This is a genomic window from Verrucomicrobiota bacterium (assembly GCA_016200005.1).
In the GTDB taxonomy this organism is placed as follows: Bacteria; Verrucomicrobiota; Verrucomicrobiia; order Limisphaerales; family PALSA-1396; genus PALSA-1396.
The window spans coordinates 1-57,671 of sequence record JACQFP010000002.1; the positions used below are offsets into that span (position 1 = coordinate 1).

Here is a 57,671-nt window from a genome sequence, read left to right on the forward strand (position 1 = left end):
CAATGCTGAAAGATTAAGGCGTTTTGTTAGCCCGCAAGGGCGAAGCTCGGCGTCCAAGTCCCAGTGAATGTCGGCCGTAACTATAACGGTCCTAAGGTAGCGAAATTCCTTGTCGGGTAAGTTCCGACCTGCACGAATCGTGTAACGACTGAACCGCTGTCTCGGAGAGGATCTCGGCGAAATTGTAACGGCGGTGAAGATGCCGCCTGCCCGCAGTAGGACGGAAAGACCCTATGCACCTTTACTGTAAGCTGATATTGTGTTCTGGTCATTGATACTTAGCGTAGGTGGGAGACTTTGAAGCGGTGGCTTCGGTTGCCGCAGAGTCGCAATGTGAAACACCACTCTTTATTAATTAGGATTCTAACCTCTGCCTGTTCGCCAGGAGAGGGACAGTGCGTGCGGGTCAGTTTGACTGGGGCGGTTTCCTCCCAAATTGTAACGGAGGAGCGCGAAGGTACTCTCAGCATGGTTGGTAACCATGCGTCGAGCGTATGGGTAGAAGAGTGCTTAACTGCGAGACCTACAAGTCGAGCAGGTGCGAAAGCAGGCCCAAATGATCCGACGGTTTAATGTGGAATTGCCGTCGCTCAACGGACAAAAGGTACGCTAGGGATAACAGGCTGATCGGATCCAAGAGTTCATATCGACGATCCGGTTTGGCACCTCGATGTCGGCTCATCGCATCCTGGGGCTGGAGAAGGTCCCAAGGGTCCGGCTGTTCGCCGGTTAAAGCGGTACGCGAGCTGGGTTCAGAACGTCGTGAGACAGTTCGGTCCTTATCCACTGTGGGCGCAGGAAACTTGAGGGGTTCATTCGCGCTGAAAGCATCTAAGTGCCAAGCTCCTCCCAAGATATTGTTTCCCGGACGCAAGTCCCTGAAGACCCCCGGCAGACCACCGGGTTGATAGGTCAGGCGTGCAAGCGGAGTAATCCGTTTAGCGGACTGATACTAATCGGTCGTGCGGCTTGATCGCTTTTTCCTTTATCAAGGAAAAGCGAATTTAACTCGCGAATATAAATTAGTTCCAATGATTGCTATGTGTAGTTTTCAGAGAACACGCTGATGCGGAAGCAGAAGCGCATCACGCGAATTGATCTTTAACAATTTGCAGACCTGGCGCGGCGAAGGCGCTGTGGCCGTCTGCTAAGACTTTTTGGTGACCATAAAGCTGTGGTCCGACCCGATCCCATCCCGAACTCGGCCGTCAAACACAGCCTTGCCGATGGTAGTGGTTGTATAGCTTCCGCGAGAGTAGGTTGTCGCCAGATCTTTCCGAGCCGAAGTCAAAAACTTCGGCTCTTTTGTTTGCAGCTTTCCAACTTTTCGCTGATTCCAATTGCCAACCGTCCCCGCCCGCGCCATCCTTGTCCCCACCAAGACACCTATGGCTTACCAGGAAAAGCAGCTCCAGGAAATCTCGAAGCAATTCCAGATCTACGGCGAAATCCTCCACGCGGAGACCTTCAAGATCGGTCACATCAACGAGACCTACTCCGCCACCTACGACCAGGGCGGCATGCGCGTCCGTTACATCCACCAGAAGATCAACAAAGGTGTCTTCAAGAACCCGCCCGCCGTGATGAAGAATGTCATGCGCGTCACCACCCACATCCGCCGCAAACTCGAATCACGCAACGCCCGCGACATCACGCGTCGTTCTTTGATCGTCATTCCGACGCGCGCTGGTCAGTCCTTTTATCGCAGCAGTGAGGGCGAATACTGGCGCACTTTTGTCTTCATCGAAGGCGTCGAAACGTTTGAAGCCGTGCAGACACCTGACCAGGCCTTCGAAGCCGGACGCGCCTTCGGCGAATTCCAGAGCCTGCTCGTGGACCTCCCGGGCGAGCGGCTCCACGAAACCATCCCCAACTTTCACAACACGCGAAAACGCTTCACCGTCTTGCATCAAGCTATCGAAAAGGACCACCTCAACCGCGCCAAAGAGGCGTATTCCGAAATCAAGTTCGCGCTCGCGCACGAGGAAATCGTGGACGTCATCCTCAACGCGATGGCCAGGCGCAAAATCCCCGAACGCATCACTCACAACGACACCAAATTCAACAACGTAATGCTCGACACGCTCACCGGTGAAGCCCGCTGCGTCGTCGATCTCGACACCGTCATGCCCGGCTGCGCGCTCTACGATTTCGGCGACATGGTTCGCACGACCACCAGCCCGACCCTCGAAGACGAGCGCGACCTTTCCAAGGTCAAAATGCACATGCCGACTTTCAAGCGACTCGCCCAAGGTTATCTTTCCACCGCCGGCACGTTCCTGACGCGCGCCGAGAAATCCCACCTCGCCTTTGCCGGCAAACTCATCACCTTCGAAATCGGCATCCGCTTCCTGACCGACTTCCTGAGTGGCGACACCTACTTTCGCATCCACCGTCCTGGTCACAATCTGGACCGTAGCCGCACGCAGTTCAAACTCGTCGAATCCATCGAACGTCAGGAAGCCGCCATGCAGAAATTCGTTGACCGCTTGTAACGCGTTGTGCAGTTCCCCTCCGGGGAGGGGTCAGGGGTGGGTCTCTCTTCCGAACTTTCCTTTCAAACGCTCATACAACAACCGTTGATCTTCCTCACTCAGCTCGCGCAGATGTTCATTGATCACCTCGTTCGCGCGATAAACTTCCGCGCGCTTCACTGCCGCTTCGAACTCCTCTTCCGTTTTCCAGTACGCCGTTCCCGCATCAAACATCGCCCACGGTTTGGGACGCACATTGCCGTCCTTCTTCCGATACTTCACGCCATCCACGAGCGAGGATTTTCCCACGAACTTCCACGTCCGATCAAAAAACACCTGATCCGTGCTGATGGCTTTGCCGGCGTCGTCATACCGCACCCACAACGTGAACGAGGCGACAAAGATTTTCTTTCTGGCTGGATGTTCATGAAACGTCCCCATGTCGTTCTCTGGATTGGCTGATCGCCGCGCCGTCTTGATTGAAACTTCAATCTGCTGGTTGCCGCAGACAATCGCCAGGTCCGCCAGTCGATTCTTTTCCTTCCCGGATCTACCTCTATCAAAATTATTGTCCGTGAGCGATTCCACGTGCTTCTTCAATACGAAGCACAGTGCGTCAATGGCTGCATCTTCGTAATCTCGCCAGATGGTCGTGTAACTGGTCTTGGGTGCGTTGGTTTTCAACGCCGCCGTGACCTCGGCCACGACCGTTTCCTTCAACGCATCCAGTTTGACCGCAAGCTCCGCTGCTGTCGGTCCGACTGCGTGGAGCGGCAACGTGGCCGCAAAGAAAGCGACCAGCGCAAGGGTCAGAAAATTGGCGGGTAACTTTTTCAAACACTGTTTCCTTCGGCTTCAACCCTCGCTTGCTGACGAAGTTGAGGGCGGCAGTCGCAAAGTGTTGTCCAGTGGTTGCACGTCAGCCAACTCTTTGCCCGCCGCCCCGCCGCGGAGTTCAACGAATCGCTCGCCGGCCGGCCGGACGCGGGTTTGAAAGCTCGCGGCCGCGTCGTTGAATGCGCTGTTGGCTCTTTCCAGACCTGAGCGGATTTTCTCGAAATGCTCGGTGAACTTCACCACGCGCGTGTAAAACTCCTGCGCAGCCTCGGCGATTTTCTGGGCGTTCTCCGTTTGCGCGTGCTGCTGCCAGCTCACGGCCACGGAGCGCAGCAGCGCAATCAGAGAGGCCGGTGTCGCCAGCAGTATCCGCTTGCCGGCGGCCCACACAATCAAATCATGATCGCCTTCCAACGCGGCGCTGAACAGTGATTCTGCCGGTACGAACAAAACGACATAATCGAGTGCGTTCGGGAACTGGCTCGGATAATCCCGGTCCGCGAGTGCTTTGACCGTGGCCTTCAACTTCGCCGCGTGGGCGGCCAGCGCCACGGCCCGCTTCGTCGTGTCCGCGCTGTCCAGCGCCTGCAAGAATTCCAGTTCCGGCACCTTGGCATCCACGATGATGAACCGGTCGCCCGGCAGACGAACGATGAGGTCGGGCTTTTTGTCGTCCGACTGCGTCTGTTCGGTGAAATCGCAGTGCGCACTCATGCCGGCGGCTTCTACGACGCGGCGTAGGGTTTCCTCGCCCCAGCGACCGCGCGCTTGGCTGGATTTGAGCACCATGCGGAACTGCTGCGTCTCGCTGGCGAGCGACTGGCTTTGCTGCGAGAGTAGTTCCAGTTGCTTCTTCACCTCACCGAGTGTGGAGGACTGTGCGGCCTCGCTCTGCTGCAACCGTTTCTGGTAGGTTTCCAACTGCTGCTTCAGCGGCTCGACCAACACCTTGATGGACTCCTGCCGCTTGTCCAGATCGCCCTTCGCCGCTTCCTGTAACTTGCCAAAACTTTGTTCCGCCAACCGCAAGAACTCCGGCGCACTCTGCTTTAAAGCCTCGGCGCTCAATGCCCTAAATGCTTCTCGCAAATCCGCCAGTGCTTTTGCCTGCGCTTCTTTCGCCTCGGCCGTCGCGCGCTCATGCAACGCGCGCTGCTCGCCCAACAGTTTCTCCGCGCTTGCCTGATTCGCTTGGGCTGTGGCCAGCAAAGTTCTAATCTGCATGGCCTCAGCGCGCGACTGGCTCAACTCCGCCTCGCGTTGCGCGAGCCTTTGCTGAAGGTCCGCTTCTAACCGGCGGTCTGCCGATGCTCCGCCGCGTCCACGGCCAAACAGCCAACCGATAAGCAGACCCAGACCGCCGCCGATGACGAACGCGATTGCGAGCTTCATTCCCTCAGGCAGATTCATCGCAATCGGGTGAAAAGTTTGTTCTCGTGGTCGGCGACGAAGACGCGCCTGCCTTTGCTAATGACCTTGTGTCCTTCAGCGCGCAATCGTTTGGCGACGCCCCCCGCGCCGCCGGGATATTTGGGATTGATCTCGCCGCCGGTCTTCAGCGTCCGCCAATAAGGGGTAACACGTTTGTCGCCTTCAGCCTCAGCCTCGGCGGCGGCGTGGACCGCAATCCACGAGAAAATCCCGGTGGTCAAGGGACAGGCGAACGTCACCTTGTGCTTCGCCGCCAGCGCGGCGCGAAGTTCGTTGATAGTTACAACCCGCCCTTTGGGGACTTGCTTCATCAAAGCGTCCACCTCGGAAGGCGCGGGAATCACCATCGTCTTCGGCAGGTCCTTGCTCGTAGCCAGTTTTTCTCGCCAGGTCTTTTTTGATTTCATACGCGCCCGTTTTCGTCAGCTAGGGTCGGCGCGCTGCGCCGACCGGACGCCGCAGCGCAGCGTCCCTACCATTTTAGAAATGCGCCACCACTTCAATCTCCACATTCGCGTCCTTGGGCAACGCGGCCACTTGAATCGTCGAGCGCGCCGGGAAATCGCTGGTGAAATATTTCGAGTAAACCTCGTTCATTCCGGCGAAGTCCGCGAGGTTTGTCATGAACACCGTGCTCTTGACCACATTGGCGAAAGTCAGTTTCTGATCATCGAGAATTACTTTGACGTTCTGCAGCACGCGCTCGGTCTGCGCCTTGATGTCGCCGACTACTAGATTTCCGGTTGCCGGGTCGAGCGGAATCTGTCCCGCGCAAAATAGCAGGTCGCCAACGCGCACGGCGTGATTGTATGGGCCGACGGCGGGAGCAGATTTCGCCGGCTTGATGATGGATTTGGTTGCCATAACTCGGTTTCGATGTGGACTGAATAAACTTCAAATCACCGCGCCTGCCAACCTTCAAATTCATCTGCGGGCCGCAATCGAGTGCAAGGAATGTAAAACTCCTTCGTTGGATCGGGTTTCTCATCGTCACCCAAGGTTGACATCACGCGAAGCGAAGGTAGGCTTCAGTCATGCGCACGGAAGAATTCAAGAGCCTGCTGGAGCAGCGACCGTTTGTGCCGTTTCGCATCTTCGTCACAGGCGGCGCCACCTACGACATCCCGCACGAGGATTTTGTGCTGCTGTCTCGTTCGCTGGTGACCCTCGGCGCGGTGGCAGGGCCGGACGGCATCTTCGACCGGGTTGTCCACGTCCCGCTCATTCACATCAACAAGATTGAAATGCTGCAGCCGGCCTGAAGGCTGGCAGTCGCAGCCGGACGCCCAATCGTATCAGTGTCCAAATGAGGGGGGCAATCAACACCGTGAGCGCCCACGCGCACGGCGTGATTGTAAGGGCCGACTGCCGGAGGAGATTGCACCGGTTTGATGATTGTTTTTGTCGGCATGGTTTTTTGTCTGCGGGAAGGTCTAACGGCTTTGAGCGCGCGGGTCAAGGAGAGCAATCGCATCGCCTGACCGATGAACAAAAGCGACGAAGCAGGTGGGATGCAATTGGCGAGAGAGGAAATTCGCAGCCTATCTAATTATTGGACGCTCCGCGCGATCACACCCCACAGCAAGGTCACACCACCGCCGCGCTCCGGTCCTTGCCATCCTTTGGTGATTAGGAGTTGCGTTCATTGACGTTTTTCCGTGATGCGGCGTAACTCGGTCAGCACTGCCTGGCCAAGTCCGAAAAGCTCGGCATACCTACTCGAGCGGTTATTGATGGACGCCAAATCAGTATCAATAACTCGGACACCCCCGAAAGTAAGGAAGTAAAAGCGAACGCGGTCGGCGGTTGGGTATGGATACTCAGTCGCTGGTGTTGAGGCGTCGAAAAAGCTGTCGGCGGCTCGGACGAAACTCATCGCGGCAGCACGAACAGTCTCGTGCCCCTCACCCCCGATTATGCCGAAAGTGGATGTTGTGTAGAGACTGGCAGCTCCAGTAGATGTGGAGAAGACCGTAGCTGTCTGTTCGCCAATGGGCCAATCCATGAGGATGCCGTAAATGCGCGGAAATTCTTTGGTGGGTTTTTCTCCCGTCTTTTCCGTGGGCGTGGTGAGCATCATTGTGCGCAGATCGCGACCTGCATCGGCGGGATTTTTTTTCGGGGCAGGGGGCTGGGCCTTGGAGCAGCCAAAGAGAAACGAGAAGAGGCCCATAATGATAATCAGTATCGTTCGATTCACGGTAGCAACGCCTAACCTTTAGATTAGCTGCGCGGTTCGCAGTCTAACAACTTTCAGGAATTAACTTTGCGCTTGTCAAAGGATGTAGTCCACAGGAATTTACGTGAAGCGTGAATTCGTATCCGCGCCGGACAAAGGCGGCAAATCCTCGTGCCGTGAATCGCGCGTTCGGCGTAGCGCGAAGGTTTCCCTAAATGAATCGCCGATTCATCTGCCCCTGCGATTCAGCCGTTCCGATGGCGGACGGTTGGGAAAGGCTTCAGGCTCGGCTTTGAATTCAAACGGCGGTTTCAGTGCTGATCCTGAGCGGGTGGCCAATTGTCCATCGCGCAAGGTGAGGTCGTCCACCTGATACAGTTTGCCGGTTCGTCGGGCAAATTGATTCGTTGGATAAATGTCGGCGTAGTGGCGATAGAACGCTTCCATCTCTTCGACTTTGAACGGGCGCGCGCCGCGCCGACCAAAAACCACGGTCTGATTGCCGGTCTCATCCACGACGCGGTCGCGGTCCAATCCGCGCGAAACGGCAATCGCTTCGCCGTGTGTTGGAAACGTGGCGATGAGTTGCGGGTTGGGGCGCGGGTTGAAGCCCATGTAGCCGGGCACGGTGTCGGGGGAGATGAGTTGGAGGACGCGCAATCCGTTTTTGCCGTCGGCCACGAGCGCGAACATCGAGGCGTTGACCGCGCCCACCTGCACGGCGCGCGTGTCGTTCATCAGACCACTGGCATTGAACATCTGATCGAGTTTTGGCCGCTCCGGATTTTCGATGTTGATGATGGCCAGTCCTTCGCTGCCGTTCGCCACGTAGGCATAAGTGCGGGCGAGATAGAATCGCTGCGCATTGTTGAGTTTCACGACGGCATTGGGAATGGCGGTGGGTTTCGTCGGTTCGGTAATGTCGATGACTTTCAATCCTTCTTCATCGGTGACGAAGGCGTAACGAAATTGAACGGCGACAGCGCGCGGGTTTTTCAAAAAGTCGCCAGTGAGCTCGCCCACGATCTGTGGTTGCAGCGGGTCATTGATGTCCACCACCACCAGCCCGCGCGCGCAAGTGATGTAGAGCCAATGGCCGGCGACGAAACAGTGTGTCGCGCCGAACAGTTTTCCCTCCGGGTTAAACACCAGATCCTTTTTCAGGAAATTATTGTCCGGGTTGCCATCGACGAGCGTGGCGACGTTGACGATGACCAGCCCTTCCTCGCGGTCAGTGACATAAACGTAAGCGTAGAGCGGGTGAATCGGCTGCTCCTCATTTTCCGGCAGACGCGTGCGCGCAGGATCAAGTGCCAGCGTGCTGGGCAGTGCAACGGACGTGGCGTATTTGGTGCGGACGTAGGTGCGCTGTCCAAGCGGTGAAACCGGCGAGTTCACGATGCGTTCGGAAAAACCTTTTTGGTCGATGTTCGCCACGTCGAAAACTTCCAAACCATCCGGCCCGTTGGCGGCGTAAAGGTATTCGCCGCGCAGGGTCAGGTCTTGAATGTCCTTGGCGTGATGATGGTCGGTTTCCTTTAACTGGCGGTTGGCCGCCTGGTGCGCCTCGTAATTGTCGGGGTAAGCCAGTTTGTGCAAGTGACTGCCGATGGCCGCCTGCGGTTCGGTCGGTTCGGTCCAGACCACGCCATACAAACCGTCCGCGCCCGCGCCGACGTAGGCGTAGCGCCCGAAGAAGTTCACCGTGCCCGTCCCGAAGCCGAGCAACTGCGTCATGATCGCGTTGTTGTCGTTTTGTTTGGAGAGATGGCAATCGGTGCAATTCTTCGTCGTGCCGACGCCGCTGGTGGTGTGAGCAAAGTGCGGATTGAACGCCTGCCCGCTGTAACCCTCGGCGGAAAAAGTTTGCTGCTGCGAATAAACCCACTCGCGATTTGGGTTTTGCGAACCAACCAGCACCGCGCTCGACGAGCGAATGACGGCCAACCGGTTGCCCTTCACCGTGCTGTCGAGGCCGAGCATGAAAACGTCGTCGCGCAACACTTGCGGATTGTAGGGCGTATAATTGCGCGTCGTCATGCCCTCAAATTTGTTGAGAGCGACGCGCTGATTGGCGCGCATTGGCAAGTGGCAACCGAAGCAACTCGTCGCCCAGGAAGTGTGGCAGACCTGACAAGAGATGCTCGAGTTGTCGTGGGCGAGGTTGCGTTTGCAATCCGAGGCTGGTACGTCGCCCCAGGTTTCGCCATCACGACGCAGCGTCTTTGCGTAACGAGATTTGGCGTTGTAGTGCGAGGACTGCGGATCAATGGTGTCCAGCGTTTGTGGAATCTCCCAACGCACGTCGGGACTCATGGTGGAGCGTTGAAAAAGCTTTTTGCCTTCCCAAACGAATCGCGGACCCCACGGCGACGAACTCGCGCTCAAATCGATCTGTCCGCCATTGCCGGAAGTGATGAGTGTCGGGCGCTTCTCAATCGTGCCGTGACAATCAATGCACTCAATTGTGGTGGCGGCTCGCGGTTCACCATAGAGCTTACCGTTTCCATGCACGTCAGTCTCGAAATGGCAGTCCACGCACTGCATCCCCCGCGCGAGGTGAACATCTTTCAGGTGGACGGCTTTGGCGAACTTGTGCGTGTCGTCGTGAGGAATGATTTTGTCGTCAAGCTCCAACAAGTTGCCCTGACGATCTTTCTTGAACACGGCGCGAAAGACCCAACCGTGCCCGTGATAATCAGCAAACTGCGTTTGTTTCAGTTTCGGATTCAACTCCGCGACTTTTTCCAGAAAATCCGCATCGCTCCATAATCCGCGCGCCGCGGCGGCTTCCGGATTTTTCTGGAGGGAAGCGGCCATCTCCGCTTCCGTCGGGTTCTTCTGTTTCTTTGGATACATGAATTCACCGTCGGATTCCTGGTCCCACCAGATGTAGCCGAGATAGGGATTCACAAAGAGATTGCCCTGGTGCATGTGGCAACTCATGCATTGGCTGCTCGGAATGGCGCGCGTGAACTGGTGCTTGATCGGATGACCGCGCTCGTTTTTCGCAATCGAGGCGTCGCCGCTGAAGCTCAAACCTTGATGGCCGTATTTGCTGTAGTAACCAGAGTGCGTGGGCGAGCGATCATTCGCATAAACCACATGACACGCCGAGCAACCACTGGAGCGGTAATCGCCGGGTTGATTGTTCGAACCCATGAAGCCGAGCAGCGGATCATGCAGGCGCGTCTTCTGTAGATTGAGGAACACCGGATCAATCCGATTCAATGTGCCGAGACCACGCTCCGAGAGACGACGCAACGGGCGGCCAGGCGGCTCGGTCGCAGTGGGATTTCCAAGTTGTAATTGTTTCTCTCCACCCTTCTCGAAGATGCGCAAAATATTTCCGGGCTGGCTGATGGCGAAGCGCGGCAATGGTTCGAGGAACGGCAGCACGCCGTTGGTGCGCGTTTCTTCCGGCGTGGGTACGTAAGGATTCAGCAGACGCAGCGGCGCGCCGTCCGCGCCGTAAGCCTGTCCGAAGCGATAATTCTTGTACGGATAACCGCCGTTGTTGTAGAGCGCCGCGCCCCAAAGCATCGCTCCGTGATTCATCATGCTGTGTTGAACGCGGTCGATGATCGGATTGTGCGGTTGATTGTGGCAAAGGGCGCAAGATTGATCCGCGACGCGCAGATCACCGGGGTTCACGAAGCGGATAAACTCCGGCGATTCGTGATTGAGCAGCACGCTGGAATCGTTCGGATTGGCGGAGCTTTGCCAGAAAACTGGATTGCGCGGCTGGACGTGGGCTTTGCGCAGCGTGAGGCCGGGCGTGGGATTGCCGCCGTGACAATCGGTGCAACCGAGCACGACGTTTGGGCTGGCGTGCATCGTCGGTTGATCGATACCTTTGTGACATTCAAGGCAACCGCGGCTTTTGAGCATCGCGTCTTCCACTGTTTGATCGATCAAGTTGCGCGACCGTGGTGCAGCATTTTTCTCCGGCAGATCATGCGGAACGGAAATCGGCGGGCCAAAGCCGTTGTCCTCTCCTGACGAGGAAAGTGTGGCGGCGAGAAGCAGCAAACTAACAGCCGCCCGCAACTTGCACCTAACACGCAATTGCTGAGCGTCGTTCACTTTTGTTCAGCTCCGGGATTTTTTTGTTTTGCTTTCTCCAATTCCTGGCAGAGCTTTTCAACTTCTTTAGCCTTGAATTTTTTACAGCCGTCTGTGACAAGCCGTTTCAGATCGTCTCGTGACAGGATGTCCTTAACGCCCACTCCATCGAGCGCCTTGACAAAGATGTCTTGTTGATTCGCTTTTAATGAGTAGAGCGCCAAAGCTGTGACTATATCGAGAGGTCTGATTTCCCGCGTGTCCTTAGATCGTTTCAAAACGAGTAGATGGGGAACAAGATCCTGGACAATATCTAGCCGATCTACATGCATAGCGTAAAATGCGAGCGGCGCATAACAACTCTCACAACCTAGTCTAACAGCGTTGGTAAAGGCGCGCACCGCTTGGTCAAAGTTTTCCATGAAACCGTTAGCGCCACCCAGGATGTTCCATCCACGCCAGTCATTTGAGTAAACTTGCACATAATCCGCCGCGAGCTTCGCTGCTTCAGGGTACTTTTCAAAGGCAGCAAGAGAGCGGCTGATAGGCAGCTTCATCTTCGCGGTTACATCGTTCGTATGTGACAAGTAATAAGCTATAATTTTCCGCCCCCACTCCGCCTTGTCGGTTAAATCCTCCACCGTTATCTTGCCTTTTTCAAATGCTTCCAATTTTTGCCTCACGTCGACAGTTTCCTTTTCTGTTAACGAAGGCGCCGTTATATCGGTGGCGTACAAGACACCTGCTAAGCCCAATGCTGCTGCAATTAGATGTAGTTTCATAATTCTCCTCCAGAACAAGCTAGAGCCTCCTTACGTCGGCTCCTACGAATAAGGTCTTTGCGTAGAGTTGGCATGGTTAATAGGTAAATGTCACAGCCATGATGGCGCTGTAAAGAAAATCATCGACATGCCCGCGATTGTTCGGCGGGTTGTAACCGGGAACGGGATCGGTGCTGGTCTGATAAATGTCTTTGAAACCGCGACCGGGAATCAACGTTCCAAAACCGGCAGAGAGGATGATGTTGTCCGTGAGCAGCGGACGGTATTGAACGCCGAGGCTGCAATCGAGTCCGAGTTCGTGCGCGACTTTGTCGGTGAGTAATGCGGTTTTGATGGGATCGGTTTCGACGAACCGAATATAGTTCACGTTGATAAAACTGCGAAGCTTGGGGGTGAGTTCGATTTCAGTTCCGACGCCGAAGATGAATGCGCCGGGGTTGACAAAGTTGGCCTGGCCTTCGGTTTTGCTCGTGCGCAGATTCGGAACGAGACTGTTCCGCTGCTTCAGGCCCACCGACGTGCCGGCGAGGTTGAAACCTTGCCGCACCCAATAACTGAACGGGCCGCCGGTGAAATTGGGATTATCCAGGATGGTGTCGAAGCCGTTTCCCTTGCCGTCCTCGGCTTTGCTGTCGCCGGACGCATAAAAGAACGACGCTTTGTAGCGAATCCAATCGCGGTCGTAGGAAAGTTCCAGCGCAGCCATTTGCGCGTTGATGTCCACGGGGCGTCCGGCCAGTCCGTTGAATTCATCGCGCCCGAATACCTGGTAGAACGCGTGGCTGATGTTGAGGCGACCGATGTGGCCATCACCCGCCCAACCGAGATAGTAAGCGTGGACATCGTGTTCCTTCACCGTGCCGATCGGAGCGGGGCGGACGATGTTCCCGTTGCGGTCGTAGTGCGTCTGGCCGTCGTCGAGGTTGGCGTGCAAACTGAGCTGCGCGGTGTAGCCCTTCCAGATGAAATCCTGCCGGTAGAGATTGGCGATGATGACGCGTTGTTCGCGCTCGTCGAAGGAGTTCAGTTCCGAGTTGGTGTCCTTCTCGCGCATGTCGAGCACCATGAAATTGTATTGGTAACGATTGTTGTCGATGTTGCCGAAGATGCGCGCGCCGGAATTGACGTCGTTGAAGATAAACCCGCGGAAGTCGCTGTTGAAAGGTTGATTGCCAAATCGCGCCGCGATGAAATCGTAGTTGTCAGAAAGATCGCCGAGATGCAGTTCGAAGAATGCCTGCTGGAGCGCGATGAAATCATCGGTGCGGTCCGTGCCGCGCACGGGGTTGGGGTTGATCACGTTGTTCTCGCGCGTGTCGATGTAATTGACGTTGAAGACCGGCTCCAATCGCAGCGCCCAATGCACCGGCTTGAAAACGGTTTCGCCTTCAAACAGTTCAACGGCGAAAGAGAAATTGTTCTGCACGGAGAATTGCTCGCTCTGGCCGAAGAACTCCGCCGCGCCTGGATTCGATGCGCTGACGCCGCTGGCGGTCGGCACCCGGCGCGCCTCAAATTCGGTCTGCGTGCCTGCGGTGAGGTTCAGAAAAATGTCCTGACCGATGATGGGCGTGTCGCCTTTCAGCAGGCTTTGTTTGTAAGGATGCCACAACATCGGCTTGGGTGTTTCGTACGGAGTTTCGGTTGTGCCGGTTGCATAGCGTCGCCACGGCGCAAAACCGATCCGCCAGCGGTTCGTTTCCGGCTCACTGTTCGGCGGATAACCTTTTCCCTGACGGCTCAAGGGATAATCCCGGTTTTTCCATTGATACTGGATGTGCTGATTGCTGCGCGTCTGTCTGCGCGGCAAGGTCAGGTCCTTGGACAACGGTTCGCGGCCGTAATTGGACGGTGGCGGCGGCTCGACAACAAAAAGTTGCGGGCTGACGAGGTTAGTTCGTGGCAATACCAGACTTTCGGGAATCGCATCGCCACTAAATGGTAACAGCGTGAATTCATTTGTGAAAAAACTCATGGGTGGTGGCGGCGGGCGGAAGGCGGCACCGGGATCAGGATTGAAAACGGCGGGTGGCGATGGCGACGGTGGTCGGCTGGGAATACGCTTGAGCTGCAATGTTGTTTCCGGTTCGTCAAACAAGTTGGTGCGGATGGGCGCAACGCCGGCGTCCGGATTGAATTCAGCCGGCGAAAGCGGCGGTTCCCCGGGACTGATGATTTGGTAGGGCCTCAAAGCGTCCGGATTCGGTTCGTTTGTGAATCCATTCTCGCTGGCCTGGTTTGAAAGGGTAAACAGGAGCGCAGCCGCCAGTCCGACAGACTCGCACCAGAAAACGCGGTCTGACTCGGGCAGGGTCACTTGACCGGGCTGGGATTGCACGGCCCAAAATATCGTCAGGAAGAATACATGGTTGCAAGAACCAACTGGTCGTTTTGCCGGGCCGAACAAAGCTGCACGGGAACACTTGCGTTCGCTGATTCTGCATCGATAGTTCAACCATGAAGACTGTCGCCATCATCGGCGCCTCGAACAACCGAAACAAATTCGGCAACAAAGCCGTGCGCGCCTATTTGCAGCAGGGTTACACGGTTTATCCCGTGAATCCAAGGGAGGCCACGATTGAGGGGCTGCCGGCGTATAAGAGCATCTTGGATTTACCGGTGCGGCCGGACATGATCAGCCTGTATTTGCCGCCGACGGTGTTGTTGAAAGTGTTGCCCGACATCGCGACGAAAGGATGCGATGAGCTGTGGCTGAACCCGGGCACGGAGTCGGATGAAGTGCTCGCCGCCGCGGAACGGCTGGGACTAAATTTAGTTCAAGCCTGCAGTATTGTTGGCGTGGGAATGTCACCGGCGGCACTTTAAGTTCGTGAGTTCGCGCGTTCGCCGTTGGAAAAAATAAATTCACGGGTTGCAATCGGCACGCGCGGGACTATTTTGTCTGTGCAAGCAGAAAGGAGCACGTCATGAAAATGAAAATGCATAAACGAGTTGCACAACCGGCGCCGGTTACGCCGGGGATCACCAAAGGCATGGTGCGGCAACACGCGTTCGAGATTTATCGCGACAAACTGCCGCATGAACCGCTGACCTTGGAAGACTGGGTGCTGGCGGAAAAGGACCTGGTCAATTCGATGGAAACGGATGGCCTGCTGAAGCGGTAATGCCGCTCGAAGCGCAAACTGCGTCGTGCGTGGACAAAAGGCCCGTAAAACGGCTGCGCCCACGGCGGCGCAGTTTGTTTTTAATCGACGCCCTTCAGCAGCGCCACAGCGTAATCGCGATTCATCCGCGCGATAAAATTGAGACTGATTTCCTTCGGACAAACCGCTTCGCAAGAACCGGTGACCGTGCAGTTGCCGAAGCCGGCCTCATCCATGGTCTTGACCATCTTCGCAACGCGCCGGTCTTTTTCGGGTTTGCCTTGCGGGAGGATGCCGAGGTGGGAAACTTTGGCGGCAACGAAGAGCATGGCGCTGGCGTTCTTGCAGGCCGCCACGCATGCGCCGCAGCCGATGCATTGAGCGGCATCCATCGCCAGATCACAATCGGTCTTCGCAACTGGAATGGCGTTGGCGTCCGGTGTGCCGCCGGTGTTCACGGAAACAAATCCGCCCGCTTGAATGATGCGGTCGAACGCGCTCCGGTCGCAGACGAGATCCTTCAACACTGGGAAGGCCTTCGCCCGCCACGGTTCGATGGTGATGGTGTCGCCGTCCTCGAAATGCCGCAGGTGCAACTGGCAGGCGGTGGTCCCCTTTTGCCCGCCGTGCGGGATGCCGTTGATGATGAGCGCGCAAGTACCGCAAATGCCTTCGCGACAATCCGAGTCGAAGGCGATCGGCTCTTCGCCGCGTCCGATCAATTCCTCGTTCACCACGTCGAGCATTTCGAGGAACGACATGTCGGGATTGACGTCCTTCGCCTCGTAGGTCTCGAAGCCGCCCGGTCCGTTTGCGTTCTTCTGTCGCCAGACTTTGAGGGTCAAATTCATTTACGATTTACGATTTACGAGCGGCTTCGTGGTGAGGTAGTCCTCGCTTACTTTCCAGTAATTTCCAAAAGCGCGGAAAACTGGAATTGCGGCGAGCGAAAATTTCTCGTCTTTGATGACCACCAGCAGCATTCCCGCGCCGTGCGTAGTGAATGCCAGACGCCCGTGTTTCGCCGACAACCCGCCATCCGTCAGGCACGGATTCCGACGCTGCAATTCAACCAACTCCGCGCGTGACAGGCGGAAAACAAAATCTTCCGGGAACGCCTCCGGGTTATCTTCCACCGCCGCGATGATTTCCGCCGGCTCGATTCCGAGAAACCACGCAAGGTCGGAATCCAGGATCACGGCCTGCCCACGCAGCGGCCGCAAGTGGGCGGTAACCTGCGTCTCATAAAAACTGGCGGGCTTGGAAGTCATGGTCAAATCGTAAACTATTTGTAACTCCTCGTGCTCATGTGCACCTCTTCGTAATGCAATGGTTCTTTGTGCAGCAGCGGGGGCTTGCTCTCCCCCTGATATTCCCAGGCGCTGGCGAAGGAATAATTTTCGTCGTCGCGTCTGGCCTCGCCATCGGGCGTCTGGAACTCGGTGCGGAAATGACCGCCGCAAGATTCGCGGCGCGTTAATGCATCGAGACACAGCAACTCGCCAAATTCCATGAAGTCGGCCACGCGACCAGCTTGTTCCAAGTCCTGGTTCAGGTTGCCGCTATCGCCGGTGACCTTGATGTTCTGCCAGAATTCGGCGCGCAATTCGGAGATGCGTTGCAACGCCTCTTTCAACCCGGTTTCATTGCGCGCCATGCCGCATTTGTCCCAAAGCAATTTGCCGAGTTCGCGGTGGAAACTTGTCACACTGCGTTTGCCATTGATCGAGAGCAGTTTGTTAGTGAGAGCGTTGATGGCTGCTTCGGCCTGCTTGAATTCGGCATGGCTGGTGGACGGCTTCGGTTGCTTCAACGAAGCAAAGTAATTTCCAATCGTGTACGGTAGAATGAAATAACCGTCGGCGAGGCCCTGCATCAACGCGCTCGCGCCGAGACGGTTGGCGCCGTGGTCGGAGAAATTCGCCTCGCCAATGACGAACAGTCCGGGGACGCTGCTCATCAAATCGTAATCCACCCACGTGCCGCCCATGGCGTAATGCATCGCCGGATAAATGCGCATCGGAACCTGGTAGGCATTTTCACCGGTGATTTTTTCGTACATGTCAAACAGGTTGCAGTAGCGTTCGCGCACGACATTTTCACCGAGCCGTTTGATGGCGTCGGCAAAATCGAGGTAAACTCCCAGGCCGCCCGGACCCACCCCGCGTCCTTCGTCACAGACTTCCTTCGCCGCCCGCGAGGAAATGTCGCGCGGGGCGAGATTGCCGAAGCTGGGATACTTGCGTTCGAGATAATAATCGCGTTCGCTCCTTGGAATCTGGTGGGGGGGACGTTTGTCGCCCTTTTGTTTTGGCACCCAGACGCGACCATCATTGCGCAACGACTCGGACATCAAGGTGAGTTTCGATTGATGATCACCGCTGACCGGGATGCAGGTCGGATGGATTTGCGTGTAACATGGGTTTGCGAAGAACGCGCCCTTCTTGTAAGCGCGCCAGGTCGCGGTGACGTTGCAACCTTTGGCGTTGGTCGAAAGAAAAAACACATTGCCGTAACCGCCCGTGGCCAGCACCACGGCATCGGCAGCGTGGGAGGAAATTTCACCGGTCACGAGATTCCGCACTACGATGCCCTTTGCGTGACCGTCGATGACGACAACATCAAGCATCTCCGTTCGCGGAAGCATCTTCACATTGCCGAGGCTGATTTGCCGGCAGAGCGCCTGATACGCGCCCAGTAGCAACTGTTGTCCGGTCTGGCCGCGCGCATAAAAAGTGCGCGAAACCTGCGCGCCGCCGAAGGAGCGGTTCGCCAGCAGACCGCCGTATTCGCGGGCGAACGGCACGCCTTGCGCCACGCACTGATCGATTATGTTCACGCTGACCTGGGCGAGGCGATACACGTTCGCTTCACGCGCGCGGAAATCGCCGCCCTTGATCGTGTCGTAGAAGAGCCGGTAAACGCTGTCGCCGTCGTTCTGATAATTTTTGGCGGCGTTGATGCCGCCTTGCGCGGCGATGCTGTGGGCGCGGCGCGGGCTGTCCTGGAAACAAAAACATTTCACCTGGTAACCCAGCTCGCCCATCGTCGCCGCGGCCGAAGCGCCGGCCAACCCGCTGCCGACGACGATGACATCGAACTTCCGTTTGTTCGCCGGGTTGACCAGCTTCATGTCGAAGCGATGCTTGTCCCATTTCTGCGTGAGAGGTCCGGATGGAATTTTGGCGTCCAGGCTCATTTTATTGGATCCCCTTCCCGATCAAATGAAGCAGCACTGCCAGCGGAATGGAGATGTATCCGATGAAAATCACCAGCGCGGCGACTTTGGCGAAGCGATCGATCAGCGGAGCGTAGATGTTGTTTTTCAATCCCAGCGATTGAAACATGGCACTGACACCGTGGCTTAAATGCAGGCAAAGTAACGCCATCGCCAGAACGTAGAATCCCGAAACCAACGGCTGCCGAAACCCGGTGATCATCATGGCGAACACGTCGTGACGGCCCTGGCTGTCTTGTAGCGATAAGAAATCTTTTCCGGTAAAATTGATGGATGGCACTTGGGCTGTAAAATGGAGCAGGTGATAAATGATGAACGCCGCGATGATCAGCCCGCTCATAATCATCGTGCGCGAGGCGTAACTGGCGGCGACGGGTGTTGGAGCGTCCGCGTAGCCGATCAGGCGGGCGGCCTTGTTCTCCGCCGAAAGTTTGCTGGCCGACCAGATGTGAAGCGCAACCATGACCACCAAACCGATGCGCGCCGGCCAGATGATTTCCGGGTTAGATTGCAGGAAATGGCCGTAACGATTAATCGCTTCCGGGCCGAGAAAAATCTGGAGGTTGCCCAACAAATGCATCGCCACAAAAAGAAAGAGGGCCATCCCGGTGATGGCCATGATGAATTTCTTGCCAATCGAAGATGTAAAAAGGTTTGTAATGATATTCATCGAGCATGGGTGAAACCGACACAATCACAGACGCACCACCCAATTTGCCGCAATCTAATTATCTGTGGGCCAAAGCGTCAATGCATCTGATAAAGTATTAGCGTCGCTTCGCGTCTGGTTATCTTGGCTTATCACTCCCAGACGCTTGAGGGAACGTCAGATGTGATCGACGGTCGTGGCCGCGCTCAAGGCATTTTTTCCCGCGGTTTAAAGGAGGACTCTTTCGCCAGTTGTTCCCATAACGCGCGTTCGCGCTCTCCGGTTTTCTCCGGCACTTGGATGCATACGACCACGAACAGGTCGCCGCGTCCGCCGCCACGTTGAGGCAAACCTTGAGCACGGACCCGCAAACGCTGCCCGCTCTGCGTGCCCGACGGGATCTTGATATTCACCCGCCCGCCCAACGTCGGCACGGCCACCTGTGTGCCGAGCACGGCTTCCCATGGCGCCAATTCCAGATCATGGTAAAGGTGGTCAGCCTCAACTCGATAATCAGGATGTTTCGCCAGGCGCACGTTTAGGAACAAATCACCCGCTTGGCCGCCGCCAATTCCGGCTTCGCCCCGGCCAGCCAACCGCAGTTGTTGTCCTTCGCGCACGCCAGCAGGAATCTTGACCTGGTAGTTTTCCGCTTTGGTCTTGTGGCCGCTTCCACCGCAAGTCGCGCAGATATGGCCGTTGAGTTCGCCCCCCCCGTGACAGGATTGGCATGGAACATTTCGTCGGAGGGAAATCGGACGCGTTGCTCCGTTCACCGCTTCTTCGAGAGTCACGAGAATGTCCGCCTGGACATCCTGCCCGCGCTGCGAAAACTCGCGAAACCCGTCTCGGGAACTGGAACGCGATTGACGCGCCCCCGTCGAGCCAAAGAATTGCTCGAAGAAATCGCTAAATCCGGTGCCGCCGAACTGAAACTCAAACTCCTCTGACTGCTCACCCCGACCTCCCGATCTCCACGTGCGGCCAGTTTGGCCCCAGCCTGGTGGCGGACGGAACTCCGCGCCCTGTTTCCAGTCGGCGCCCAACTCGTCGTATTTTTTTCTTTTCGCCGGATCGCCAAGGACTTCATACGCTTCGTTGATCTCCTTGAATTTTTCTTCGGCGGTCGCCTTGTTCTTCGCCACGTCGGGATGGTACTGCCGCGCCAGTTTGCGAAAAGCCTTGCGAATTTCGTCGTCACTCGCCGTGCGCGGCACCCCCAGACTTTTGTAATAATCCTTATATTCAACCGCCATAAGTGTTCACCCAATGCTCTGCGTTCATCAGTTGCGCCGAAGTTACTGTTTGTACCGGGCGCTGTCCATACCGACTGGCAACCCGGCCACGGACTCAATGCGGTCGTTGAATGAAACAAAAAGCCGATTGCCCTGGCGATGAATGCTTGCGCTCTTCACGCCGTCGGGCAATCGGCATCAATATGTTTTGTCGCTCTCGTTTGGACGCAGGCTTTTGCCGGCGTCAGCGAACGGAGCTATTGCTTCAGGCGACTTTGACTTCGACGGCTTTTGGTTTGGCCTTTTCGTCCTTGGCCAGATGCACCTTTAATACGCCGTCTTTGAATTCTGCGTTGACCTTGGAGGCATCCGCGTCTTCCGGGACGGTAAAGCTTCGTTCGAAGCTGCCGTAGGCGCGTTCGATGCGATGATATTTGCGGCCCTTATCTTCCTTCTCGTAAGTGCGCTCGCCCGAAATGGTCAACACGCCATTCTCCACGCGCACCTTGACCTCTTCCTTTTTGATCTCTGGCAGCTCAGCCTTGATGAGGTACTCCTTCTCATCTTCGATGATGTCAACCAGCGGCGCCCATTCGGCGATGGTCATCGTCTCTTCCTTGTTTCCGTCCTTGCGGACTGGCGCGCGTCCAAAGAGCGTTCCCAGACGGTTGTGCAGTTCATCGAGTTCACGGAATGGATCCCAGCGAGTCAAATTATTCAGCGGATCCCGTAGCGTTAACATATTCATAGTCATCAGTTCCTTTCTTGGCGGATTGATGTTTTACATTGGGCATGCATCCGCTCTCTGGCTGCCCAACAATTTGCTTCTCCGAACAAACTGACGGAGAAGCGATCAGCTTGATTGACGGCAAGACGCGTGCCAGACCATGAGCGGGCCATTGCGCCGCTTAACGCTTTGGAAAATTTCGATTTAAGATGTTTATTAGCCGGAGCAACTGTTTTGATGGAGGCTGAACCGGGAAAGAATTTCACACTGCGTCGTGTCACAGTGGCTCATCGAGCGCACAGCGACTCCAGGTCGGACAGCGAAGCGATTTGTTGACCTGCAACGGCTGGTGACTTGCGGTCGATCCGAACGGCCCGGAGCCCGGCGCCCCGCGCCCCTTGAACATCAGCGCTGAGATTGTCTCCGACATGCAAGATCGACCCGGGTGGCAACCCCAGCTTCTTAAGTGCATGTTCAAAGATTACCGGCGATGGTTTGGCGAAGCCGGCTTCGCAAGAAACGATGACAGTCTCAAAATAATCGGACAATTTCAGTTGCTGCAGCAGCGGTCGCAGGCGCTCATCCCAATTTGAAATCACAGCCAGCCGCACACCGGCTGTGGCAAGCGCATCCAATGCCGGCAACACGTCGTCAAAAATCCGCCACGCGTCCCCTGTGCCGAAGCGTTCATATAACTCCGAAAAAAACGTCTCGCTTGCTTTGCCTTGTGTCAGTCCCGTGAAGGTTCTCTCCACCAGAGCCGCCCAGTCTTCGCGCGTGTGATTGAAGTTTGTTTTCGCCCGCCACGCGGCGCGGAACTGTTCGTTGATGTTTTCCGGTGAAAGATTTTCCACTCCGTGCCGCGCCGCAACCTCGGCATAAACATGTCCCACCGACGGCCACGGCTGGATGAGCGTGCCGCCGACGTCGAAGGTCACGGCTTGGATGGCGGAAATTTCAGTCACGCGTTTGATCTGAGAAAGTCACGTTCAACTCCCGCACTAGAAACGCCCATTTGTCAGCGGCTTCGTCGATCAATTTGGTCGTCGGCTTGCCGGCGCCGTGACCGGCGCGCGTCTCGATGCGGATGAGCACCGGTTTGTTACCGGCCTGGGCGGCTTGCATCGTGGCAGCAAATTTGAAGCTGTGAGCGGGAACGACGCGGTCGTCGTGATCGGCCGTGGTGATGAGCGTTGCTGGATATTTCGTCCCAGGTTTGATGTTGTGCAACGGGGAGTAAGCAAAAAGTGCTTTGAATTCCTCTGGATCGTCTGCTGAACCGTAGTCGGAAGTCCAGCCCCAGCCGATGGTGAACTTGTGAAAGCGCAACATGTCCATCACGCCGACCGCCGGCAGCGCCGCGCCAAATAAATCCGGGCGTTGCGTCAAACAAGCGCCGACCAGCAGCCCGCCGTTGCTGCCACCGCCAATCGCCAATTTCTTTGCGGAAGTGTATTTGTTGGCGATGAGCCATTCCGCCGCGGCGATGAAGTCATCGAACACATTTTGCTTTTTCAGTTTCATTCCGGCTTGATGCCATTCCTCGCCGTATTCCCCGCCACCGCGCAGGTTGGGCATCGCATAAACGCCGCCCATTTCCATCCAGACAAGGTTGGCGACGGAGAAGTTCGGCGTCAGACTGATGTCGAAACCGCCGTAACCATAGAGGTAGGTGGGATTCTGGCCGTCGAGCTTCAAGCCGCGCTTGTGCGTGATGAACATCGGCACGCGCGTGCCGTCTTTGCTTTGATAAAACACCTGTTTCGTTTCGTAATCGGCGGGATTAAAATCCACCTTTGGCTGACGAAACAACGTGCTCGTGCCGTTGACCATGTCGTAGCCATAAACCGTGCCGGGCGTCGTGAAGCTCGTGAATGAGTAAAAGGTCTCCGCGTCCTTGCGCTTGCCGCCGAAGCCGCCGGCGCTGCCCAGGCCGGGCAATTCCACTTGCCGGACGAACCGGCCATCGCGCGCGAACACTTTCACTTCACTGCGGGCATCCTTGAGATAAGACACGACCAATTGATCGTTAATCAGGCTGGCGCTCTGAAGTCGGTCGCTGGTTTGCGGGACGATTTCTTTCCAGCTCGCCCGCGCCGGTTGCGTGATGTCGATGACGATGATGCGTCCGCGCGGCGCATTCAGGTCAGTGCGGAAATAAAACACGCCATCCACGTTGTCGATGAAATCGTACGAGGCGTCAAAGTCATTGAGCAACTCCACGACCGGAGCGTCCGGCGTTTGCAGTTTCTTGTAGAAAACGCGGTTGCGTGTGTTGCTTCCCTTCCAGACCGAGATGATCAGATACTTCCCGTCGTCGGTAACGCCACCGCCGAAGCCCCATTCCTTCTGGTCGGGTCGTTGATAGACGAGAACGTCTTCAGCCTGCGCACTGCCGAGTCGATGGTAGTAAAGTTTTTGGAAATAGTTCACCCCCTTGAGCTCGTTGGTCTTGGCCGGCTCGTCGTAGCGACTGTAGAAAAACCCCTTGCCGTCCTTCGTCCACGATGCGCCGGAAAATTTTACCCATTTGATATCGTCGGATAAATCGGTGGCGGTGACGACGTCGCGCACTCTCCATTCCTGCCAATCCGAACCGGCCTTCGAAATGCCGTAAGCCATCAATCTGCCGTCGTCGCTGATGGCGTAACCACTGAGCGCGACCGTGCCGTCGGCGGAAAGTTTGTTGGGATCGAGAAACACGGTCGGCGTATCGTCCAGCGAAGTCATGGTATAAAGCACGCTCTGGTTTTGCAGGCCGTCGTTCTTGGTAAAAAAGTAGCGCCCACCTTCCTTGAACGGCACTCCGTAACGCTCGAAATTCCAAAGTCGCGTCAGACGTTGTTTGATGGCCGTGCGTTCAGGAATCTTTTCGAGATAACCAAACGTGACTTTGTTTTGGGCCTCGATCCATGCCTTGGTCGCCGCCGAGTTGTCATCTTCCAGCCAACGATAGGGATCGGCGACCTTCGTGTCGTGATAGTCATCGACCTGGTTGGTTCTTGCGGTGATCGGATACTGGACGGGCGGCGCAACATGAGCACAGCTACCCAGCAGGGACGCGCTGGCGACGAACAAACAAACCCGGAAAGCCGGAATCATATTGCCTAGAATGCGAGCAAGCTCCGACGGCGTCAAAGTGTTTCAATTTCGGCGGGGCGTAATTCAACCGCGAACTCTTGTGCTTTAGTTTTACGCCGCATCGTTTAACCTGCCGACATGCGCGTGTTGATTGCCGGCTGTGGGTACGTCGGGCTGCCGCTGGGAACGGAACTACTCAGACAAGGGCACGAGGTGTTTGGCGTGCGCCGCGCGAACGCCGCCGCGGCGGAGCTTAAGGCGGCGGGGATTCAAGCGCTCATCGCGGACATCACCAAGCCGGAGGAACTGGTCAGGCTGCCCGGTCCGTTCGACTGGGTGGTGAATTGCGTCTCTTCGTCGAAAGGCCGCGTCGAAGAATATCGACAGGTTTATCTCAACGGCACTCGCAATTTGATCGAGTGGCTGTCGGCGTTGCCGCCGAGGAAATTTGTCTATACCAGCAGCACCAGCGTCTATGGGCAAACGGACGGTTCGGCGGTCAAGGAAAGCAGCCCGGTCGAACCCGCCAGCGAAACGGGCAAAGTGTTGGTGGACGCGGAAAAACTGTTGCTCGACGCGGCGCGGCAGAAACAATTTCCCGCCATAGTTTTGCGAGTTGCCGGTATTTACGGGCCGGAGCGCGGTCATTTGTTTCAGCAATACTTGAAGAACGAGGCGAAGATCGAAGGCCAAGGCGAGCGCATCCTCAACATGATTCATCGTGATGATCTGGTGGGAATCATCTTCGCGGCGTTGAAGAATGGTCGTCCCGGCGAAATCTACAACGCCGTGGATGACGAACCGGTGGCGCAGATTCATTTCTTCCGCTGGCTGTCCGAGACGCTGGGTAAATCGATGCCGCCTCTCGCCGCCGAAACTGACAAACCCGGACGCAAACGCGGCCTGACGAACAAGAAGGTGCAGAACCGCAAATTGAAGATGGAGCTGGGCTACCAGTTCAAGTATCCGACGTTCCGTCAGGGATACACCGCGGAGATTCAACGATTGGATGAGGCCGGGCAGTTGAGAATTGAACCGGAGCCAAGATGAGGAACAAGTTCTGAACACGTCAGCGAAATGGTAGCCGACGACGTCAGGAGACGGAACCGCTTGCGTTTTTACCCCGAAATCCCAACCCCTTACGTCGGTGGCTACGTCGCCAGGCTGTTGCCTGAGTGCGCGAGCTTGAATTTGCCTTTCGCCCGTCCGGTTGAGCTGCTACAACTCGCCCATGCCTGCAAGACTTACAATCGGGTTTCTCGGCGCGGGAAAAATGGGCACGGCGCTTGCCAGAGGATTCATTCGCGCCGGCCTCGTCACGCCACGACAGATCATCGCCAGCGATCCCTTGCCCGCCGCGCGCGCGGCCTTCGGCAAGGAAACCGGCGCGCGCATCGTATCCAACAACGCCAAAGTCACCGAGTATGCCAGCGTCCTCGTCCTCGCCACGAAGCCCGATCAAACCGGCGCCGCGCTCGGTGAAATCCGCGACCGCTTCACGCCGCGCCATCTGCTCATCTCCATCGCTGCGGGTGTGCCGATTGCCAAACTCGAATCCGCGTTGCCGCCGCGCGCGCGTGTCATTCGCGTCATGCCCAACACGCCGGCGCTGGTTGGTGCCTCGGCCACCGGCTTCGCGCTCGGCAAAAACGCCACCCGCTTCGACGGCGAGCTCGCGCGGCGACTTTTCTCTGCCGTGGGTGTGGCGTTCCCGCTCAAAGAATCGTTGCTCGACGCGGTGACCGGCTTGAGCGGCAGCGGGCCGGCCTATGTTTACCTGATGATTGAAGGCTTGAGCGATGGCGGCGTGGCGGCGGGCTTGCCGCGCGACGTGGCGACGAAGCTGGCGGCGCAGACGGTTTTGGGCGGCGCGAAAATGGTTTTGGAAACGGGCCAGCATCCGGGCGCGCTCAAGGACATGGTAACGAGTCCCGGCGGAACGACCATTGAAGGGCTTCATGAATTGGAGAAGGGCAAGGTCCGGGCCGCGTTGATGAATGCTGTGCGCGCCGCGACGGAGAAATCAAAGAAGCTTGGACAAGCATGATGCAAATCCGAAACCCGAAATCCGAAATCCGAAGGATGCCTGAGATTCGAAATCCGAATCCTCGGACCGGGTGGAAATCTTTTCGGCCTTCGGGCTTCGGACTTCTTTCGGATTTCGGATTTCGGGCTTCGGATTTCACTCGCTCATGAACTTCCCTCCCCCAACCGAAAAACAAGCCCGCATCATCTGGCTGTCGCTCACCGGGCTTGCGGCGGCGCTGATCGTCGCGCTGATTGTGGCCGCCGTCTGGGGGCTGGGCCGCATCTTGAACGTGCTGTCGTCGGTGATCTGGCCGCTCGCGGTGGCGGGCGTGCTCGCGTATTTGCTCGATCCAGTCGTGGATTTGCTTCAACGGAAAGGCGTGCCGCGTGTGCGTGCGATCATCGTCGTTTTCCTGGCGGCGTTGTTGATTATCCTGGGGTTGCTCGCGAGCGTCGTGCCGCAATTGGTCGTCGAGTCTCAGGAACTTGGCCGCAAGATTCCCGGCTACACTCAGCGCTTGGAGAAAAAGGTCGAGACGCTGATCAGTCATCCGCCCGCATGGCTACAACGCTTCCTGCCGAAACAATCATCAGCAAACGTGGAAACGCCGTCCGCCACCAGCACGAACGCTGAACCGGCCGCCCTCGCCGCCGCGCCATCGGAAACGAATGCCCCGCAGTCCATCACACCGGACAAATCTCCGCCGCCTCCAGTCATCGACAAGGCAACTCTGGCGTCCGCCACAGACTGGTTGACGAAAGCATTGCCCATTCTCGGCAAACGATTGTCGCAGGTCGTCTCCTACATCGGCTCCTGGTTTGGTGTGATTGCTGGGTTGGCGTTGATTCCCATCTACGCGTTTTATTTCCTGCTGGAAAAGAGCGGCATCGAGTCGAAGTGGACGGACTATCTGCCGGTGCACGATTCCAAATTCAAAGACGAACTCGTTTTCATTCTGAACTCAATAAACGACTACCTCATTGCATTTTTTCGCGGTCAGGTGCTCGTGGCGATTTGCGACGGGATTCTTTACACCATCGGCTTTACGATCATCGGGCTGCCGTATTCCGTCCTCATCGGTGTGATGGCGACGTTTCTCACCATCATTCCCTTTCTGGGCGCGATCACGACGTGCGTGACGGCGCTGGTCATCGCGCTGGTGGCGTTTGGCGACTGGCAACATCCGTTGGGGGTGCTGCTCGTGGTCGGCATCGTGCAGGCGCTGGAGGGCACGGTGATCCAGCCGAAGATCATGGGCGACCGCGTGGGATTGCATCCCGTTAGCATCATCGTCGCACTCATGGTTGGCACGACACTGTTGGGCGGCATCCTCGGCGGCATCCTGGCGATTCCGCTGACGGCGGCGCTGCGGGTGATCATGTTCCGATATGTGTGGAAGAAACGCGAAATCTGAAATCGTTCGATTATGACAACGGCGCTTGTGCTGATCGCTCTGATGGCTGTTGTTTGCCTAACCACCTTGATTGGAGGCGTGCTATTTTTGATCGGGTTGTTCAGGAAGAAACGGGCGTTCAAGCGGATGGGTGCTCTCCTCGGCGTCGCATCAATATTTGTTCTCGCGGGCTGTCTCATCTATGCGTCGGCAAAAGTCTTCAACAAACTGAAGAGCACCAATCCCCAAAAGATCTGGGAAGCCACTGTAAATGCAGCTTTTGATGACACGGCCATTCGGCCTTCTGATCCCGCACAAGCCAAGCAAATACTAAGTGGAAAGCTGGGCAAGACAAACTTTCTTGAACGGGCCAATGTTCAAGGTGTGTGGGTTGATGCAGCTTTTCTTTCCTATGGGTATTTTCTTTATGTCGCAGACGAGAAGGAACTCTTAAGCGCTGTCGCCACGGCGCCGGTCGATCCGTCATTTCAGCTAATATCAGACGAAATCTGTAAAGAAGCGTCTTGGGCTGAATGCGAGGACAGCCTGATGTACCCGAAAGGCCCACAGCGCAATTTGCCCGGTTGGACACCTGAAGCAGTGGTCGAGAAACGCTGCTATCGCTGTCTGCGTTGTCCGTGGTCGCACACAATACTGATAGATGGGAAGACCGGGCAGGTATATCATTCGATAAGCGAAATACGGGAGTAATGCGTTGCGATGTGCCTTACGCTTGCGGCATTTAGCTCGACAATTCCCTCACATCCACCGCCTCCATGCCCGCAGCGCGGATGGCTTGCAAGCCCAACTCTGTATCTTCGTAGGCGCGGCAGAATTTTGGGTCAATGCCGATGCGACGAGCGGCTTCGAGGAAAATATCCGGCGCAGGTTTTTGGTTCTGCACCATCTCACTGGTCACGACGGCGTCGAATAGATGCCGGATTTTCAGGAGTTCGAGCACTTGAGTGATGACGCGCTGCGTGCCACCGGACGCCACGGCCATCGGAATCTTGCCGTGATGTGATTTCGCGATTTCCACGACGGCATGGATGGGTTCAATCTGCGCCATGAGCGGCAGATACGCCTCCTCCTTCTCGTGCGCGACAGCGATGTGATCGAGCGAGCGGCCTTGTTCCTGGGCGAGCATTTTCAAGATGTCGCGCGAAGGGACGCCGCCCAGCGAGTAGAAGCGGTCTTCCGGAAAATGCAGGCCGTGACGTTGCGTGATCATCTGCCAGGCGCGCCAATGCAGCGGCATGGTGTCGGCCAGCGTGCCGTCGCAGTCGAAGATCAGTCCTTTGGGTGTCATTCGCTTTTTGGTCTTAATCTTTATCTTTCTCTCACTCTTAATCTCCGATCCGAGAACAAGATTAAGATTCAGATTTGGATTAAGAGCTGCATTTCAAGTTTGCGAGGCTTTCAACTTTTCCTCCAAATCGTGCGCCATGAGCGGTTCAATCATTGGATCGAGATCGCCGTCAATGAAACTCGCGAGGTTGTAGAGCGTGATTTCGATGCGGTGGTCGGTCACACGGTTCTGCGGAAAATTGTAGGTGCGGATTTTTTCGCTCCGCTCGCCGGTGCCGACCTGCGCTTTGCGCTGCGCGGCATACTTGGCGTTTTCGTCGGCCACCTTTTTCTCCAACAGTCGCGAACGGAGCACGGTCAACGCCTGCTGTTTGTTTTTCTGCTGCGAACGGCCATCGGCGCAGCGAACAATCAAGCCGCTCGGCTTGTGATGAATTTGCACGGCGGAGTCGGTGGTGTTGACGCCCTGGCCACCTGGTCCGGACGCGCGGCAGACGGTGATGTCCAGATCTTCGGGGCGCAGTTGCACGTCCACCTCCTCGGCTTCCGGCAACACGGCGACGGTGCAGGTGCTGGTGTGAATGCGCCCCTGCGCTTCGGTTGCCGGGACGCGTTGGACGCGGTGCACGCCGCTTTCGTATTTCAGCCGCTTGTAAACGTCCGTGCCGGTGACGCTGAAGACAATTTCCTTGAAACCGCCGAGGTCCGATTGGCTGGAGTCGAGCGTCTCAACCTTCCAGCCGCGGCCTTCGGCGTAGCGCGTGTACATTCGGTAAAGATCCGCGGCGAAGAGGGCGGATTCCGAGCCACCAGCGCCGGCGCGAATTTCGAAGATGGTGTTCCGTGAATCGCTGGGGTTGGGCGGCAGAACGCCGCGTTGAATTTCGAGGGCTAGACGCTTTTCCTCCGCTTCGAGGCGTGCAATCTCCTCCTTCGCGAGAACAGCGAGTTCGGAATCGGCGGGTTCGGTTTTGAGCAGCACGCGGTTTTCTTCGAGGTGCGCCAGCGTTTTCGAATAGTCTTTGCCAAAGGCAACGAGGTCCTTGAGGCGTGCGTACTCACGCGACAATTCCTGGGCGCGTGCCTTGTTGTCGATGACTTTTGGGTCGCTCAGCGCGACCTCAAGTTCAGCGAGGCGGCGTGCGAATTTTTCGATGTGCGGACGTAAATCCATTCTTGTTTATGATTTGCGATTTACGATTGACGCATCCGTTCAGCCATCAGCGCGCAGATCGTAAATCGTAAATCGAAAAAATGTCCGGGCATGACCTGAGAAAACACAACGCCCGCGATTCCGAAAGTTCGGAATTGCGGGCGTTGATTCGGAAAGCGCTACTTCTTTTTTTTGCGGGTGCTGGCTTCGGCCTGGGCGGCCTGCGTCTTGGCCATGCGCTGCTGGAACTTGTCCACGCGGCCGGCGGTATCGACGAATTTCTGCTGGCCGGTGTAAAAGGGATGGCAGACGTTGCAGATACCGACGAGAATGACGGGTTTGGTGGAGCGGGTCTTGATGACGTTGCCGCAGGCGCAACGGATTTCCGCGTCCAAATATTTCGGATGAATTTCAGCTTTCATAACAAAGGGTGGAAAAGCTACCAGCCGCAAACGGCTTGGCAAGCGTTAAAATTGCAACCCGATGTTTTGGCGCTTTCCGCCGCCAGCACCACCTCCCGGTGTCATATTGTCTTCTGAGGCAATGGGGCGCGCCCCCTCGGAACGCGCCGTTTCGCGCCATTAATACCGATTCATCACATAATACAGATACCCCAGCACTGCTGAGACGATCAGGCCGGCGAGGATCGACCACCGGAGAATCACCCGACGTTTGCGCCGCAAGTTGCGCCCGCCCATCCCGGGGAGCAGGTAAAACCGGCCGTGATCCTTGTGCACTTCTTTTTTTGACCAGAACATGATTATCAGTTTGACGCTATTCCCTCGCCAACCATCGGAAACGTGGTGGGTCTGTTTCCGCCAGGAAAAATCCGACGGTGGAAGGGAATGGAAATATTTTTTCCCACCGCAGCCTGAGTAATTTTTGGAATTGTATGGTGACAATTAACATTAGCTGCTTTTTGTCGATTTGTGCAATCGGTCTTTTTGGGTTGAGCAGCCGGAGGCGAAACCCGAGCGTGTCGGTCAAAGCTATGTCGCCCGATGCAAGTCTGCCAGCGCATCGACGACGCGTCACCACGAGGTCGTTGTCAAAAGTTCAGGCGCACGCTCGCGGTGAACGTGCGGCTGCGCGGCAACTCGGAATGGAGATTCAGCGGATTCAGCCGGTAGTCCGTGTCGAAGAGGTTCAGCAGGCCGAGCCGGATCTCAGCATGACGACGCGGGAAGCGGTAGCCAGCCATGAGATTGTGCTGCCAGAGGTTTTCGCCCGCCAGCGACGGCGTGTAACCGGAGTTGCTCTGCAGATACCAGGCGGACTCCCATTGCGCGAACACGCCGCTGCGATGATGAAAGTTCGCCGTGAGTGAAAGCTGATGCAGCGTGGCGCGATTGTTCTGCTCCAACAGGTCGAGATTGGCCGCGCCGTCGGGAACCTGCGGAAACCGTCCCATCAACGTCGCCTCGCTCAAACGATATCGTGCGCCCACAGAAAAGTTGTCGCCCAACAATTGCCCCGCGTAGGCCGAGAGACTGCGCTCGCGAAAATCCAAGGTCTGACTCGTGCTTGACGGAGAATCGGCGAACGGCAGAAATGTGGAGTTCGTCACGACGCCAACCGCGCGCGAGCCACGCGAAGTCAGCCACTCGGCTTCGACGCCGAACCACGTGCCGCTGGCCAGCGATTGGTCGAAACCGACGCCGGCCGTCTCGAACTCGGTGCCCGGCACAAGGCCCGCCACGCTTTCGGGAATCAAGCTGCGAAACGCCTGGTTGAATCCGCCGATCTGGGTCGGTTCCAGGCGCACGCTGTTGTCAAAATAAAGTCCGCCCAACGACTTCGCGTAGCTCGCGCGCAACAGCCCGCGCTCCCACGGCGTGAAGAGCAGCCCCGCCTTCGGCGAGACGAGGTCGCGCGAAGTTTCTCGGCCGGAGACGGGCGGTAAATCCATGTTTTCTGGAAACTGAATGTGATCGTAGCTGACGCCGCCAATCAGGCGGAGCGAGTCCAGAATTTGCCACGAGCCATACGCATAAACGTCGCCGCGTTGGAGCGAGCCGCTGGCGTTCTGATCGTTAAAAAAAGTAACTAGTGGTCCTCCAAACGCCGGATTGAGCGTCCCGCGATCCTTGACATCGCCCGATTGCCAGCGCCCGCCGATCACGAGCGATTGTTTCGGCGTCTCCCACACGTGTTGCAATTCCGCCGAATAGAGAGTGAAGTCGCTGGCCAGGTCGAGAATCAGCGGCAGTCCGAATGGTTGCGGTGATTGGACTTCAGTCGTCACGCCGCCAACCTGGCGAAGGAACGGCACATTCGGCAGCGGATCGTGCAGCGTGAGCCGGTCGTCAAGCCGCGCGACGAGCAGCAATGTGTGACTGCCCGGCGACCACGCGTGGTGCCAGCCCGCGTAGAGCGTCGGTTCTTGAGTTTCTTTCACGCGGAAGCCGGGATTGGCTTGCGCCGGATCGTAATGATCGGCCACGTCGCCTGCCTCAGCGTGGAGGTCGCCGATTTGAAAATACGCCTCGTCGTCGGCCGTCACTCGCTGCTTCGCGGTCAGAATGAATTGACGCCGGTCGGCATCGTTGTTCACGCGCTGGCCGTTCAGGCTCTCGTAATTCGCATCGAACGCGTAGCTGAATCCGTCGAACGTGCCAAAGGCAGTTCCCGACTGCCGCCAATCGCCGCGGCTGGTGTATTCCGTCAGCGAACTGACGCCGACCGGCCGTTGATCGAAGAACTGCAGGTGTTCCTGCTGGGAGAGCAGTTGCGAGAGATTGCCCGCGCCGGGCGGAGCCAGGAGGTTCGCGACGAGCAACTCGCTTTGCCGCGCCGTTTCCAGCCGCAAGTCAAAACGGTTCACGTCCTCCAGCGTCTGAAAACTGTTGGCGAGAAAGAGATGGCCGGAAAAGTTTGCGTAACTCTCGGACACCGCCTGCGCCGCGGCGTGGCGACTCGCGTCCGGCACGCCGACCTCGTCGTAAAGCGCGGCGAGATTCGCGCTGCGCACGGAGCGATCACCGTCGAGCAGCAGCCGCGAGCGAAACGGCGCGCGTTGGTCGTTCAAATCCGAGGAACGTTCGAGGTCGCGGATGGCTTCGTTCAGCCGGTTCTCCTGCCACAGATGCAGCGCCGAGTAGAGCCAGGCGGTCGGGTCGTTCGCGTCCAGTTGTTTGGCCAGGCCAAATTCCTTTTCTGCCGCCGGCGCGTCACCGAGCGCGCTGGCGGCCTTGCCGAGATAGGCGCGGAACAAGGCGCGTTGCGGTTCGAGCGCGGCCGCGGCCTGAAACGCGGCGCGCGCCTCCGCGTACTGGCGTTCACGCAGCCGACATAAGCCGCGCCCCAGCCACGCCGGACCGAACGCGGCATCCAGTTCGCGCGCGTGATCAAACGACTCGCGCGCGCCGGGAACGTCGCCTTGCTCGATCAAGACGAAGCCGCGCAGCGCGTGGGCTGTGGCCAGTCGCGGCGAAAGTGCCAGCGCGCGATCCAGCTCAGCGAGGGCTGCACGGTGATGGCCGAAGGAGAATTCCAATTCCGCGAGTCGTGCCAGCGCGAACCCGAACTGCGGCGCGATCGACGCGGCCTTGCGGGCCGCCGCCAGCGCGCCGGGCAAATCACTCTGCGCTTGGCGCGCATAACTGTGCGCCAGGAGTTCGCTGGCCGAGTGGATGCTTCCGACGTGACGATCTACGCCAGAATCACCGCGCACGACGGCGATGAGTTCGCGCAAGGCAGCGGCTGCGGGCGCATCGCTTGGCAGACCGGCCAGCACTTGTTCAGCCTCGGCTACGCGGCCGACCGCAAGTTCGAGTTGGGCACGGAGAGCGTTTGCTCCCGCGCTCAGTTCGTTCGGAGTCGCGGGCCAAGCGTCCAGCGCGGCAAGCAGATCGCCGGCACGATAGTTACTCAAACTCCCAGCAAGCGCTGTTTGCTCTGCGGCGGTGAGTTGGAGTTCAGCTGGATTGACCACGGCGGGGTAGTAAAGCGCCCATTGAATCGCAGCGGTGGCATTGACGAGCGCGGTTTTTTGCGGCGCTTTGCCGACTTGGAGCCGTAGATCCTGTCCGCGTTCGAGTGCGAGTTCGCCATCGCGGGTCTGGAGGGCGACGCGCCCGTCGATCAGAGCAAGGTGCAGCGACGTAGCGTCAGTTGTATCGTTGGACACCACTTCCAGCAGAAATTCCGTGCCGCGGATTGCGCCGGCGGCCAGCGGCGTGTCGAACTCCACATCGGCGGGTTTTTCGCGGTTGAAAAAGTACAACGAGCCGCGCGAAAGGCCGAAGCGTCTTTTCTCGTTGCTTCGCGGCGGCAGAATTTCGAGCGTCGTCCGTTCGTTCAAGCGGATGACACTGCGGTCGGACAATTGGACGGCAGCCCGGCTCATCACGCGCGTGCGCAGTCGGTCGCCGGACTTGAGCACCTGGCCGGCAGCGGCGGGTTGCCAGTTGGTGCCGCCACCCATCGCATATTCAACCTTGCCGGCCGCTTCGATGACACGGCTCAGGAGGTTGGTGTCAACGGCGCTCGCCCGGTTCGTGGATTGGGCGTCGGCAGCAGGCGGCGCGAGCACGCAGAAAATCAAAACCGTGAGAAGTCGCCGCACACCGGAATGGTGCAACAAGCGTGGGGAAAAATGAAATCCATTTCTCCGACACCGCGAGCCATCGCCCGCCGGTGGTTGGAGTTCACGCTTCAGCGTGGGGTCGCGATCGCGCGAAACAAAATGAATGGGTACCGCGGCAGGATTTCCAATTTTTTGGAAGTCGATGACAAGGCGGAAATTTCCCCGCGTGGGCGGCGGACGACCGCGTTGGCGCAGCGTGCCAACGGTCGCGCAGAGTCTTTCGCAGCGTGCCTTCATCAGTTTATCCTGGTGACTTTAGCAGCAGTCTTGCCAGAGGTTGGCGGGAATGCCGGATACTGAGTTGCCCCTTGATTTCATTGGTTTGTTTGAACCTATTTCAAAGCTGCATTGAGAGAGAGGATCAAACCTGGTGTGTTCCGATTGCGGAACAGGAAGAATGGGTTGCGCCAAGATTTACTCGATGCGAACGCGGAAAAATCTTGTGCCGTCTCCGGACAGATAAAGCACCAGCGACTGGTCGTTACCAAAGTAAAAGTTGGACCAGGGTTGCCACGGGCCGGTGATCGTCGCGGCTTCCTCCACATAATAGCGCTGGCCGGACATAGTCGGGAAACTGAGCTCCAGCCAGTTGGAGACGCTCGTCAGTGAACATTGCGTCGGGATGACCACGTGCAATGGCAGCGTGGCGGAGAGTGAACCGAGGTCGTTTGTGACGGTCATGACATAGTCGGCCGTGTCGTTGGTGGTCGTACTGGGGAAGAAGATTCCCGGGGCAGTCACCCCCGGCATCGCGTTCGTGTACTTCTTCCACGTAAAGCATAACGGTGGCGAGCCGGCCAGACTAGCGGCGAGGGTGGCCGGAGAGCCTTGGGCGACCGTCACAGTGGTTGGTTGCGAGAGCAAGGCCGGCGCAGTCGGTTGTTGATTTGTGTTGAGCGAATAATTCAGCCACGCTGTGCCACGGGCGTTGTTGACGCCTTCCACCGCAACAATGTACTGGCGCGATTTGACAACCGCGAACTGGACGCGCGACGCGCCGTTCGTGCCCCCGGCGGAGTTGTGGTCGCACGCAATGGAGATCAAGTCCTGGTAACTGTTGAGCGCGCCGTTGTAAGTGTAGGCCTCCATCACCGTGTCATAGCTGCTGCCGAGGGTATCGAGTGTGATGGTGCCGTTGGTGGGCGGCTGGTACAGCAACCAATACGAAACGCCGCCGCTGATCCCGCAATGAGGCGGTTCATTCGTATCCACGGTGCCGTAAGTGGTGTCGAATATCTGGCTGCCATTGTAGCCGCGCACCACACCCGCGCCCGATGCGCCTGCCGGCGAAATAGTCCCTGCTGGCCGTGAAGCGCCACCGCCGTTCTCGCCGATCAATGGCGAACTGGGTGAATCCAGTAGTTTGCCACGAGCCAGGGTGTCCGTCGCGCCATCCGTATTGATCTGAAGTTCAACGGGAATGGTGAAGTAATTTGGACCGTCAATTGACACGCGCATCTTGTAACGCCCCACGTTGGCGATTTGCAGACTGGGAATTAGAAGATTCGTGGTCGTGATGCCCAGGTCGTTGCCGTTGAAATACCACTTATACTGGCCATTCGCCGCATTGGTCAGGACCACGGTGAGAGAAACCGTGTCTCCCAGGTTAGCGGAGCGGTCGGTCGGCATGCTGAGCACGACGGGTGGCGGAAGGTCAACGGCTTCGAAACTCCACTTCAATTCGAGCAGCCCGGTCGCACCAAAATATCCGTCCACGGCAATTTCGTACGGGTGACCTGCCAGCACGCCGAATTCGATTTCACTCTCGCGGTCAAATCCCTCGGAATCATCCGCGCGCGCCACTTCGATGAGTTTGTCGAAGGTCGTGTCGTTCGTGGAATTGAAATAGTAGGCGGAGAGCAAGGTGTCGAAATCGCTTCCCTCCGTTTCAAATTTCACAACGCCGTTCGTCGGGGCCACCCAGGAAATCCACATGGAATGGCCACCAACTTTACCGCCGTGTTTCGGCTCGCCGACCTCGACGGTCGCGGTCGAATTATTGCCGGTCAGATCGCCGGTCGCGCTCGAAAAGGTGACTCGATTCGTGAAATAATCTTGCAACGACTGCGCTTGAGACGGAATGGCCAGGCATAAACCCGCCAGAACAAAACAAACAGCCAGCGCACCGCGCCTTGGAGGGCAATGGCCGCATTCACCGACGCACGTGCTTTCGACAAACGTCTTCATTCGGTCGGTTTTACTCTTCTCTATGATGTCTGGTTGTCAAATGAGTTCCTTTAGCACCCGGATTGCCAATCGTTCAGGGCGACTCAATTAGACTGAATTGCGCAAAAAACAGCGGGATTTGTGTTGCCAATCCTTTGGTCACACCTAATGCAAATCTGCACTGTTCCGCTGGCGGAACACTTCATTCTTTTGCCACCCGCAGTTCCGGCCATTTCTCCAGCCGCCGCAACAATGCCTGCGGCGACATGCCCAGCTTGGCCGCTGCCCGGCGAATCCCACCGTTGGTCTCACGCAGCGTGTCTTGAATGAGGCGATATTCCTGTGCTTCGACTGGGCTAAGATCACGGTCGGGTGGGAGTGGTTCGGTGGAAGGCAGCGGAACGGGCTGCTTCGTCGTGGCCGTCGCGCCGCGATTCAACCAGTTCAGGTCCAGTGCCAGCCAGCGGCTCTCCTCCAGCGTCATGAGCAACGAGCGTTCGATGACATTGCGCAGCTCTCGCACATTGCCGGGGAAATTGTGCGCGTTGAGCGCGGATAAATCCTCCGGCCTCAGCCGCGGTTTGGTGCGGTTGTATTTTTTGGCGAGCTGGGTCACGAACAACTCGGCAATGCCGGAGATGTCCGCGCGATGTTTGCGCAAGGGCGGCAACGCGACTGTGAACACGTCCAGCCGGTAAAGCAAATCCTCGCGGAAACGGTTGGCCTTCACTTCCTCGGCGAGCGACTTGTTTGTCGCCGCCACAAAGCGGCCCGAGAAAGAAAGGCTTTCCGTGCTGCCGAGCGCGCGGTACTCGCCCGACTCCAGCAAGCGGAGCAGCTTGGCCTGCAACGCAAGCGGCACCTCCGCAATTTCGTCGAGGAACAACGTACCGCCCGCCGCTGCCCCGACCAGGCCAACGCGTTTCTTGTCCGCACCGGTGAACGCGCCCCGTTCTGCGCCGAACAATTCCGATTCAAACATCTCCGCCGGCACCGCCGCACAGTTCACCGCGACGAAGGGCGCATTCGCGTTTGGGTAAGTCAATTGATGGAGCACACGCGCAGCGAGGTCCTTGCCCGTGCCCGTTTCGCCCGTGAACAGAACCGTGCTCGCCGGGTGCTTGGCAGCCTGGTGAAGTTGTTTCAGCACGTCGCGCATCGCCGGGGAATCACCGAACCACTCCGCTGAATCGGCGGTCGGGGTGCGCGTTTGCAGACGCAGTTTTGCCCGTTGCAGACACGCAGCGAGCGCTTCCACGGTCACTGGTTTGGTGAGATACTCCGACAGCCCGTTGCGGGTGAGCGCCACTGCTTCACCCAGGTCCGGCATGCCGGTGATCATCACGATGGGTGCCTCCGGATAGCGCCGGAAGAGTTGATCAAAGAAATCGTACCCTTTGCCGTCGGGCAGGTGATTATCCAGCAGCACGAGGTCGAAGGATCGGTCAACAATGGCGGCACGAGCGGCGGACAACGTTGCCGCCAAGGTCGGCTCGCCGCCCTGCTCCCGGACGACCTGACCCGCCATCGTGGCAAACGCGTTGTCATCTTCCACAATGAGACAGGAGAACTTCTCCGCTGGGCTTCCGGCCTTGTTGGATGCTGACATGGCACTGCCGAGTCTAGCTCGTCCCCGGATAATTCCAAGCCCGGAAACGCGCCTGTCAGAGCCGGCCGCGGATGTTCCTATCGTTTGCCTCGCAAGCAATTTTGGACCGCGCTCAGAATCTCCTCGAGCGCAAAAGGTTTGTTGACCAATACGACGTCGGCGATTTTCTCTGCGTCGGCGCCGTCCTCGCCACTGGCGAGAATCACCGGCAGGTCCGGCCATTTCTCGCGCAGCGCGCGAATCGTCTGGAGCCCATCCATGACTGGCATGGCGCAATCGGTGATGAGCAGTCGCACATCGCTCGCGTGCTTCTGGAAAAGTCGCACGGCTTCCTCGCCGTTGGACGCGGCAAGCACGCGGTAGCCGCACGAAGTCAATTCTGCCGTGAGCAGTTCGCAGATTGCCTGCTCATCGTCGGCCACCAGAATCAATTCACCTTGGCCGCGCGCCAGTCCGACCGTCGGCGCCGCAATCTCCGTGGTCGCGGTTTCCACCGCACGTGGGAGAAGCACTTCAAAGCTTGTGCCTTGGCCCGGTTCACTTTCGACGCGGAGAAAGCCACCGTGGCTTTTGACGATCCGCATCACGGTGGACAATCCGATACCGGTGCCGCGTCCTTCGCCCTTGGTAGTGAAGAACGGCTCAAACATTTTTGCGCGTACCTCTGGCGGGATGCCCGTGCCCGTATCGGACACGAGCAGCGAAACGAATTTGCCCGGCTGGCCGTCGGGAATGGCGGCGGCCTCGGCTTCCGCGAGGTCAACGTTGTCCGCCACGAAGGACAGTTTGCCGCCGGCGGGCATGGCGTCGCGCGCGTTGACACAGAGATTGAGCAGGACCTGATGAAGTTGCGTCGGGTTGCCGCGCACTGGCCAGAGGTCGCGAGGCAAGAAAGTTTCCACGGTGATGTTTTTCGGAAATGTTTCGCGGACCATCTTCTCCAGTTCCTTCACCAGCGCGCCCAATTCGAGCCGCTGAAACTCACCGCCCCGACCGCGCGCGAACAACAACACCTGCCGCACCATATCGGCGCCGCGATGCGTGCTGCTTTCGATCATGGCGAGCAACCGGCGGGACTCCTCGTCCGCGGCCTGGCGGCGAAGCAATTGCGCACCCATGAGAATTGGTGCAAGCGCATTGTTGAGGTCGTGCGCCATGCCGCCCGCCAATGTGCCGATGGTGTTCATGCGCTGCGTGCGGAGAAACTGCGCCTCCAAGAGCTTTTGCTCGGTGACATCACTGTTGATGATCAGCAGCGCCTTGGGCTGACCTGCTTCGTCGCGAATCAGCGTCCACCGGCTGGCGACGGTGACGACCTGACCGCCGCGGGTTTGCTGGCGCAATTCGCCGTTCCATTCACCGTCCTTCAACGCGGCGGCGCGGGCGGTGCCGGCGGTTTCCGCGTCCGGAGAAAACATTTCATCGCATGCGTCCGCGCGCTGTAGTTCGCCGAGTTTCCAGCCATAGAGGCGCTCGGCGCTTGGATTGGAGTAGGCAATCCGGCCGTTGAGATCTTGGACGAGAATTGCGTCGTGCGCCTTGTCTATCAGCGCGGCCTGTTCGCGGATCTTGGCGTCGGCAATTTTTTTGGAGGCCTCGAATCTCTTCCGCGCGCGATACCACTCGACGGAGTAGAACAAGACCGAGCCGCCAAGCGCGACGGGAATCTGCGCGGTGGAAACGATGAGCCACGGAAACCAGACGCCACGTGAAAAACCGGCCAGTGAAACGCCCAGCGCTACACCCGCGCCAGCAAGCGCGGCCATCGTCGCCGGAATGGGTCGCAGCCAGACCAGTCCGCCACCGAACAATAGCGCGACAGCGAGCAGAATTATCATTTCCCTGGCACGTGAGAGTCGCCGCAACCAGTCGCCGCGAATGAGGTTGAGCAATTCCGTGGCGTGGACCTCGACGCCGGGCATGAAAAGCTCCTTGTGTTTCCAGGAATGGAAAGGATTTCGGAATTCGTCCTGTCGCTCGTTGAATAGCTCGGCCATCGGACGCGCGCCGATGAAGACGATTTTGTCGCGGAAGAAGTTTTCGGGCACACCGGCCGGGTCAAGTGCTTGGGTGTAGCTGACATTTGGAATTGCCAACGCCGGACCGTAGTAACGAATCCAATGCTCGTTCGCCGCCCGGACCGCATCGCTGACGCGCGTCGCGGGAAGTTGAAGCCAGGCGGCGGCCGCCCAGATGAGCGACGGCTGGACTTCTGAAGTGAATCCCGCAAAGAAACGTCGCACCACGTAGTCGTCATCCACAATGTGCGATGCCACGCCCCAGGCGACGGCGTTGCTGGCAAACTGTTCGGCTGGCGGCAGCACGTTGATCAGGCGCGCCCAAGGTTGATCCTGACTCGTCACGTGGCTGGAATCATCATTGGATTCACCAGCCAGGATTACACGTCCGCTGTCACGAAGCGCGTTTGCAAACTCGCGATCCGCAGCCGCATTTGCGCCGACATCGCTGAAGACAATGTCGAATACCACCGCGCGCGCGCCGGCTGTCGTGAGCCGGCGAAGCAGCTTTGCGTGCAGTTCGCGCGGCCACGGATGGCTCGGGTCTTGATGTTCGAGCAGGAACGAACGGAGGTCGAGATAGACGATGACGACGGGCAGATTGTTGGTGGTGGCAAGCTCGACACCGTTCAACGAGTGCAGCGAATCGTAGCTGTTGCGCAGCAGGCTCGCGCCCGGTCGCCAGGCCGGATCGAGCAACAGCAACCCCAACAACGCCACCAAGGTCGTCAGCGCCAATGAAGCGAAAACGCGGGATCGGTTGACAGTTGCACGGCTCATGCTCAACAACGGATGGTGCGCGAATAATTTCAAGCTGGCGAGTGCGGAGTGGGAGGAGAAATCCTTCGATCCAGGCAAATCCGCCCATAAGAAGTGTCGGCGCTGTTCTCAACTCTTGCTGCCCACCGCATTCATGCTTACACGCAGCCAGTAATTATCCAACGCGGTGTCTGCGAATCTCACTTGGAACCGTGGTGAAGCGGTCGCACTGAAACCACGCCCTGGCATGTTCCGGGTTTGGCCGTTCTGTTCCGGAAACGGATCGAAGCCACTCCTTTTGTCGTCCAACCTCCCGTCTTTCACAGGCAACACGTAATCCCTTCGCGCTGGCACGGTCGTTGCTAAAACCCTGCTTGTGCAATCAAAGATACAGTGCAAAGATTATGAGCATTGGAGCTTCCTCCTTCTGCCATGCGACGAACTCGCCGGTGTATTGTTGCGGATTGCCACGGCATCGGATGAAGTCTCGACGCGACAAGGCGGCAGGAGAGCATCAGTCCATCTGAGGCAGGCACTGGCCGGCTGGTCGTTGAACAAACCGAAGGAAAGGATTTGAGATGCGTTTTTTGTTTTACTCTCACGATGGTCTCGGCCTCGGTCATACCCGGCGCAATCTGGCGATTGCTGCGGCGCTGACGGAACTTGCTCCGGAGGCTTCGGTTCTTCTCGCAACGGGCGCGGATTATATCAGCCGGTTGGGGGTGCCGCCGCACGTGGACATCCTCAAGCTGCCCGGCCTGCGCAAAATCGCCAACGGCGAATATTGCGCGCGCCATCTGAACCTGCCCGTGCCGGAGATTCGCGGCTTGCGCGCCGAAATGTTGACGACGGCGATCAAAAATTATTTCCCGTCGGTCGTGCTGGTGGACAAACATCCCTTCGGCGCCAGTGGCGAATTTCGCGCCGGCTTGGAGGAATTGCGCAAGCAAGGCGGTCGCGCCGCGCTCGGATTGCGCGATATTCTCGACGAGCCGCAATTCGTCCTCGACGAGTGGCGTCCGTTGCGGATGCAACATCGCATCGCCGCTTACTACGACGAGGTTTTCATTTACGGTCAGCGCGCGATTTTCGACGCCGCCACGGCTTATGAATTCCCGGCGAGCATGATCGAGCGCACACGCTTTTGTGGCTATGTCGAAAACGACGAATCCGACGCCGACCTTGCCGATGTCAAACTGCCTTTCCCTGTTCGTGAGGATCGGGTGCGTCCCGTCGTGCTCGCGACGACCGGCGGCGGCGAGGATGGTTTTGCCATGCTGGAATCGTTCATCCGTGTCGCCGCCGACGCGCCGTGGCAGGGCGTCGTCATAACCGGGCCGATGACGCCCGAACCGGAAGCCAGCACCATCATGCGTCTTGCCGAGGAGAACAACGTCGTCGTGCGCAAGTTTCTCCCGCATCTTTCGGCCTTGTTCTGGTCGGTGGACGCGCTCGTCTGCATGGGAGGCTACAACACGCTTTGCGAGGCGGTATCGAAGGGCGTGCCGACGGTGTGCGTGCCTCGCATCGTGCCGCGCACCGAGCAACTGATTCGCGCCAACGCTTTCCAGCGGCTGGGCCTCGTTAACACCATCCGCCCCGACCAACTCAACGTGGAAAATCTCCGGGCGGCCGTCGGCGCGGCGTTGAAGAAATCACGGCAGGACCTGCTCGCGCGCGCGCAGAAACATCTGAGCTTTGACGGCGCGCGCCAGGCTGCCCGTCGGCTGCTGGCGCTGGCCAACGACCGCTCGTTGGCCGCCTTGGACCTCAATGGCAGCCGCGTGATCTGAAATCTCGCCATGAATCGGCGCGTCTGTTAACCTCCTCTCAAATGTCACAGCCGCTTCCGCTCCCTCAACGTCTGCCGGGCCTGTGGCGGATTCTGAAATATTTCTGGCCGCACGCGCGGCAATATCGGCTCCTGATCGCGGGTTCGCTCGTGGCGCTCTTCGCTGAGGTCGCGCTGCGGTTGCTGGAACCCTGGCCGATCAAATTTGTCTTCGACCACATCATCGGCTCGAAGCGTTCGACGAAAACGGCGATGCCAGAATTTCTGGCGTCGCTCGATTCGATGTCGCTGCTCACCGTGGCGGCGATCGCGGTGGTCGTCTTCACGGCGCTGCGGTCGCTCGCCGCGTATTGGGAGACCATCGGCTTCACGCTCATCGGCAACCGCGCGCTCGCCAAGGTCCGGTCCCAACTCTACCGCCACGTCCAATATCTCTCGCTTTCGTTCCACACCCGCGCGCGCACCGGCGACCTCGTCGTGCGCATGATGGGCGACGTGGGAATGTTGCAGGATGTGGCGGTGACGGCGTTCCTGCCGCTCATCGCCAAGGCGCTCATCGTTGCGGGCATGATCGGCCTGATGTTCTACATGAACTGGCAGCTCGCGCTTATCGCGGCGGCGGTGCTGCCGCTGTTCTGGTTGCGCAGCGTTTCGCTCGGCAAAAAAATCCGTGAAGTCGCCAAGAAACAACGCAAGCAGGAAGGCGCGATGGCCGCAAACTTCACCGAATCCATCAGCGCCATCAAAACCGTCCAAGCCCTTTCGCTCGAAGAAAGTTTTTCACGCGCCTTCACCGAGGTGAGCGAGAAGAATCTCAAGCAGGACGTGAAAGGCAAGCGCCTCTCTGCCGCACTGGAACGCTCGCTCGACGTGCTCATCGCGGTCGCCACTGCGTTCGTGCTATGGTTTGGCGCGCGGCTCGCGCTCGCCGGTGAAATCAGCGCGGGCGATCTTTACCTCTTCATCGCGTATCTCAAGTCCGCGTATCGTCCCGTGCAGGACTTCGCGAAATACACCGGTCGCCTCGGCAAAGCCTCCGCCGCCGGCGAACGCGTGATTGATTTGCTCGAGCGTGTCCCCGACGTGCGCGACCTGCCCGGCGCGGTCCGCGCGCCGTCCTTCGAAGGTCGTGTGCAATTTGACAACGTCGCTTTCGCATACGAACACAGCCAGCCATTGCTCGAAGGCATTCAACTGGAAGTGGAATCCGGCCAACATATCGCGCTCGTCGGGCCGTCCGGCGGCGGCAAATCCACATTGCTCAGTCTCTTGCTGCGCCTTTACGATCCGGTGAGCGGGCGCGTGCTGATTGACGGCCGCGACATTCGTGAGTTCACGCTCGAATCCCTCCGCGCGCAAATCAGCGTGGTGCTTCAGGACAACGTGTTGTTCGCTGCCAGCGTGCGCGACAACATCGCCTGCGCCGCGCCCGGCGCCACGCTCGAGCAGGTCCACGCCGCCGCCCGGCTTGCCAACGCCCACGACTTCATCAGCGCGTTGCCGCAGGGTTACGATACCATTCTCGGTGAGCGCGGGGTCACCCTCTCTCATGGCCAGCGCCAGCGAATCGCCATCGCCCGCGCCGCAATCCGCCAGGCGCCGATTCTGATTCTCGACGAGCCGACGACCGGCCTCGATCGCAAGAACGAGCGCGAAGTGATGGAAGCCTTGGAGCGACTCTACGCCGCGCGCACGACTTTTCTGATTACGCATGATCTGCAACAAGCGGCTGGCGTGGATGTGATTCTTTACCTCGAGGGCGGCCGGATCATCGAACGTGGCACGCACGATGAATTGATGCAGCGGAACGGACGCTATGCCGCGTTGTTCCGTTCGCAGGCGAGGATGAACGACACGCAGCGGGAGCGGATTGCTTGTCTGTCATGAAGATCCTCTACCTTTGTCCGGACCTCGGCATTCCCGTGCTGGGCCGCAAGGGCGCGTCGGTGCATGTGCGCGAACTCTGCGGCGCGTTCCACCGTGCGGGCCATCGCGTCGTTCTCGCCGCCCAGATGCTCAATAAATCGCCGTGGGAAAAGCCGGCGGTACTCGACGTGCCGATCGTGCAGGTGCGGCCGTCGCCGGGCGCCGGCGGCGCCGTGCTGGCGTTCAAGGAATTCAATGAATTGCTCGGCGTGGACAATTCGTTGCCCGGCGAGCTGCGCCGGATTCTCTACAACAAGGAACTTGAAGGTGAATTGCTGCGTCGGTTTGAGAACGACCCGCCGGATTTCATTTACGAACGCGCCTCGCTCTACGCCACCGCGGGGGTGTCGCTCGCCCGCACGCTCGACGTTCCGCTCATTCTTGAACTCAACGCGCCTCTCGCCGTGGAGCAGGCGGCGTATCGCGCCACTGGCTTCGGTGAACTTGCGGCGCAAGCCGAACGCTGGACGCTTTCACATGCCGACGCCGTGGTTGTCGTATCGTCTGAACTTGCGAAGCATGCCAGGTCGCTCGGCGTGAAGCCGGGCAAGCTGCACGTGATACCCAACGGCGTGAACCCGGAATTGTTTTATCCGGCGGGAGCGGAGCGCGGCCTTCAGGCCGCTTCAGATACTACCATCCGCAAAAAGTCAGAGTTGGCTGACACTTCACAGGGCGTGAATCGAAGCGGGCTGAAGCCCGCGCTCCGGGGCGCGGGACACGGTTCACCCGTCCTCGGTTTCGTCGGTGGATTGCGGCCGTGGCACGGCGTGGAGATTCTACCGGATTTGCTGGCAAGATTGAAGAAGCGGCATCCAGGCGTGCGTCTGGTCATCGCGGGCGACGGTCAGTTGCGCAGCGCCTTGGAGCGGGAGTTCGCCCGGCGCGGTCTGCGAGGGAACGTGACCATCACGGGCCTGCTCCCGCACGAGGCGGTGCCAGAGGTCATCCGGCAGTTCGACGTGGCGCTCGCGCCGTATCCCGCGCACAAGCACGACTTTTATTTTTCGCCGCTGAAGCTGTTTGAATACATGGCGTGCGGCGTGCCAGTGGTGGCGGCCAAGCTGGGTCAAATTGCGGAAGTGGTGCGCCACGGCACAACCGGCCTGCTGTATCCGCCGGGCAACCTGGCGGCGCTCACGACGAATTGCGAGCGGTTGCTGAACGACGCCAAGCTCCGGGCAAAACTCGGCAGCGCCGCAGCGAAACTCGTGCTTGGCCGGTTTACATGGGAGAAAAATGCCGGACGCGTCGTCGCCCTGGCGCGCAAGCTGGCCGCCGTTCACTGAAATTAACGCTGCCCGTCCATGACACTGCAACGCATCGCCTACGTCCTGAAAATTTTTCCGAAGCTCTCGGAGACGTTCATCACGGGCGAGTTGGCGGAGTTATGTCGGCGGGGTGTCGAGTTGCGGATTCTTTCCCTGCTGCCGCCGCGCGAGGAGTTACAGCATGAACTCGTTCATCGTGCGGGCTTGACCGAACTCACCACCTACGACCTGCAGAAGTTTGCCCCGGTGCTGCACGAATTTCGCCCGCAACTGATGCACGCCCATTTCGCCACGGAGGCCGCGGACAAGGCGCGCGCGCTGTCCGCAGAGTGCGGCGTGCCGTTCACGTTTACGGCGCACGGCTATGATATTCATCGCAAACCGCCGGCGGATTTTCACGAGCGGGCGCTGGCGGCGCAGGCGGTGGTGACGGTGTCGCATGCGAACGCGGATTACATTTCAACAACCTTCAATGTCCCCGCCGGGCACCTCCGCGTGATTCCTTGCGGCGTGGATACGGAAACGTTCCGACCGGCGAAGACTCCGGTGGACGGTGGCGCTCCGCCGTGGATCGTTTGTGTGGCGCGGCATGTGAGGGTGAAAAACATCAGCTTGCTGCTCGAGGCCTGCGCGGAGTTGCGACGTCGCGGTCTCAATTTTCGTTGCGCGTTGATTGGCGGCGGGCCGCTCTACGAAGAATTGAAGGCCAAGCGCGCCGACCTTGGGTTGGAAGAGATTGTCGAAATGCCCGGCGCCGCGGAGCAACGTGAGGTTTTGAGATGGTGGCAGCGGGCCGCGGTGGGCGTGCTCACGAGCGAGAACGAAGGCATGCCGGTGAGTTTGATGGAAGCGGCATCGTGCGGCGTGCCGGTGGTGGCGCCGGCGGTTGGCGGAATTCCCGAACTCGTGCTCGATGGAGAGACGGGCCTGCTGACGAAGCCGAACGATTTGGAAAATCTGGTTGCGACACTGGAACGAGTGTTGCGCGACGAGCAATTGCGGACGCGGCTCGGCTCGGCGGCGCGGGCGCGGGCGGAGAAAAAGTTTTCCGTTAAGCATCAGGTGGATCAATTGCTCGCGCTGTGGTCGGAAATCCTGAATGGAGGAAATCGCGCGTGAATATTGCCGTGAGCGATCCATTCAACGCGGCGGCGGACGCGGCGCTGCCCACGGTCGCGATAGCGCTTGATCCAGCGCGGGCGAAGAGCGAGTTCAAACGGCGACTCCCCAAGTTGTCCGGCGATGGCAGGCTGCGGCTGAAGGCCATCCGGGTCACGCGCCACAAGCCGGGCAAGCGCTGCGTCATTGAATACGATGTCGAAGTGGACCGACCCGACCTGCCGAAGCACGCGCTCACGCTGATCGGCAAAATCCGCGCGGGACGTTCCGGCAACGAAGGGTTTCGCCAGCTCGAAACGATCTGGAACTCGGGTTTCGACGCCCAAAGCGCGGACGGCGTGTCCGTGCCGGAACCCGTCGGCGTGATTGCGGAATTCAAGATGTGGTGCCAGCGCAAAGTGCCGGGTGAGACAGCGACGCGGCTTTTGGCGGGACCGGACGGCGTGACGTTGGCCCGGCGCGTGGCGGATGCGATTCACAAGCTGCATCGCGCCAGCCTCCCTGCAGAACGCGCCCACTCCATGGCCGATGAGCTGCGCATTTTGCGGGGATGTCTTGAGAAAGTCTCGGCGCAGCGGCCCGAGCTGGCGGCCCGGGTTGCGCGCGTTAGGGCGGCATGTGAAGAATTGGGCGCGAGTGTGCCGGCGCCGAACCCTTGCGGGATTCATCGCGATTTTTATCCGGCGCAGGTGATCGTGGACGGCGCGCGGCTGTGGCTGATTGATTTTGATTTGTTCTGCCTCGGTGATCCGGGTCTGGACGTGGGAAATTTTCTGGGTCATGTGACGGAGCAGTCGTTGCGGGAGCGCGGCCGGGCCGATGCGTTGGCAAACGTGGAAAATGCGTTGGAGGAACGGTTCGTGGAGTTGTCCGGCGAAACCGTCCGTGCAGCGGTCCAAGCGTACAAGACGCTGACATTGGCACGACACATCTATTTGAGCACGCAGTTCCCGGAGCGGCGACATCTCACTGAAGATCTCGTTAAACTATGCGAAGAGCGTTTGGGGTAGTGACTCCGTCGAGTTACTGCAGGTGAATCCGGTAAAAGCGGGTGGCGTTGGTGGCCGTGTTGTCCTGCTTGTTCGTCACGCTGCCGTCGCCAATGATGCCGGGCAGAATGGCGGTCCAAGTCGGATCACTCAACGTTTGTTTGAATTCAAGGACATGGTTGCCACCGCTCACCGTGGCGAACGAAATTGTGGCGGTGTTGCCCGACTTAGTGATTGATGTGATGACGGGTGCCGCGGCGGCACAGTTCGTGTTCAACGTGCCGCTGTTCGAGATGGTGCCGACAATGGTGCCGCAACCGGTCACGCTGGCGTTGGAGGCGATGACGAGTCCGTCCGCAAAACTGTAAGTCCCGCCCTGAAGTTGAAGCGTGGCCGGGTTGACGCCGTCGCCGACGACAAATGGCGATCCGTTGGCCGCCATCAGGCTGCGCAGCGTGAGGGTGCCGCGCGGGAAACTGAATTGTCCGTTGCTGTTGGTCAGCAACAGCGCATCCGCAGTGACGCTGCCCTGATCCACTGTGAAAGTTCCACTGGCGACGTTGATGATGCCGTTGCTGAACGGGTTGGCCACGGTCACGGCGCCGCCGAACACACTGACCTGGCCCGTCGAAACCAGGCTTGTTCCCACCACCAGATTGGAGGAGAGGATCGTGTCGCCGCCGGTGATGGTGACGGCACCTTGCGGCGCATTGGTTCCGTCCTCGGACATGCCGACAAAGAGGCTCCGCGCGCGCACCGTGCCGCCGGACACGGTCAGGTCACCGATGCCCTCGCGGCCCACCCAGATGTTATCATTCGTCAGCGAAAGTAATCCGCCGGTCACCACAACGTGCCCGATGGCATTGGTGAAACGACCAATGGAAAGGTCATCAATGCAATACACCGACGCGTTTGGTTGGACAGTTAATGTGCCGGTGGCGTCGGTGTGACGGCCCACGGAAGCGTTCGTGAAATAGGCCATGGCGTTGGTGATCGTAAACGTGCCGATGCCATATCGGCCTATGGCGACGAGGTCGTTGGTGGCAATCAATTGCCCGCCGGTCATGAGCACGTCGCCAATGGCTGGTGCATTGTCAGCGATATCAAATCCGCCTCGCAACCAGACGAGGCCGCCGCTGATGTTGAATTTCGCGGTGCCGTAGTTGCCAATGCGGGTGACGTCGGTCAAGGCGCCTGGAGTCACGGTGAGTTGGCCGCCGGAAATGTTCACGACACCAAACCCGCCAAAATTGTCGCCGATTGACAAAAAGGAAAACGCCGACGTCCCGCCGGATTGATTCAGGATGCCGCTGCCAAAATTGCCAACTTTGGTGAGGTCGTTGGTGGCAATGAACTGGCCGGATACGATTGAGACGGTGCCAGTTGAGTTAACGGCGTCGCCAAGGGTTGTGAGGAATGGCGAGAGGACAGTGCCGGCGTTGAGCGTGTAGATGCCCTGCGCACTGCCGACGGCAGCAACACTTAGACCGAAGGTGTTCACGGTGCCGCCGTTTTGGGTGAAGGTGCCGATAGCGCCACTGGCGCGGCCAACACGGATGTTAATGAAATTTGGTGTGGTGTCGATTAACCCGCTCTCCATTTGCACACTGCCGCCCAGCACATCGAAGGTATCCCCAACGGACAATGTTGAATTGGTGACGAGTAAGAGGCCGTTGCGGTCCACGAGCAGAGGTTTCGAAGTGGAGAGCGGCGTGCCTGAAGGTACGCCGGTGACGAGCAGGATATTGGTGGAGCCGGCTGGCGCAGAAACCAGGAGACTGCGCACCGACAGATTGGCTGCAGGGGTCGCCGAATCCACGGTGACGGTCTTGATGCCTCCGGCGGCGGCGTTCGTGATCAGGATGAAATCGAAACTGGTGCTCGGTGGTTGAGCGGCGGACCAGTTGGTCGCCGCGCTCCAGAGACCGCTGATCGAGTTGGTCCAGGAGTTTGTCCCCGCGGCAAAACCGTCCAAACTCGAAACGAGAAGGAGGGCATGAAGGACGCCGGTAAGTTTCAAAAGATTAAAACGATACTTTCTCATAAGCATTGCTAGATTGACATCGCGATTTAAACATACAGCCCAAGCTCCCACGCGGGACAGCCACGGTCGAAACCCGGCGCAAGGTGCATATTTTTCATTTCGGAAACCTTTTAGCAACCGCCTTGCCAAAACGTGGCCACGATACTTCCTGAACGAGCGCGCATTGCCCCCCTTGAGTTTGCAAGGGTGGAGCGTGAACCAGTTCGTCCCACTGCTTGTGCGCGGATTGATAGCTCAGAGTATTTTGTTCCACTTGCGGAATCCGATTGTTCCGGAATCGGTCCGGCACTGATCGGAATAAGGTATCATGGAGGGTGGCTAAAGGAGTCCGGCCAATTTGATTATCAAGCAAGCAGGCTTTAGCGTGTGGCGCGAGTTGGCAAGTGGCGGCGACGCGTTGCAAGAAGTTCGTTGGCACGTCGGCTGCGTGATGGTTGACTGGTTATGATGACCGGTTCATTTCAACAGCGCGCATGCACCAGTACACGAAGTGTGCGGAATGGAACTTTTTCTGGTGATGGCACCGGAAGATTCTCAATGTATGGTTTCAACATGAGTTCCGTGAGTAGAAAGGCCGGGAGCAATTCAACTGCTACAAGTTCGCCGGCCTCATGCTGCCGCCGCTCTCATTCTGCGCCGGCGTTTACGCTGGTTGAGCTTCTGGTGGTCATTGCCATCATCTCCATCCTCGCCGCCTTGCTTTTGCCAGCGCTTTCACTCGCCAAGGAAAAGGCGCGCAGCATTTCGTGCGTCAATAACCTCAAGCAGATCGGCACCGGATTGGTGATGTATTCGGACGACAACAACGATCTGCTGGTGCCGGCGGAATACGACGTGCGGAATGGCGCCAAGTTCCAGGAAGGCTGGCCGACCTTGCTCTTCAACGGCAAATATCTGCCGGCGGAAAAATCCGGCACGTTTTACAAGGTGGCAGGCGGGGCCATGGTCTTTCGCTGTCCGTCCGCGCTCCCCAAGGTCTATCGCTTCGGTCCCAGCAGTCGCGATGACCCCGAAGGCGCCATGGCCTGGCCCTATCCCTCGGAGAGCACCGGCAAGCGATTTCATATCGATTGCTGGTATGGGATGAATGGCTCGACCGGCAACCCGCAGAAGTGGCCGTTTGTGCGTATCCCGATGGATCGTTCGCGAACCGCCACACCCAACAAATTCAGCAGTGCGGCGCGTTTCCCGCGCATGCCAACCGTATTCGACGGCTTCTGGATTCACAACGGCAAGGACGAGCGGGTCAACGCGCGTCACAATAAGAACACCCGTTCGAATATTGCGTTTTTCGACACGAGCGTAAAATCCTACGACACGTTCCGCATTCCCAGTGTTCGCGACAAGCAAGCTGCGGAGATTCAGTGGCGTTTTCCAGAATCGAACTGAGATGGCAGTAAAATTCCAAACGACGTAAATAACTTGTCACCCAATCACTCCGATGACTCCCAAAGGTAAACAAATCGCAGTCGGCGCGCTTTCGATCCTGGCCATCCTTGGCTCGGCGGCTTGGATTTACTTTGGGCAGTTCAAGTCGGCCAAACACAACGTCGCGCTGCACCAGCGGGTGGGCGAAGTCATGGCCGAGCAAACGGCGAAATTGGTGGCGCACAAAGCCCGTGTGGTGCTCATCACGATTCCGACCGGTGGCGAACCGGAATTAAAGACGCAGTTGGACTCCTTCCGCCGAGCGCTCAAGAAACTGGGCGATTATGAACTCAAGGAGTACGAACTCGATACGAAGGACCAGCCGAAATACGGAGTCGGCACGGGCCTTTCGGGCCGGCGTTATGTTCGCATGGTGAAGAAAAATGAGAAGGCGGACGTGTTTGTGTCGTTCGTCGGTGCGCCGGGCTTGAAGGACGAGGAACTCGCGGAACTGGGCAAGCCGCCGAAGTTCGTCGCCGAGACGCGGACGCCGGACCACCTGCCAAAACTCTTCGACAAACAAGTCATCAGCGTGGCCGTGGTGTCGCGCTTCGTTTTCCCCGCGCCCGGCCCGCAAGAGCCAAAGACCGCGCAAGAGTGGTTTGACAAGCGTTATCAGATCATTGCGGCGGACTCCATCAGCACCATTCCGAAACCGGAGTAGGGCAGGGATGGTGATGCAGTAACGGGAGGGCCTGCCGGGTTTTCACACTTGCCCGCTTCTTGATTGCAGGGCAGGATGCTTCAACCCATGAGAGCTACTGCTCGTTGCTGGTTGATCTTTCTGTGTCTCGTGACCTGTCTCGCTGCCGCCCAGTCCGACGGTGGGAAGTTTGAATCGGTCGGCATTCCAGTGCGCAAAGGCGGGTTGATGGGTTGCATCGTCGGACCGGACGGCAAAGGCGGCGAGGTGCTCTACTTCAATTTCAATCAACTCAGCGGCCTGCTGTTTCTCGTTCAGGTGAATCCGGATACCGGCGAGGCGCGGCAGTTCAACGCGCCCCAAGGTCCGGGCGCGTGGGCGTTGATCAAAGGGCCAGACGACAAAATCTATCTCGGCACTTGGGACGGCGCGCTGATGTTGCGTTTCGATCCGAAACAACCGGAGAAAGGTCTCGTGGTCGTTGGCAAGCCGTCGCCTACCGAGGATTACCTGTGGCAGTACGATATCGGCAAGGATGGCAAGCTCTACGCCTGCACGTATCCGCAGGCGAAACTGGTGAGCTTCGATCCGAGGACGGACGTGATGGAAGATCTCGGACGAATGCACCCAACCGAAATGTATGCGCGCAGTCTCGCAGTGGGAGCGAGCGGCAAGGTCTATGTCGCCATCGGCACGGAGAAGGGCGACCTCGTGATGTTCGACCCTGCGACGCGCAAACATCAGAGCATTCTGCCGGACAACCTCCGCGCTGCGAAAGGTGCCACCGGAGTCTCCGTCTGGCGCGGCGCGGATGGTCAAGCTTACGCGCAAATCGACAGCAAGCAGGCACGCCTCGACGACGAACAAGTCGTGGTCGTCACAAATGCTCCAGGCAAGGCGCCAATGAAACTTCGCGACGGCCGCGAAGTCGTTGAGTTTGGCCGCGGCACGTTTTCGCTTAAAGATCCGCCTAGCGGCAAAGTAACCGAGCGCACTTTCAAGTATGCCGGCAACGGCGATCTCATTTTCGTGCTCGGCGTCGGGCCGTCCAACTGCGTGTACGGCAGCACGGCGATGCCATTGGAAGTTTTCCGCTATGATCCGGGTGCGAACCGCAGCGATGCGCTCGGCGCCATGCCGGGCGGCGAGGTTTACTCCATGCTGGAAGACCGGCACAAACTCTACCTCTGCTACTACGGCGGCTCGGTGATGAATCTCTTTGATCCCGCCAAGCCATTCTGGAAGTTTGGGTCGGGCGCAGATTGCAACCCGATTTCCTTCGGCGGCGTGGGCGACGGCCACCTGCGTCCGCGAGCAATGATTCGCGGGCCGGACGACCTGATCTACGTTGGCAGCGAGCCGCCTTATGGCCAACTGGGCGGCGCTTTGGGTGTCTGGGATCCCCGGCAAAACAAGACCGTCGAGAACTACCGGCACATCGTCACCAACCAAAGCATCGTGTCGCTCGCTTGGGAGACGAAGAGCGGCCTGATCTTTGGTGGGAGTGCGATTGTGGGCGGTGGCGGCGCGCGCCCCAGTGAAAAGGAGGCAAAGTTTTTCGCATTTGATCCGAAACAGAAGCGCAAGGTTTTCGAAACGGCGCTGGTGCCGGGCGCAACGAAATATCCAGCCACGTTCGCGACGCATGGCAAAGTCTTCGCGACCGTCGGCGACAAACTCTTCGAGTTTGACCCACAGGCGATGAAAGTTGTGAGAACGATCACACTGCCGGGCGGGCAACTGGATATTTCGCTGGGGCAACATCGGAACGGGAAGTTGATTGGACTGACGACGAAGGGGGTTTACGTTCTTGATCCTGACCGGGGCAAACTTGTTCACACAGGTGATGCTCCCGTCAAAGTGAATTGTGGATTTGCGCTGGTGGATGACGCCGTCTATTTTGGGTCGAAAGCCGAACTATGGCGTTATTTGCTGCCGGCGTCGGTCGTCACCAAATCAGAAAACAAATCTCAATGATAGGAATCGAGTTATGAAAGCGAGATGCGATGGCGCAATTGAGTTTGGGGAGCGCGCCCGCCTCGGGCGCTGCCGAAGACGCCCGCGTCGTCCGCTTCCTCAGTCGTTTGGTCACATCATTTCGATTACGCTGCGCGGAGAGGGTTCGGCGCGAGGGCGCGCCGAACGACAGCCGGGGCGGCTGCGCTCCCCAATTCTTTCAACGTCGGCGCTCCGGTCAATTATTTGCGTTCTCGTCGCGGTTTCTCTGGTTGTTGCCCACTCGTTATTGGCGGCAAGCAACAATGAGTCAAACCTTGGTGCCGACGGCTGGAGCGGAGTGGCGCAGCGCGACGAAATCCGCCCCACCTTCGAGTTCAAGAAACACGGCGGACCAAATCACGACGGCAGTCTCATCATTCGCGCCGATGACCGCGAAGGTTTGGACGGCCATTGGACCAAGGCTTTTCCTGTCAAGGGCGGCCAATACTACGGCTTCCGCGCAGTGCGGCGGGTCGAAAATGTGGTGTCACCACGCCGCAGCGTGCTGGCGCGAATTCTATGGCGCGATGAAAAGGGCCGCCCCGTGTATCACGATGAACCCGGCGCCAAGAGCTACGCGCCCGGCGTGGCCCCAGTCGCCGAACCGGAATATCCGCCGGATCGAGCAACAGACGCGAAGGGCTGGACGGAAGTCGCCGACGTTTATCAGGCGCCGTCGAAAGCGACCCAGGCAATTGTCGAATTGTATTTCCGCTGGGCGCCGCGCGCGCAAGTGGAGTGGAGCGAAGTTGCGTTGACCGAAACCACCGCGCCGCCGTCGCGCAAAGTCCGTCTCGCCACCATTCATTACGTGCCCAAAGGCGGGAAGACAGCCATGGACAGTTGCCGGCAGTTCGCGCAGTTCATTGAAGAAGCGGCGCGACAAAAGGCCGACCTCGTTGTGCTGCCCGAAACACTTACGCAAACCGGCAATGGACTTTCCTACGTCGAAGCTGCGGAGCCGATTCCCGGTCCATCGACCGAATACTTTGGTGAGCTGGCGCGCAAGCACGGCGTTTATCTCGTGGCGGGTTTGGTCGAGCGCGAGAAGCATCTCGTCTATAACACCGGCGTGCTCATCGGACCGGACGGCAAACTTATCGGCAAGTACCGTAAGGTCACGCTGCCGCGCACGGAGATCGAGGCGGGCGTCACGCCCGGCCACGAGTATCCGGTGTTTGACACGCGCTTCGGCAAGGTCGGCATCATGATCTGCTACGACGGTTTCTTCCCCGAACCCGCGCGGCAGTTGAGCATTCGCGGTGCGGAGGTGATTGCGTTTCCGGTCGCCGGCTGCAACCCGATGCTCGCCGCGGCGCGCGCGTGCGAGAACCACGTGTTCCTCGTCAGCAGCACCTACACCGATCTCAAGAGCAACTGGATGATCTCCGCGATTTATGACCGCGAAGGTCAGGTCCTCGCTCAAGCCAAGCAATGGGGCGAAGTGGTGGTGGCAGAAGTCGATTTGGGCAAGCGGCTTTATTGGTCGAGCCTGGGCGATTTCAAAGGCGAGAACCCGCGCCACCGACCGGTCTGGCCGGGGGAATGAAAGTTCCGAAGGCCGAAATCCGAGGACCGAAAGAATACCAAATGCCAAAATCCGAAACACGCCATTTACGCCCGTCACATTCGGGCTTCGGGCTTCGGTTTTCTTTCGGATTTCGGCCATCGGATTTCGGACTTGTCTTCGGCGATTGATCGCATGGAAAGCCGGTTCGATATTTGGGACCTCCATTGCCACCTGTCTGGCGTGCCGGGCGACACACCTGAAGCGCGCCTTGGCAAACTGCTCGAATACGCCGACCGCATGGGTATCGCGCGACTTTGCGTCTTCATGGGCATGGAGTGGAGTTACGATCCGTCGCTGGAAAAAATGCGACAGGAGAACGACGAGGTACTGCGGGCGTTGCGCAACTTTCGCGACCGCGCGTTCGGCTTCGTCTATCTCAACCCGAAACACACGCAAGCCAGCCTCGATGAACTCAACCGCTGCGTGCGTGACGGCCCGATGGTCGGCGTGAAACTCTGGGTCGCGGAGCATTGCAACGCACCGGAACTCGACCCGCTCATCAACCGCGCGGCGGAACTGAAGGCCATCGTGTTTCAACACACCTGGATTAAGATCACCGGCAACCTGCCCGGTGAATCCACGCCGATGGAACTGGCGGAACTCGCCGCTCGACATCCACAAGCGACACTCATCTGCGGTCACTCCGGCGGTGATTGGGAAATCGGATTGCGTGCGATTCGGCCGCACAAGAACGTGTATGCGGACCTGGGCGGAGGAGATCCGACGGCAGGTTTCACCGAGATGGCCGTACGCGAGCTTGGCGCCGGGCGCGTTCTCTACGGCAGCGACGTTGGGGGGCGCAGCTTCGCCTCGCAACTGGCGAAGGTGTTCGGCGCTGACATTCCTGAATCGGCCAAGCGACTCATCCTCGGCGAGAACTTGAAACGGTTACTCCGCCCAATCCTGCGGGAGAAAGGGGTGAAAGCGTGAGCGAAAAACTTACTGAATGGGGAGCGCAGCCGCCCCGGCTGCCGTTCGGCGCGCCCTCGCGCCGAACTCTTCGCGCGATGGAGACACCCAATGGTTCGCTTGTCCCTTCGCGAAAGCCGACGACGAGGGCGTCGTCGGCTGCGCCCGAGGCAGGCGCGCTCCCCGAACTCAATCGGCGCAGCTTCCTCAAAACGACGGTCGCCGCTATCGGTCTCAGCGCGCTGGGTATGGAGGTCCGCGCCGCAAACAACTCGCCGCGCTCGCGCGAGGGTTTCATTGACGTCAACATAAACCTCTCGCGCTGGCCGTTGCGTCGTCTGCGCTTTGACGACACGGCCGCGCTTGCCGCGAAACTCCGCAGCCACGGTGTGACGCAAGCTTGGGCGGGCAGCTTCGAAGGTCTCCTGCACAAAGACATTGCGGCGGTCAACACTCGTCTCGCCGAGGAGTGTCGCCGTCACGGCCGCGGGTTATTGGTGCCGTTTGGTTCGATCAATCCGAAGCTGCCGGATTGGGAGGAAGAGTTGCGTCGCAGCGCCGAAGAACACCACATGCCCGGCATCCGATTGCATCCCAGCTATCACGGTTACAGACTTGATGACCCGGATTTTGCGCGACTGCTCCGGCTCGCGACCGAGCGCCACATGATTGTCCAACTCGCGCTGCTGATGGAAGATGAACGCATGATGCATCCGTTGCTGCGCGTCGAGCCGGTGGACACCGCGCCGCTGGTTGACCTCGTCAAGCAAACGCCCGGCCTCCGGCTCGTTCTCCTGAACGCCTTGGGCAAGCTCCACGGCAAGCCACTCAGTGACTTGATCGCAGCGGGAGAAGTTTACGTTGAGATTTCCATGCTCGAAGGTGTGGGCGGAGTCCGCAACCTGCTGGCGCAGGTGCCATCGAGTCGCGTGCTCTTCGGCTCATTCGCGCCTCTGTTCTACTTTGAGTCCGCGCTCCTCAAGTTGAAGGAATCTCCACTGACCCAGGAACAAGTGCGCGCCGTCCGCCTTGGCAACGCGCAACCTTTGCTGGCGCGGTAGTAATTGCCGTTCGCTCCGTTTCGGTGTCGCACCCAGCCGCCTCGCCAATTGCTTATCGGTCTAAGAAGTTCACGCTCGACACATCCCAGACTGTGT

At 58.4% G+C, this 57,671-nt stretch carries 45 protein-coding genes and 2 rRNA genes; 22 read left to right on the forward strand and 25 right to left on the reverse strand.

Features of this window, described 5'->3' with window-relative positions:
* The 3 genes from HY298_00220 to HY298_00230 all read left to right on the forward strand — a co-directional run.
* Window positions 1-976: ribosomal RNA gene (locus HY298_00220) — 23S ribosomal RNA — on the forward strand; the annotation flags it as partial.
* Window positions 977-1,156: 180 nt separating this feature from the next.
* Window positions 1,157-1,272: ribosomal RNA gene (rrf, locus tag HY298_00225) — 5S ribosomal RNA — on the forward strand.
* 116 nt (window positions 1,273-1,388) lie between these two features.
* Window positions 1,389-2,495 (forward strand): aminoglycoside phosphotransferase family protein, encoded by a 1,107-nt coding sequence (locus HY298_00230; GenBank protein MBI3848705.1) that lies wholly within the window; start codon window positions 1,389-1,391, stop codon window positions 2,493-2,495.
* 30 nt (window positions 2,496-2,525) lie between these two features.
* Here the strand turns inward: HY298_00230 and HY298_00235 are convergent, their stop codons facing one another.
* The 4 genes from HY298_00235 to HY298_00250 all read right to left on the reverse strand — a co-directional run bounded on the left by HY298_00235 (window position 2,526) and on the right by HY298_00250 (window position 5,606).
* Window positions 2,526-3,311 carry a hypothetical protein gene (locus HY298_00235; protein MBI3848706.1) on the reverse strand — a complete coding sequence of 262 codons (786 nt, stop codon included), beginning with the start codon at window positions 3,309-3,311 and terminating at the stop codon, window positions 2,526-2,528.
* A gap of 18 nt (window positions 3,312-3,329) precedes the next feature.
* Entirely contained in the window at window positions 3,330-4,721 is a 1,392-nt protein-coding gene (gene rmuC, locus HY298_00240; GenBank protein MBI3848707.1) for a DNA recombination protein RmuC, read from the reverse strand.
* The gene (locus HY298_00245; protein ID MBI3848708.1) at window positions 4,718-5,149 is read right to left on the reverse strand and encodes an MGMT family protein; all 432 of its coding nucleotides are present in this window, start codon (window positions 5,147-5,149) and stop codon (window positions 4,718-4,720) included. The genes rmuC and HY298_00245 overlap by 4 nt, the downstream gene beginning before the upstream one ends.
* Before the next feature lie 73 nt (window positions 5,150-5,222).
* Window positions 5,223-5,606: a reactive intermediate/imine deaminase gene (locus tag HY298_00250; GenBank protein MBI3848709.1), complete on the reverse strand. Its 384-nt coding sequence runs from the start codon at window positions 5,604-5,606 to the stop codon at window positions 5,223-5,225.
* A 170-nt stretch (window positions 5,607-5,776) separates the two neighbouring features.
* Here HY298_00250 and HY298_00255 point away from each other — a divergent pair, with 170 nt between their 5' ends.
* A complete protein-coding gene (locus HY298_00255) occupies window positions 5,777-6,004 on the forward strand; it encodes a hypothetical protein (protein ID MBI3848710.1) in 228 nt (75 codons plus the stop codon).
* 380 nt (window positions 6,005-6,384) lie between these two features.
* On the opposite strand, the gene HY298_00260 is transcribed toward HY298_00255, so the two are convergent.
* The 4 genes from HY298_00260 to HY298_00275 all read right to left on the reverse strand — a co-directional run bounded on the left by HY298_00260 (window position 6,385) and on the right by HY298_00275 (window position 14,085).
* Window positions 6,385-6,942, reverse strand: coding sequence for a hypothetical protein (locus tag HY298_00260; protein ID MBI3848711.1), 558 nt, complete (start codon window positions 6,940-6,942; stop codon window positions 6,385-6,387).
* Window positions 6,943-7,149: 207 nt separating this feature from the next.
* Window positions 7,150-10,812, reverse strand: a complete 3,663-nt coding sequence (locus HY298_00265; protein MBI3848712.1) for a hypothetical protein — start codon at window positions 10,810-10,812, stop codon at window positions 7,150-7,152.
* A 191-nt stretch (window positions 10,813-11,003) separates the two neighbouring features.
* The gene (locus tag HY298_00270) at window positions 11,004-11,768 is read right to left on the reverse strand and encodes a hypothetical protein (protein MBI3848713.1); all 765 of its coding nucleotides are present in this window, start codon (window positions 11,766-11,768) and stop codon (window positions 11,004-11,006) included.
* 76 nt (window positions 11,769-11,844) lie between these two features.
* The gene (locus tag HY298_00275) at window positions 11,845-14,085 is read right to left on the reverse strand and encodes a hypothetical protein (protein MBI3848714.1); all 2,241 of its coding nucleotides are present in this window, start codon (window positions 14,083-14,085) and stop codon (window positions 11,845-11,847) included.
* 140 nt (window positions 14,086-14,225) lie between these two features.
* Between HY298_00275 and HY298_00280 the strand changes: the two genes are divergently transcribed.
* Window positions 14,226-14,594, forward strand: a complete 369-nt coding sequence (locus HY298_00280) for a CoA-binding protein (GenBank protein MBI3848715.1) — start codon at window positions 14,226-14,228, stop codon at window positions 14,592-14,594.
* Window positions 14,595-14,695: 101 nt separating this feature from the next.
* A complete protein-coding gene (locus tag HY298_00285; protein MBI3848716.1) occupies window positions 14,696-14,893 on the forward strand; it encodes a hypothetical protein in 198 nt (65 codons plus the stop codon).
* An 80-nt stretch (window positions 14,894-14,973) separates the two neighbouring features.
* Here the strand turns inward: HY298_00285 and HY298_00290 are convergent, their stop codons facing one another.
* From HY298_00290 to HY298_00325, 8 genes are all read right to left on the reverse strand, one after another.
* Window positions 14,974-15,723 carry a succinate dehydrogenase/fumarate reductase iron-sulfur subunit gene (locus HY298_00290; GenBank protein MBI3848717.1) on the reverse strand — a complete coding sequence of 250 codons (750 nt, stop codon included), beginning with the start codon at window positions 15,721-15,723 and terminating at the stop codon, window positions 14,974-14,976.
* Complete coding sequence (locus tag HY298_00295; GenBank protein ID MBI3848718.1) at window positions 15,724-16,143, reverse strand: ORF6N domain-containing protein; 420 nt, start codon at window positions 16,141-16,143, stop codon at window positions 15,724-15,726.
* A 14-nt stretch (window positions 16,144-16,157) separates the two neighbouring features.
* Entirely contained in the window at window positions 16,158-18,071 is a 1,914-nt protein-coding gene (locus HY298_00300; GenBank protein ID MBI3848719.1) for a fumarate reductase/succinate dehydrogenase flavoprotein subunit, read from the reverse strand.
* A gap of 1 nt (window position 18,072) precedes the next feature.
* Window positions 18,073-18,780: a succinate dehydrogenase cytochrome b subunit gene (locus HY298_00305; GenBank protein MBI3848720.1), complete on the reverse strand. Its 708-nt coding sequence runs from the start codon at window positions 18,778-18,780 to the stop codon at window positions 18,073-18,075.
* A 185-nt stretch (window positions 18,781-18,965) separates the two neighbouring features.
* On the reverse strand, window positions 18,966-20,015 hold the full coding sequence (locus tag HY298_00310; GenBank protein MBI3848721.1) for a J domain-containing protein: 1,050 nt from the start codon (window positions 20,013-20,015) through the stop codon (window positions 18,966-18,968).
* Between the two features lie 244 nt (window positions 20,016-20,259).
* Window positions 20,260-20,715 (reverse strand): Hsp20/alpha crystallin family protein, encoded by a 456-nt coding sequence (locus HY298_00315; protein ID MBI3848722.1) that lies wholly within the window; start codon window positions 20,713-20,715, stop codon window positions 20,260-20,262.
* Window positions 20,716-21,008: 293 nt separating this feature from the next.
* Window positions 21,009-21,686, reverse strand: a complete 678-nt coding sequence (locus HY298_00320; GenBank protein MBI3848723.1) for an HAD-IA family hydrolase — start codon at window positions 21,684-21,686, stop codon at window positions 21,009-21,011.
* Window positions 21,679-23,823, reverse strand: a complete 2,145-nt coding sequence (locus HY298_00325) for a S9 family peptidase (protein ID MBI3848724.1) — start codon at window positions 23,821-23,823, stop codon at window positions 21,679-21,681. Before HY298_00325 ends, HY298_00320 begins: the two co-directional genes overlap by 8 nt.
* A gap of 117 nt (window positions 23,824-23,940) precedes the next feature.
* On the opposite strand from HY298_00325, the gene HY298_00330 reads away from it, so the two are divergent.
* The 4 genes from HY298_00330 (at window position 23,941) to HY298_00345 (ending at window position 27,935) form a co-directional block, all read left to right on the forward strand.
* Window positions 23,941-24,852 (forward strand): SDR family oxidoreductase, encoded by a 912-nt coding sequence (locus tag HY298_00330; GenBank protein ID MBI3848725.1) that lies wholly within the window; start codon window positions 23,941-23,943, stop codon window positions 24,850-24,852.
* A gap of 181 nt (window positions 24,853-25,033) precedes the next feature.
* Window positions 25,034-25,849, forward strand: coding sequence for a pyrroline-5-carboxylate reductase (proC, locus tag HY298_00335; protein MBI3848726.1), 816 nt, complete (start codon window positions 25,034-25,036; stop codon window positions 25,847-25,849).
* A 145-nt stretch (window positions 25,850-25,994) separates the two neighbouring features.
* On the forward strand, window positions 25,995-27,245 hold the full coding sequence (locus HY298_00340) for an AI-2E family transporter (GenBank protein MBI3848727.1): 1,251 nt from the start codon (window positions 25,995-25,997) through the stop codon (window positions 27,243-27,245).
* Between the two features lie 12 nt (window positions 27,246-27,257).
* Entirely contained in the window at window positions 27,258-27,935 is a 678-nt protein-coding gene (locus HY298_00345; GenBank protein ID MBI3848728.1) for a hypothetical protein, read from the forward strand.
* Window positions 27,936-27,966: 31 nt separating this feature from the next.
* On the opposite strand, the gene HY298_00350 is transcribed toward HY298_00345, so the two are convergent.
* The 8 genes from HY298_00350 to HY298_00385 all read right to left on the reverse strand — a co-directional run bounded on the left by HY298_00350 (window position 27,967) and on the right by HY298_00385 (window position 40,846).
* Window positions 27,967-28,533 carry an HAD-IA family hydrolase gene (locus HY298_00350; protein ID MBI3848729.1) on the reverse strand — a complete coding sequence of 189 codons (567 nt, stop codon included), beginning with the start codon at window positions 28,531-28,533 and terminating at the stop codon, window positions 27,967-27,969.
* Window positions 28,534-28,626: 93 nt separating this feature from the next.
* Entirely contained in the window at window positions 28,627-29,706 is a 1,080-nt protein-coding gene (gene prfA / locus HY298_00355) for a peptide chain release factor 1 (GenBank protein ID MBI3848730.1), read from the reverse strand.
* Between the two features lie 158 nt (window positions 29,707-29,864).
* Window positions 29,865-30,107 (reverse strand): 50S ribosomal protein L31, encoded by a 243-nt coding sequence (gene rpmE / locus HY298_00360; GenBank protein MBI3848731.1) that lies wholly within the window; start codon window positions 30,105-30,107, stop codon window positions 29,865-29,867.
* Window positions 30,108-30,266: 159 nt separating this feature from the next.
* Window positions 30,267-30,443: a hypothetical protein gene (locus tag HY298_00365; GenBank protein MBI3848732.1), complete on the reverse strand. Its 177-nt coding sequence runs from the start codon at window positions 30,441-30,443 to the stop codon at window positions 30,267-30,269.
* A gap of 290 nt (window positions 30,444-30,733) precedes the next feature.
* Window positions 30,734-34,510: a FecR domain-containing protein gene (locus HY298_00370; protein ID MBI3848733.1), complete on the reverse strand. Its 3,777-nt coding sequence runs from the start codon at window positions 34,508-34,510 to the stop codon at window positions 30,734-30,736.
* A gap of 177 nt (window positions 34,511-34,687) precedes the next feature.
* Window positions 34,688-36,460, reverse strand: a complete 1,773-nt coding sequence (locus HY298_00375; protein MBI3848734.1) for an immunoglobulin domain-containing protein — start codon at window positions 36,458-36,460, stop codon at window positions 34,688-34,690.
* Between the two features lie 181 nt (window positions 36,461-36,641).
* Window positions 36,642-38,048: a sigma-54-dependent Fis family transcriptional regulator gene (locus HY298_00380; GenBank protein MBI3848735.1), complete on the reverse strand. Its 1,407-nt coding sequence runs from the start codon at window positions 38,046-38,048 to the stop codon at window positions 36,642-36,644.
* A gap of 77 nt (window positions 38,049-38,125) precedes the next feature.
* Window positions 38,126-40,846: a CHASE2 domain-containing protein gene (locus tag HY298_00385; protein MBI3848736.1), complete on the reverse strand. Its 2,721-nt coding sequence runs from the start codon at window positions 40,844-40,846 to the stop codon at window positions 38,126-38,128.
* Between the two features lie 355 nt (window positions 40,847-41,201).
* Here HY298_00385 and HY298_00390 point away from each other — a divergent pair, with 355 nt between their 5' ends.
* The 6 genes from HY298_00390 to HY298_00415 are packed head-to-tail and all read left to right on the forward strand — an operon-like array spanning window position 41,202 to window position 47,943.
* Window positions 41,202-41,402: a hypothetical protein gene (locus HY298_00390; protein MBI3848737.1), complete on the forward strand. Its 201-nt coding sequence runs from the start codon at window positions 41,202-41,204 to the stop codon at window positions 41,400-41,402.
* Window position 41,403: 1 nt separating this feature from the next.
* Entirely contained in the window at window positions 41,404-42,618 is a 1,215-nt protein-coding gene (locus HY298_00395; protein ID MBI3848738.1) for a hypothetical protein, read from the forward strand.
* 41 nt (window positions 42,619-42,659) lie between these two features.
* Complete coding sequence (locus HY298_00400) at window positions 42,660-44,504, forward strand: ABC transporter ATP-binding protein (protein ID MBI3848739.1); 1,845 nt, start codon at window positions 42,660-42,662, stop codon at window positions 44,502-44,504.
* A complete protein-coding gene (locus tag HY298_00405; protein ID MBI3848740.1) occupies window positions 44,501-45,832 on the forward strand; it encodes a glycosyltransferase family 4 protein in 1,332 nt (443 codons plus the stop codon). The genes HY298_00400 and HY298_00405 overlap by 4 nt, the downstream gene beginning before the upstream one ends.
* Before the next feature lie 18 nt (window positions 45,833-45,850).
* Complete coding sequence (locus HY298_00410) at window positions 45,851-46,933, forward strand: glycosyltransferase family 4 protein (GenBank protein ID MBI3848741.1); 1,083 nt, start codon at window positions 45,851-45,853, stop codon at window positions 46,931-46,933.
* The gene (locus HY298_00415) at window positions 46,930-47,943 is read left to right on the forward strand and encodes a phosphotransferase (GenBank protein MBI3848742.1); all 1,014 of its coding nucleotides are present in this window, start codon (window positions 46,930-46,932) and stop codon (window positions 47,941-47,943) included. The genes HY298_00410 and HY298_00415 overlap by 4 nt, the downstream gene beginning before the upstream one ends.
* A 13-nt stretch (window positions 47,944-47,956) precedes the next feature.
* Here HY298_00415 and HY298_00420 read toward each other — a convergent pair whose 3' ends face one another.
* Window positions 47,957-49,966: a hypothetical protein gene (locus tag HY298_00420; protein MBI3848743.1), complete on the reverse strand. Its 2,010-nt coding sequence runs from the start codon at window positions 49,964-49,966 to the stop codon at window positions 47,957-47,959.
* 552 nt (window positions 49,967-50,518) lie between these two features.
* Between HY298_00420 and HY298_00425 the strand changes: the two genes are divergently transcribed.
* The 6 genes from HY298_00425 (at window position 50,519) to HY298_00450 (ending at window position 57,575) form a co-directional block, all read left to right on the forward strand.
* Window positions 50,519-51,355 carry a DUF1559 domain-containing protein gene (locus tag HY298_00425; GenBank protein ID MBI3848744.1) on the forward strand — a complete coding sequence of 279 codons (837 nt, stop codon included), beginning with the start codon at window positions 50,519-50,521 and terminating at the stop codon, window positions 51,353-51,355.
* Window positions 51,356-51,407: 52 nt separating this feature from the next.
* The gene (locus tag HY298_00430) at window positions 51,408-52,058 is read left to right on the forward strand and encodes a hypothetical protein (GenBank protein ID MBI3848745.1); all 651 of its coding nucleotides are present in this window, start codon (window positions 51,408-51,410) and stop codon (window positions 52,056-52,058) included.
* 87 nt (window positions 52,059-52,145) lie between these two features.
* Window positions 52,146-54,014 (forward strand): hypothetical protein, encoded by a 1,869-nt coding sequence (locus HY298_00435; GenBank protein ID MBI3848746.1) that lies wholly within the window; start codon window positions 52,146-52,148, stop codon window positions 54,012-54,014.
* Window positions 54,015-54,027: 13 nt separating this feature from the next.
* Complete coding sequence (locus tag HY298_00440; protein ID MBI3848747.1) at window positions 54,028-55,584, forward strand: carbon-nitrogen hydrolase family protein; 1,557 nt, start codon at window positions 54,028-54,030, stop codon at window positions 55,582-55,584.
* A 153-nt stretch (window positions 55,585-55,737) separates the two neighbouring features.
* Window positions 55,738-56,535, forward strand: a complete 798-nt coding sequence (locus HY298_00445; GenBank protein MBI3848748.1) for an amidohydrolase family protein — start codon at window positions 55,738-55,740, stop codon at window positions 56,533-56,535.
* Between the two features lie 227 nt (window positions 56,536-56,762).
* The gene (locus HY298_00450; GenBank protein ID MBI3848749.1) at window positions 56,763-57,575 is read left to right on the forward strand and encodes an amidohydrolase family protein; all 813 of its coding nucleotides are present in this window, start codon (window positions 56,763-56,765) and stop codon (window positions 57,573-57,575) included.
* The last annotated feature ends 96 nt before the right edge of the window (window positions 57,576-57,671 follow it).

Excerpts from the sequence above, each read along its gene's own strand:
- HY298_00230 (MBI3848705.1), top strand. The coding sequence starts at position 1,389 with ATGGCTTACCAGGAAAAGCAGCTCCAGGAAATCTCGAAGCAATTCCAG.
- rmuC (MBI3848707.1), bottom strand. The coding sequence starts at position 4,721 with ATGAATCTGCCTGAGGGAATGAAGCTCGCAATCGCGTTCGTCATCGGC.
- HY298_00245 (MBI3848708.1), bottom strand. The coding sequence starts at position 5,149 with ATGAAATCAAAAAAGACCTGGCGAGAAAAACTGGCTACGAGCAAGGAC.
- HY298_00250 (MBI3848709.1), bottom strand. The coding sequence starts at position 5,606 with ATGGCAACCAAATCCATCATCAAGCCGGCGAAATCTGCTCCCGCCGTC.
- HY298_00255 (MBI3848710.1), top strand. The coding sequence starts at position 5,777 with ATGCGCACGGAAGAATTCAAGAGCCTGCTGGAGCAGCGACCGTTTGTG.
- HY298_00265 (MBI3848712.1), bottom strand. The coding sequence starts at position 10,812 with ATGCTCAAAAGCCGCGGTTGCCTTGAATGTCACAAAGGTATCGATCAA.
- HY298_00270 (MBI3848713.1), bottom strand. The coding sequence starts at position 11,768 with ATGAAACTACATCTAATTGCAGCAGCATTGGGCTTAGCAGGTGTCTTG.
- HY298_00280 (MBI3848715.1), top strand. The coding sequence starts at position 14,226 with ATGAAGACTGTCGCCATCATCGGCGCCTCGAACAACCGAAACAAATTC.
- HY298_00285 (MBI3848716.1), top strand. The coding sequence starts at position 14,696 with ATGAAAATGAAAATGCATAAACGAGTTGCACAACCGGCGCCGGTTACG.
- HY298_00290 (MBI3848717.1), bottom strand. The coding sequence starts at position 15,723 with ATGAATTTGACCCTCAAAGTCTGGCGACAGAAGAACGCAAACGGACCG.
- HY298_00295 (MBI3848718.1), bottom strand. The coding sequence starts at position 16,143 with ATGACTTCCAAGCCCGCCAGTTTTTATGAGACGCAGGTTACCGCCCAC.
- HY298_00300 (MBI3848719.1), bottom strand. The coding sequence starts at position 18,071 with ATGAGCCTGGACGCCAAAATTCCATCCGGACCTCTCACGCAGAAATGG.
- HY298_00305 (MBI3848720.1), bottom strand. The coding sequence starts at position 18,780 with ATGAATATCATTACAAACCTTTTTACATCTTCGATTGGCAAGAAATTC.
- HY298_00310 (MBI3848721.1), bottom strand. The coding sequence starts at position 20,015 with ATGGCGGTTGAATATAAGGATTATTACAAAAGTCTGGGGGTGCCGCGC.
- HY298_00325 (MBI3848724.1), bottom strand. The coding sequence starts at position 23,823 with ATGATTCCGGCTTTCCGGGTTTGTTTGTTCGTCGCCAGCGCGTCCCTG.
- HY298_00330 (MBI3848725.1), top strand. The coding sequence starts at position 23,941 with ATGCGCGTGTTGATTGCCGGCTGTGGGTACGTCGGGCTGCCGCTGGGA.
- proC (MBI3848726.1), top strand. The coding sequence starts at position 25,034 with ATGCCTGCAAGACTTACAATCGGGTTTCTCGGCGCGGGAAAAATGGGC.
- HY298_00340 (MBI3848727.1), top strand. The coding sequence starts at position 25,995 with ATGAACTTCCCTCCCCCAACCGAAAAACAAGCCCGCATCATCTGGCTG.
- HY298_00345 (MBI3848728.1), top strand. The coding sequence starts at position 27,258 with ATGACAACGGCGCTTGTGCTGATCGCTCTGATGGCTGTTGTTTGCCTA.
- HY298_00350 (MBI3848729.1), bottom strand. The coding sequence starts at position 28,533 with ATGACACCCAAAGGACTGATCTTCGACTGCGACGGCACGCTGGCCGAC.
- prfA (MBI3848730.1), bottom strand. The coding sequence starts at position 29,706 with ATGGATTTACGTCCGCACATCGAAAAATTCGCACGCCGCCTCGCTGAA.
- rpmE (MBI3848731.1), bottom strand. The coding sequence starts at position 30,107 with ATGAAAGCTGAAATTCATCCGAAATATTTGGACGCGGAAATCCGTTGC.
- HY298_00365 (MBI3848732.1), bottom strand. The coding sequence starts at position 30,443 with ATGTTCTGGTCAAAAAAAGAAGTGCACAAGGATCACGGCCGGTTTTAC.
- HY298_00370 (MBI3848733.1), bottom strand. The coding sequence starts at position 34,510 with ATGAAGGCACGCTGCGAAAGACTCTGCGCGACCGTTGGCACGCTGCGC.
- HY298_00375 (MBI3848734.1), bottom strand. The coding sequence starts at position 36,460 with ATGAAGACGTTTGTCGAAAGCACGTGCGTCGGTGAATGCGGCCATTGC.
- HY298_00380 (MBI3848735.1), bottom strand. The coding sequence starts at position 38,048 with ATGTCAGCATCCAACAAGGCCGGAAGCCCAGCGGAGAAGTTCTCCTGT.
- HY298_00385 (MBI3848736.1), bottom strand. The coding sequence starts at position 40,846 with ATGAGCCGTGCAACTGTCAACCGATCCCGCGTTTTCGCTTCATTGGCG.
- HY298_00395 (MBI3848738.1), top strand. The coding sequence starts at position 41,404 with ATGCGTTTTTTGTTTTACTCTCACGATGGTCTCGGCCTCGGTCATACC.
- HY298_00400 (MBI3848739.1), top strand. The coding sequence starts at position 42,660 with ATGTCACAGCCGCTTCCGCTCCCTCAACGTCTGCCGGGCCTGTGGCGG.
- HY298_00405 (MBI3848740.1), top strand. The coding sequence starts at position 44,501 with ATGAAGATCCTCTACCTTTGTCCGGACCTCGGCATTCCCGTGCTGGGC.
- HY298_00410 (MBI3848741.1), top strand. The coding sequence starts at position 45,851 with ATGACACTGCAACGCATCGCCTACGTCCTGAAAATTTTTCCGAAGCTC.
- HY298_00420 (MBI3848743.1), bottom strand. The coding sequence starts at position 49,966 with ATGAGAAAGTATCGTTTTAATCTTTTGAAACTTACCGGCGTCCTTCAT.
- HY298_00425 (MBI3848744.1), top strand. The coding sequence starts at position 50,519 with ATGAGTTCCGTGAGTAGAAAGGCCGGGAGCAATTCAACTGCTACAAGT.
- HY298_00430 (MBI3848745.1), top strand. The coding sequence starts at position 51,408 with ATGACTCCCAAAGGTAAACAAATCGCAGTCGGCGCGCTTTCGATCCTG.
- HY298_00435 (MBI3848746.1), top strand. The coding sequence starts at position 52,146 with ATGAGAGCTACTGCTCGTTGCTGGTTGATCTTTCTGTGTCTCGTGACC.
- HY298_00440 (MBI3848747.1), top strand. The coding sequence starts at position 54,028 with ATGAAAGCGAGATGCGATGGCGCAATTGAGTTTGGGGAGCGCGCCCGC.
- HY298_00445 (MBI3848748.1), top strand. The coding sequence starts at position 55,738 with ATGGAAAGCCGGTTCGATATTTGGGACCTCCATTGCCACCTGTCTGGC.
- HY298_00450 (MBI3848749.1), top strand. The coding sequence starts at position 56,763 with ATGGAGGTCCGCGCCGCAAACAACTCGCCGCGCTCGCGCGAGGGTTTC.